Annotated in this window: 35 protein-coding genes and 1 tRNA gene (1 of these 36 only partly in view); 33 read left to right on the top strand and 3 right to left on the bottom strand. The window is 31.3% G+C overall.

Going from position 1 to position 42088, the window contains the following annotated elements; genetic code table 11:
• Together B5D41_RS05115 and rarD are read left to right on the top strand one after the other, a co-directional pair.
• Positions 1-101 (top strand) — tRNA-Sec (locus tag B5D41_RS05115).
• Between the two features lie 112 nt (positions 102-213).
• The gene (gene rarD / locus B5D41_RS05110) at positions 214-1128 is read left to right on the top strand and encodes an EamA family transporter RarD (protein WP_078809536.1); all 915 of its coding nucleotides are present in this window, start codon (positions 214-216) and stop codon (positions 1126-1128) included.
• Here rarD and B5D41_RS05105 read toward each other — a convergent pair.
• The gene (locus B5D41_RS05105) at positions 1125-1523 is read right to left on the bottom strand and encodes a hypothetical protein (RefSeq protein WP_078809535.1); all 399 of its coding nucleotides are present in this window, start codon (positions 1521-1523) and stop codon (positions 1125-1127) included. The genes rarD and B5D41_RS05105 overlap by 4 nt on opposite strands.
• Positions 1524-1640: 117 nt before the next feature.
• The gene (locus tag B5D41_RS05100; protein WP_268794131.1) at positions 1641-2696 is read right to left on the bottom strand and encodes an NAD(P)/FAD-dependent oxidoreductase; all 1056 of its coding nucleotides are present in this window, start codon (positions 2694-2696) and stop codon (positions 1641-1643) included.
• Between the two features lie 262 nt (positions 2697-2958).
• Here B5D41_RS05100 and B5D41_RS05095 point away from each other — a divergent pair, with 262 nt between their 5' ends.
• The 11 genes from B5D41_RS05095 to hflX all read left to right on the top strand — a co-directional run bounded on the left by B5D41_RS05095 (position 2959) and on the right by hflX (position 18592).
• Entirely contained in the window at positions 2959-3708 is a 750-nt protein-coding gene (locus B5D41_RS05095) for a meso-2,3-butanediol dehydrogenase (RefSeq protein ID WP_078809534.1), read from the top strand.
• 935 nt (positions 3709-4643) lie between these two features.
• Positions 4644-5408: a cytochrome c3 family protein gene (locus B5D41_RS05090; protein ID WP_078809533.1), complete on the top strand. Its 765-nt coding sequence runs from the start codon at positions 4644-4646 to the stop codon at positions 5406-5408.
• Between the two features lie 93 nt (positions 5409-5501).
• Entirely contained in the window at positions 5502-6527 is a 1026-nt protein-coding gene (locus B5D41_RS05085) for a cytochrome c3 family protein (protein ID WP_078809532.1), read from the top strand.
• A gap of 84 nt (positions 6528-6611) precedes the next feature.
• On the top strand, positions 6612-7700 hold the full coding sequence (locus tag B5D41_RS05080; RefSeq protein ID WP_078809531.1) for a 6-bladed beta-propeller: 1089 nt from the start codon (positions 6612-6614) through the stop codon (positions 7698-7700).
• A 109-nt stretch (positions 7701-7809) separates the two neighbouring features.
• Positions 7810-8631, top strand: coding sequence for a hypothetical protein (locus tag B5D41_RS05075; RefSeq protein WP_078809530.1), 822 nt, complete (start codon positions 7810-7812; stop codon positions 8629-8631).
• 265 nt (positions 8632-8896) lie between these two features.
• On the top strand, positions 8897-10732 hold the full coding sequence (locus tag B5D41_RS05070) for an O-antigen ligase family protein (RefSeq protein WP_159442892.1): 1836 nt from the start codon (positions 8897-8899) through the stop codon (positions 10730-10732).
• Positions 10733-10760: 28 nt separating this feature from the next.
• The gene (locus tag B5D41_RS05065; protein WP_078809528.1) at positions 10761-12581 is read left to right on the top strand and encodes a hypothetical protein; all 1821 of its coding nucleotides are present in this window, start codon (positions 10761-10763) and stop codon (positions 12579-12581) included.
• A 75-nt stretch (positions 12582-12656) separates the two neighbouring features.
• On the top strand, positions 12657-13754 hold the full coding sequence (locus B5D41_RS05060; RefSeq protein WP_078809527.1) for a 6-bladed beta-propeller: 1098 nt from the start codon (positions 12657-12659) through the stop codon (positions 13752-13754).
• A gap of 66 nt (positions 13755-13820) precedes the next feature.
• Positions 13821-15866, top strand: coding sequence for a cytochrome c3 family protein (locus B5D41_RS05055; RefSeq protein ID WP_078809526.1), 2046 nt, complete (start codon positions 13821-13823; stop codon positions 15864-15866).
• A gap of 102 nt (positions 15867-15968) precedes the next feature.
• The gene (locus B5D41_RS05050; RefSeq protein WP_078809525.1) at positions 15969-16634 is read left to right on the top strand and encodes a sugar transferase; all 666 of its coding nucleotides are present in this window, start codon (positions 15969-15971) and stop codon (positions 16632-16634) included.
• Positions 16635-16774: 140 nt separating this feature from the next.
• Complete coding sequence (hflX, locus tag B5D41_RS05045; protein ID WP_078809524.1) at positions 16775-18592, top strand: GTPase HflX; 1818 nt, start codon at positions 16775-16777, stop codon at positions 18590-18592.
• Here the strand turns inward: hflX and B5D41_RS05040 are convergent.
• Positions 18589-19368, bottom strand: coding sequence for a CheR family methyltransferase (locus B5D41_RS05040; protein WP_078809523.1), 780 nt, complete (start codon positions 19366-19368; stop codon positions 18589-18591). The genes hflX and B5D41_RS05040 overlap by 4 nt on opposite strands.
• A 252-nt stretch (positions 19369-19620) precedes the next feature.
• On the opposite strand from B5D41_RS05040, the gene B5D41_RS05035 reads away from it, so the two are divergent.
• The 20 genes from B5D41_RS05035 to B5D41_RS04940 all read left to right on the top strand — a co-directional run.
• Positions 19621-20424 (top strand): MBL fold metallo-hydrolase, encoded by an 804-nt coding sequence (locus B5D41_RS05035; RefSeq protein ID WP_078809522.1) that lies wholly within the window; start codon positions 19621-19623, stop codon positions 20422-20424.
• A 32-nt stretch (positions 20425-20456) separates the two neighbouring features.
• The gene (locus B5D41_RS05030; protein WP_078809521.1) at positions 20457-21611 is read left to right on the top strand and encodes a S1C family serine protease; all 1155 of its coding nucleotides are present in this window, start codon (positions 20457-20459) and stop codon (positions 21609-21611) included.
• Between the two features lie 93 nt (positions 21612-21704).
• Complete coding sequence (gene rlmH / locus B5D41_RS05025) at positions 21705-22184, top strand: 23S rRNA (pseudouridine(1915)-N(3))-methyltransferase RlmH (protein WP_078809520.1); 480 nt, start codon at positions 21705-21707, stop codon at positions 22182-22184.
• Between the two features lie 211 nt (positions 22185-22395).
• Positions 22396-23682, top strand: coding sequence for a hydroxylamine reductase (gene hcp / locus B5D41_RS05020; RefSeq protein WP_078809543.1), 1287 nt, complete (start codon positions 22396-22398; stop codon positions 23680-23682).
• A gap of 198 nt (positions 23683-23880) precedes the next feature.
• Positions 23881-26055, top strand: a complete 2175-nt coding sequence (locus tag B5D41_RS05015; protein WP_078809519.1) for a cell division protein FtsA — start codon at positions 23881-23883, stop codon at positions 26053-26055.
• Between the two features lie 288 nt (positions 26056-26343).
• On the top strand, positions 26344-27312 hold the full coding sequence (locus B5D41_RS05010) for an NHL repeat-containing protein (RefSeq protein ID WP_078809518.1): 969 nt from the start codon (positions 26344-26346) through the stop codon (positions 27310-27312).
• Positions 27313-27338: 26 nt separating this feature from the next.
• A complete protein-coding gene (locus B5D41_RS05005; RefSeq protein ID WP_159442891.1) occupies positions 27339-27803 on the top strand; it encodes a cytochrome c3 family protein in 465 nt (154 codons plus the stop codon).
• Positions 27804-27940: 137 nt separating this feature from the next.
• Positions 27941-29101 (top strand): GGDEF domain-containing protein, encoded by a 1161-nt coding sequence (locus B5D41_RS05000; RefSeq protein WP_078809517.1) that lies wholly within the window; start codon positions 27941-27943, stop codon positions 29099-29101.
• Entirely contained in the window at positions 29085-30854 is a 1770-nt protein-coding gene (locus B5D41_RS04995) for a bifunctional diguanylate cyclase/phosphohydrolase (RefSeq protein WP_159442890.1), read from the top strand. The genes B5D41_RS05000 and B5D41_RS04995 overlap by 17 nt, the downstream gene beginning before the upstream one ends.
• A gap of 95 nt (positions 30855-30949) precedes the next feature.
• Positions 30950-31639 (top strand): ammonia-forming cytochrome c nitrite reductase subunit c552, encoded by a 690-nt coding sequence (locus tag B5D41_RS04990; RefSeq protein ID WP_078809515.1) that lies wholly within the window; start codon positions 30950-30952, stop codon positions 31637-31639.
• A 163-nt stretch (positions 31640-31802) separates the two neighbouring features.
• On the top strand, positions 31803-33068 hold the full coding sequence (locus tag B5D41_RS04985) for a sensor histidine kinase (RefSeq protein ID WP_078809514.1): 1266 nt from the start codon (positions 31803-31805) through the stop codon (positions 33066-33068).
• Positions 33061-34149 carry a response regulator transcription factor gene (locus tag B5D41_RS04980; protein WP_159442889.1) on the top strand — a complete coding sequence of 363 codons (1089 nt, stop codon included), beginning with the start codon at positions 33061-33063 and terminating at the stop codon, positions 34147-34149. Before B5D41_RS04985 ends, B5D41_RS04980 begins: the two co-directional genes overlap by 8 nt.
• Positions 34150-34245: 96 nt before the next feature.
• The gene (locus B5D41_RS04975; RefSeq protein ID WP_159442888.1) at positions 34246-34833 is read left to right on the top strand and encodes a cyclodeaminase/cyclohydrolase family protein; all 588 of its coding nucleotides are present in this window, start codon (positions 34246-34248) and stop codon (positions 34831-34833) included.
• Between the two features lie 230 nt (positions 34834-35063).
• The gene (locus B5D41_RS04970) at positions 35064-35279 is read left to right on the top strand and encodes a FeoA family protein (protein ID WP_078809511.1); all 216 of its coding nucleotides are present in this window, start codon (positions 35064-35066) and stop codon (positions 35277-35279) included.
• Positions 35280-35296: 17 nt separating this feature from the next.
• On the top strand, positions 35297-37138 hold the full coding sequence (feoB, locus tag B5D41_RS04965; protein WP_143555664.1) for a ferrous iron transport protein B: 1842 nt from the start codon (positions 35297-35299) through the stop codon (positions 37136-37138).
• Positions 37139-37312: 174 nt separating this feature from the next.
• On the top strand, positions 37313-38536 hold the full coding sequence (locus tag B5D41_RS04960) for an FTR1 family iron permease (RefSeq protein ID WP_234983894.1): 1224 nt from the start codon (positions 37313-37315) through the stop codon (positions 38534-38536).
• Positions 38537-38606: 70 nt separating this feature from the next.
• Positions 38607-39155 carry an iron transporter gene (locus tag B5D41_RS04955; RefSeq protein ID WP_078809509.1) on the top strand — a complete coding sequence of 183 codons (549 nt, stop codon included), beginning with the start codon at positions 38607-38609 and terminating at the stop codon, positions 39153-39155.
• Positions 39156-39247: 92 nt separating this feature from the next.
• Entirely contained in the window at positions 39248-40531 is a 1284-nt protein-coding gene (locus tag B5D41_RS04950) for a DUF2318 domain-containing protein (protein WP_078809508.1), read from the top strand.
• Positions 40532-40546: 15 nt separating this feature from the next.
• The gene (locus B5D41_RS04945; RefSeq protein ID WP_078809507.1) at positions 40547-41839 is read left to right on the top strand and encodes an ABC transporter permease; all 1293 of its coding nucleotides are present in this window, start codon (positions 40547-40549) and stop codon (positions 41837-41839) included.
• Between the two features lie 16 nt (positions 41840-41855).
• Positions 41856-42088, top strand: partial view of an ABC transporter permease gene (locus tag B5D41_RS04940; RefSeq protein WP_078809506.1) — the start only. The gene runs 925 nt beyond the window's last position; the window shows 233 of its 1158 coding nt (coding positions 1-233); its start codon is at positions 41856-41858; its stop codon lies off the right edge, out of view.

Here is a 42088-nt window from a genome sequence, read left to right as displayed (position 1 = left end):
GGGAATGGCTGTACCCCTGGTGGGTGCCCCGGACTTCAAATCCGGCGGCGGGCCAGCCTTGAGCTGTCCGCGGTAGGTTCGATTCCTACACATTCCCGCCAAATAATTATATATATATTTGAGCTGTCCCACGGAATTTTTGATTAATTTTAAGTAGTCCGATGGACAGTTTTTATTATAACTAATTTAAATATAATATATGGAGTGAGAAAAGTGGACAATAATAAATCTAAATTAACAGGTATTTTTTATGGTATAACTGCTTATGTTTTGTGGGGTATTTTACCTCTTTATTGGAAGGCATTAGATAAGGTTGCTCCCATGGAAATACTTGCTCATCGTATTCTTTGGTCCCTAGTTTTTGTCCTGGTAATTTTATATTTCCAGAAAAAATTACATCAATTTAAAGAAATCTTCAAATCCAAATCTAATTTGATTCGTCTTATCTTTGCAACTATATTCATATCTATTAATTGGGGAGTATATATCTGGGCAGTGAATACTGGACATATTGTTGAAACAAGTATGGGATATTATATGAATCCTTTAATTGTTATTTTGTTAGGTGTAGTAGTCTTAAAAGAGAAATTAAATTCTTGGCAGATAATATCTATAGTTATGGCTACAATTGGGGTTGGTATTATGACTTTTAAATATGGGCAGATGCCTTGGATTTCTTTGACTTTAGCCTTATCTTTTGCATTATATGGACTTATGAAAAAGACCATTTCAATTGGTTCAACGGTAGGATTAGCTATGGAGACCGCCATTTTAGCGCCAATTGCGTTGGGCTATATTATCTTTAGACAGGTTAGCGGTGTGGGTGCTCTAGGTCATGTTTCTAGTATTACAACTATAATACTTATTTGTTCTGGAATAGTAACAGCTCTACCTTTATTATTCTTTACTAAAGGAACCCAGAGATTACCGCTGTCTAGTATGGGTTATTTACAGTATATTTCCCCGACCATCAGCCTTATATTAGGGATATTTGTCTTTAAAGAAGAATTTACAACTACTCATTTGATAAGTTTTAGTTTTATTTGGATTGGTTTAGCCATATTTACTATTTCTCAGATAAGAGATATGCAGTTAAAGAGGCAGAGGCAAAAGATAGAGAGGTTTTAATAGATTACTTCAGATAAATAATAACCTTGAGCAAAATCTATATATTTTTTAAGGCTCTCATATACATTATAAGTGATTAGATTTTGTTTAACTTGGCTACGTAGTTCATTTAATAAATCATTAATTTTATTTTGTAAAGTAATATTCTGCTTCTTTTTAATTAATACAAAATTAATATAGCTTTCTTCTATTGTATTTAACTCTTCTTCGCATGAACGAATAATATTTAATCCTTTAATAAAGAAATCTACGGTTACTTTATTCTCATTAAAGCACTCTCTTATATAGTCTTCAATAGTGATTAAAACTTCTAAAAGAATTATATTATCTTCTCTATATTTATCTAGCTTATTTAAAAAGCTATTAATTTCAATGCTTTCATTTAGTTTTTTCATATTAGATTCCTCCTTGAATTATAACTTATATAATATATTTCCCGATTATAATTATTTTAAACCCTTATAAAGTAAAAAATAATTAAAAAGTATTTTTTAGAAATAGGATAAATATATCTATGTTAACCATGTAAATGGAGAACTAAGCCAACCTATAAGTTTAGTGATATTTATCTTTCGCTGTAAAAACATCTTTTTTACAGTTTTATTATTCAGGGATTTAACTAATTTGTCATATTGTTTATTAGACATGCCGCCTATTATCTTACGTAATTTATAAGAATTTTGATAATCATTTTTAAGATTTTTTGTTAAAATATCATAGTTTTTATCTTCAGTGATGGCTTTTTTTACTAATATTCCACTTTCAATAGAGCTAAATTGCCCAAATCCTAAGAATGGCATAATGAATCCTCCTGCTTGACCAATTAGATAAGTATTATTAAATTCATTAGTTTTAGGTCGACCAATTTCATAATGATCTATTTGAAAAGTATCTTTAATTTTAAATTCAAAATTAAGTTCTTCTAAAAGATTATTCCATAGTTCTTTAAAATTAACAGTATCATGTAAGGTAGCAATAGCTAATGATGCTAATTTATGTCCAAAAGGAAGCAAATAGGCATAACCCTGTGGAGCTAAATTATGATTAAGCCACATTTTAACAGTAGTCGGTTCAAACTTACCCTCAATAGTTGCTCCGATGATCTTTACAGAAACATCTGTATGCTGCCATTGATCTAACTTCTTAGTTGTTCTAGCATCACCAGTTGCAATGATAACCTTGTCAAAGTTATCTTTTAAACTCTGATAATCGGGTCTTTGATTATGTTTGATTTTGCTCTTAATTAATTTCCCTAATTGATTTTCTAAAGACCGTTCATGATTACCTCTAATGGTAATATAACCGATGTCACCAATAATAGTTGCATTTTCATTTGGTCCGTAAAATTTGATTTTACGGATAGGGAGAGTTGGTTGAAGAGGGATCTCTTGATTAAGACTGAGGTAATAGAAGGCGTCAGTAATAGGTAGATTAATTAAATGAAGCATTGCTTCTCCGTTAACAAATCTTGCTCCTACTTTATGTTCTTTTTCATAAATAGTAGGCTTAAAGCCGGCTTTTTCTAATTTATAAGCAGCAGTTAATCCGCTAATTCCTGCTCCAACGATGGCTATTCTAATATTGATTACCCCCTTGATATGGAATGATAATAACTTATGATTACTATAAGTATAATCATAAGTTATTATGGCTTATAAGCTAGATTTTTATTTAAATAGGAATTAGAATTATTATAAAAATATAAGTAATGGTGATTTGGTTTAGATATGTATAGTAAAGTTTGATATTAGTTAAAATTTAATATATAATTATGTCTAATAACTGTTATAAGAAAATTATAACAATTAAAATTTCAAGGAGGGATGCTAGATGTTATTAAAAGAGAAAGTGGCTATTATTACTGGGGCAGCTTCTGGTTTTGGTAAGGAAACATCAAAATTGTTTGCCGATGAAGGAGCTAAGGTTATTGGTGTAGATTATAATGAAGAAGGACAAGAAGTTATTGATGAGATTAATGATAATGGTGGTGAGGCAGTATTTGTTCAAGGTGATGTCTCGAAAGCAGAAGATGTTAAGAAGTTTGTAGATGAGGCAATTAATACATATGGAAGAATAGATATTCTCTTCAATAATGCTGGAATTTATATTCCAGGTAAAGTTGATGAAATTGATATAGATAACTGGAAAAGAGTATTAGATGTTAATCTTGATGGTGTCTTTTTAGGATGTAAATATGCAGTAACACATATGAAAGAGAATAGTGATGGGGGAGTTATTATTAATACAGGTTCAGCAGCAGGCTTAATGGGCTTTCCAGATGCAGTATCCTATGCTGCTTCAAAAGGAGCTGTTGTTTCACTGACAAAAGCTTTAGCAGTAGACCATGCTGATGATAATATTAGGGTTAACTGTATATGTCCAGGAACAGGTGAGACTGAAATGACTAGAGAGGTACTAGAAGACGAACAGCTTAGAGAGATGTTTCTACAACCTATTCCATTAAATGAGTTTGGTCAACCTGACGATATAGCTAATGCAGCTTTGTTCTTAGCATCTGATCTATCTTCATATATAACAGGTGTTGCTTTACCTGTTGACGGCGGTTGGACTATGTCCTAAGTATTATCTTAAAAGTAAATTAATATTATTTGTATATAACTACCTATTAGATTACCTTGTTTAAAGGTTCTAATAGGTAGTTTTTTATTATTTAGATAAATATTAAATAATTTTAATGAAAAAGAAGGAGATATTATATTCGCATAGAATACAGTTATATACACAATTGTAATTATATGGAAATAAAGTGTACTGAGATGAAAATCTAGTAAAGATCGATCTTGTTTGAAAAAAATATTAAATAATTTAAATTAAAAGAAGGAGATACGATTTCTATGAAGAATACAGTTATATACAGAGATGTAAATATATGGTAATGAATTATATTGAGATTACAGGAGGGATGTGGTTGCTATAAAGTTAATAGTATTATCTATTTTATTAGCAAGATCGGTAACATTCTATTACAAATTAGGAATGGATCATCATAGAATCTAAGTATTCAACTGGTAATATATATTATGTATGATAAAGAATATAAATGAAATAAAGCACAGTATAGTTTATAGTTAGAGTCTTCTTAAAACAGATAAATTTTAAATTTATCTCCATAGTGATTCGATTCACATGTGACAAAAACAATTCAAGAATAGTTCAAACTTTAGTCATAATTAGAAAAATTTAACATATAGATTATAGTAAGTAAACAAAGATGAAGCACGTTAATATTTTATTATGATTAACTAGTGAAAGACGCCACGAATTGTATCAAACTTAAAGTATAGTTTAAATACAGGAATGATTTCCCCTTAACAGTTATTAGGAGAGCTTAATGATGAAGTGAGGTGATATTTTATTATACTCAGCTAGTGAAAATTTCTACAAGTTATATGAAACTAAATTTAAAATAATTTATAAGTATAAGCTAAATTAAGTATAAGCTAAATTAAGTATAAGCTAAATTAAGTATAAGCTAAATAAGGAAGGGGATTATTTTGAAAAAAATAAAAATATCATTATTAATTTGTTTATTAATTTTTGTTGGATTAAATTTAACCTCTCAGAATGCTTTTGCCATGGATTCTGAAAGCTGTAAGCAGTGTCACCAAGATGTAAAGAAGAGTTGGGAGACATCGGGTCACGCAAAAATGGGGATATCCTGCTTATCGTGTCATAAATCCAATATGAAATTACGTCAAGATAAGAAAGAAGTTTGTAGTACATGTCATACTACTGGCGAGATTAAAGCCGGTGGATCCATAGGCATGCCGCAAAAGGAAGTTCTTGAAGGATCTAAAGTTACATTCTTTACTGAGAGGGATGTACCAAGCTCACACTCAGTTTCTGGAGTGACTTGTGTGGATTGTCACATGCCTGATAATAAAAGTCACAGCTTTAAATTTATAATGCCCACATCTTTAGAAACCGATAATACTAACAAGGATTCACAGGAAGAAAAGACTGATAATAAAGAAAAACAAGTGGCTTCATGTACTACCTGTCATAGGGTTTTGCCGCCAAAATTACTTAAAAGGCAAATAGTTTCAAAACAATCTACAATAACTAATATGCAAAATAAAGTTAAAAAATTGTTAGAGACTAATAAAGAATTTAAAGATCAAGAAATTTATAAGAAAGCTAAGGCTAATTATGAATTTACCAAAAAAGATGGTAGTAAAGGTATTCATAACTCCATCTATATTAGAGATATTTTAAAGAGAACAGCTATCCAATTGAATAATCTTAAAACGAATAATTAGTTTAACAATATAGAACTTGTGATTTTGCACATTATAACTATCTAAAGGCATTTGATATTAATCTGTTTTGTCTCAAGTTATGGAGGGGGCATAATGAAGAAGATTAGAAAAAGAATATATATAATTTTTATGATATTAATTGCTATATTAATCTTATCGGTTAATAATCAAAAAATTGTGGAAAGTAAGAAAACTAACCAAATCACAAGTTCAAAAGACTGTAAGCTTTGTCACGTACAATTGTATCTTGATTGGAGTAAGACGTCTCATTATCAAAATTTTAAAGAGTTATCTTCATTTTCAAGTTTCAATTATCGTAGTAAATGTGAAATTTGCCATAATTCTCATAATAAAAAGGAAGAGGTCTTAATTCCAAGCTCATTTGAAGAAGCTAATCAGAAGTGCGGTGATAGATGTCATTTTACTAATAATGATTCTAAAAAAAGACAGAGAATTAAAATTATTAAACAAAATTGGATAGAAAGTAATCATGGGCAAGGTGGTATAGCTTGTACACAATGTCACAATCAACATCAGTCTAATAATTTACAGAGTAAAGAATTCTGCTTAAATTGTCACGGACCTACAAATGTAATCTCATATTCGAGTAAGACTAAAGAACATTATGCAGATAAGAATTGTATAGATTGTCATGACCCTCATAAAAAGTCATTAGATTTAAATTTATTCAAAAGAAAGTATATACATTATCCAATAGCTAAAAGTAAATGTTTTAAGTGTCATAGTCCTCATAATGCTTTTAGTGACAAACTTACCAAAGATCATGATAATAATTTATGCTATAAATGTCATAGTGCAAAAGAGTATGTATTTCCTAACACAGGTCATGCTAAAGCTCAGGGGATTATAGGTAAGGGATTATGTGTTAATTGTCATAGACCGCATAGTGCAGGTTATTTGCCCTTGCTAAGGCAAGATATAACAAGTATTTGTCTTTCTTGTCATAATAATTATGGAGCACATCATTTCTTAGGAAATATAAAGTTACGAAAGGAAATAGAATGTATTACATGTCATAACCCTCATGGTGGGGCTAATAGATCAGCTTTAAAAGTGAACTCTCAAAATATATGTAAGCAATGTCATAAAGAAGCATAGTATTAAAGAAGTAATTAGTACTGAATGGTTAAGAATAAAATTCATTATTCAATCTAAAATATAATTAATAGCGAGGGGTGAATTATGAAAACGAACATTACAAATAGAAGTTTATTAAATTATATTCTTATATTTGGGTTAATGATTACGATTATGACTGTAGGATTAAGTATTCAGGTGTTAGCACAGGATAAAGAAGACACAAAAGATAATATGTATGTACAAGATCGAATCAAGGCTTTAGCAATTACATATGGTAGTACTCGAGAAGAGTCTGGTTTTAAAAGATTTCTTTTTGGTGCCAAGCCTTTAGTTGAACTCAATAAACCATTCGGAGTTGCTGTAGATGAGTCGACAGGTAAGATATATGTAACCGATGCGGTCAAGAGTGAGGTCTTAGTATTTAAGCCTGATGGTTCTTATCTTAAGAAGATAGGAGTAGGTGAATTAGAGAATCCAACAGGTATTGATATAGTCAAGGATAAAATCTATGTCTCTAACTCTACTCAAAATAAGATTACCGTATTTAATATAAAAGGTGACTATATTAAAGATTTTGGTTTTATAGCAGATAAGGACGACAAGAAGAGACTTAAGAGGCCAACAGGTTTAGTGATTGATGAAAAAAGAAAACGTCTTTATGTGGCAGACACAAGAGATCATAATATTCAGATTTATAGCTTAAAAGGAAAACTTCTCAAGGTAATAGGTAAAAGAGGAGCTGGTCATGGAAACTTCAATTATCCAATTGCATTAGCTGTAGACCAAGAGGGACATATATATGTTGGTGATACTCTTAATTATCGAATTCAAGTTTTAAATCCAGATGGAGAATTTATTAGACAGATTGATGGAGGCCCAGACCAGACATTAGGAAGTTTACCGCGGCCGAAAGGAATTGCGATTGATAACAAAGGTCGGACTTATGTAACCGACGGTTACTTGCAGGTTGTGCAAGTATTTGATAAAGAAGGAAAACTACTTTTCTTTTTCGGAAGGCCTGGTGTTAATGATAAGCAGTTTCGATTACCGGCTGAGATAGAGATTGATGATAAAGGAAGAATATATATTATTGATACTATGAATAGACGTCTGCAGGTGCTAAAACTTCAACCTCCAAAGAAAGAAGCTAAATCGAAAGAAGTTAAGAAGGCTGAACCTACTGATAAATAATAGATTTAATAATATAAATTTTTATATGGCTTTTGCCTATTTGCCTATAGATAGTGCATCTATCTCTAGGCAGGCAAAAAATATCTAAACTAGAAAGGAGGTGAAAATTATGAAGAAGTTAGGAATTATTTTCCTATCTATCTTGGTGATAGCTTTATTTGCTATACCAACACTTGCCGCTGGAGATGATACAAATGGTATAGTTGTGAGAGATGATGGTACCTTCGGAATCGATGGTTCAGGCCACGATTTCGCTACAATGCAAGGAGAAGCTGGTAACGGTTATGATATTTTAACTGGTGCTGACATCTCTTGTGTAGGATGCCACGTTCCTCACAATACTAATCCAGAGGAAGAAGGTGCATTATTCAGCGACTACTATGATAGTTCTACTGATGGATCAACTACTGATGGTGGTTTAACTCCTCCAAGTAAGTTGTATGATTTCTCAGGGTTCACTACTAATACAAAGTTATGTATGAGCTGTCACGATGGTACCATGACTGTACCTCAAACAGCAGGGACAACTACTGAGGATACTAGTGGAGCTGGTGGAAGTCAAGTTGATATGATGGAGAACGTTATCTCTAGAGACTTAAATGATGACCATCCAGTAGGTGTTGCGTATAATACTCATAGATTTAGAGGACTTACAACTATGAGCTATAGTGACACTACGTTTAAAGCTGACTTGAATCCTGGTGATGAAACATATGCGTTATTAACTCATAACGACACCAGTGACCAGGTTGTTAGTTGCTATACCTGTCATGATCCACATTTGGACATTGATGGTATGCAAAGTGATGAAGACTCTTTCTTAAGAGTTAAGACTCAGCAAGCTTGGGATGATACTGCAGTAGATATAACTACTTTTCAAGAGGGTGGTCATGCTGCTGAAAACTTATGTATTCAGTGTCACCAGAAGTAAAGGGTAAATAAGTGCTTATTAAGAGGTGTTTATTAAAAGTTGTACTTAACTAAAGGGCTCTTTTTAGAGCCCTTTAGCCCTTTTCAATACTAATAGTTTATCTTTATAGCTTACTATATTAATTCTACATCTAAATTGTTACAGAATTATGATGGAAATATTATGAATTTATGAATAGATAATTTTTTTAAAATTAGGATAAATTTAAAAAGGGTAGATAGGAACTAAAGTCAGGATGATAAATTTTAGATTGGAGGGTAGTACTTTGAAAGGAATTAAAAGGATCAAAAACTACTTATATTTGATACCTATAGCTTTTATGATTAGTATTATTCCGTTTATAGTATATTTAAAAAAGATTCATTTACAAAAATTCCTACTTAGATACTGGACTGGTGCTAAGTTTAATTGGGATTATTTCTCTTATTATAAGATGGTATGGATTTTGATTTCTACTATTATTGCTATAATATTATTCGTTATTTACTTATTAAAGAGAAATAATTTAAAGAATACTTATTACTATATACCTTTAGGGGTTTATGCTTTATTTATCATTCTTTCGTCGTTATTATCTGAATATCAATCTGTCGCTTTTTTAGGGTTTCCTGATCGCTATGAAGGGATGTTTACATTGCTTTCATATTTAATCATAACATTTATCACAATAAATTTAGTTAATACTAAAAAAGATATAAAATTTATAATAGGGTCTCTTCTAGTTTCTGCTTTTGTTTTAAGTATTCTTGGTATTTTTCAATATTTTGGTCTAGACCTTTTTAGGACGATGAAAGGCCTACTATTAATTCTACCTCAGGAGTTACATACTGTAGTAGATACAATAGATGCTAAATTTCCGCTATATACAATATATGCTACATTATATAATCCTAATTATGTCGGGAGTTATACATCAATATTATTTAGCTTTTCTTTAGGGTTATATGTTTTAATTAAAGATAGACAACATAAATTATTATCAGGTGTATTTAGTCTTTTGATGTTTGCTACTTGGTTAGGTTCTCGTTCCCGGGCTGGTATAGTTGGTGGTTTCTTTGCAATAATCCTATTATTTGTATTATTACATAAGAGAATAATTAAAGAGTATAAATATATTTTAGGAATTATTTGTTGTTTCATTATAGTATTTAGCATTATGAATTATGCAGCTAATGGTGACTTAGGAAGTGAATTACTATCTTTAGGAAGAGAGACTGAACTGGCCTTTGGAGAAGGTGAGGTAAGTAATCTCAAGGATATCAAAATTAATGGAAAAGAGCTATCAATAGTAACTGAAACTGAGAAATTAAATGTAGTAGTTATGAAGAATGATAATTTAGAATTCTATAATAGGGCTGGAGAGAAGATTCTTGATTCATATACTAAGTATCCTGATCCCTATGAATCTAACCAATATGTAAATATTATTGAATTGAATGACAAGCAGTATAAGAATTATCATTTTGTATATGTACCGAATAAGGATCTATTACATCTTGAATATGATAAGCTTTTTGGCAATAGGAGAATGAAGGTTAATTTCAAGGTGACCCCAACTGGATTTCGAGTTATGGGGATAAAGAAACATTTATATAAATTGAAGGAGGTAGAGTATTGGGGATTTGAAAATAAAGAAAGGTTAGCATCTGGTAGGGGGTTCATATGGTCTAGATCCTTGCCATTATTAAAGAATTCATTTATTACTGGATATGGACCTGATACTTATGCTCTCTATTTTCCGCAGAATGATTTTGTAGGTAAGCTTAAGACTTTTGGCAGTACCTTAAAAATTGTTGACAAGCCACATAATTTATATCTACAAATTGCAATTAATACTGGTATTATTTCACTTCTAGCCTTTTTATCTTTGGTTATTAGTTACTTCTTTTCAAGTATCAAAATTTATTCATTTAGTAATTTTGATAATATTCATGAAATAATCGGAGCCAGTATTTTAATAGCCTTGACTGGTTATCTGATGACAGCATTCTTTAATGATAGTGTAGTATCTGTTGCACCTATCTTTTGGATTTTATTAGGAATAGGTATTAGCATTAATCTAAAATTAAAGAAGTCTAACGATCAAGACCTAATGACGTAATTATATAATTACGTAAGGAGTAAATAATATGAGGAGAAAGTTTATAATTATAAACTTTATATTGATAATCTTTATAAGTGTAATTCTATCTCAAAGCTCTTTAGCCTTGAGACCACTTGATTTTGGAGGGAATTTACGATGGGGAAGTGAGTATTCTAAAGATAAAGACGGAAGTAGCCATCTGCTTACTTATACGGATTATGAGGTTGGATTAGACTCTGGTGGGGCTTTAGTTTTCCCACAGATAGGCTCTTATAATTTTGGTATAAGTTATCGTGATTATATTAATAAATCAGAAGGATTAAAGCCTAGAGTTAATAGTTATAATTTTGGTATTAACTTACTTCCTCGAAGTCCTCTTTCCTTAAATTTAACTACTGAGAAGCAGGAGCGGGACTATGGAGGAGATGATAAAGAAGAGGTAATTAATACTGTCTTTAAGAGAAGTTTTGCTACATTACATACACCATTACCGTTAGGATTACGATTGAGCTCTGAAATAAAACTAAAAGAAAATTTTGATGTAACTAAAGAGAAGGTTGATAATCAGATTCGGAAATATGATATTAAATTGAATAAAGATTTAAATTTTAATGATCTTATGAAGACTAAGATAACAACAAAATACAAAAATTTACTTATTGAAGATTCAATAAGTATGGATGATACTGTTACTAAGACTAAATCACTTTTTATTAATAATTATTTATATGAAGACTTTCTTTATTTATCTGATATAGATGGAGGATATTCCATCAGTGACCAAAAGAATGAACAGAGTATTAATTATAGCTTAAAGACTACCTGGAATCCTTTAGACTATTTAAAGATTGGAGCAAATTATAGAAAACGAATTAATAAAGAAAGAGTACAAAATAAATTTATTGATACAAAGAAGAATACGAGTTTGCTAATGAACTTTAAGGCTGACCCTTATCCAATTCTAAGTTTTGATGGCAGGATACTGAAAAGCAACTCTCAAATAAGGGATAATGGTGCTGCAGATAAGCTGAATTTAGGCTTTGGTGCTGATATATCTTACTGGGATGGACTACCTCTTAAATTTGATATATCTAATACTCAAGAGGAATTGGTTAATCACGTGACTAAACAGGTAGAGCATCAGTCAAGGAATGAGGCAAGCTTAGCTAGTAATTTTGATTTTTATAATATTGATTCTAAACTGAAAATTTCTAATAATAGAAATGAGAAGTCTGATGAAAATAATGGAGTTTTCACACAAAAGAGTACTAATTTAAGTTTAAATAATACTTTCCCTAATTTCTACTTTGGTAACTTTACACTTAATTCCTCATATGGCCACAAACTTATTTGGAAAAATAAAAAGAAAGAAAAGGAAAGTAAGTCTAACTCTCAAATAAATAGTAAATCATTAAATATAGGACTTAAATATCAACGTTACTTATTTAATAATTTTAATTTTTTTGGAGGTACTCACTATAACTCTGATTTAGAAGACTTTGGTTATACACCTAATTATAACTTTAATTTAAATTTTAGTCCATATAGACGTTTAAAGCTAAAGCTAGGGGTGAAGGGCTATCATCAGGATAAAGATGATTTTAATGTAGTAGAAGAGATACAAAATTATCGTCGCTGGAATGGTGAGATTAATTTTTATACCTTTAACTCACAATGGACTCTTAATTTTCATCGTAATAATGATCTTATACAGAATAATTGGGATACAGGGATTAGCTTAAAAGGGAGCTACCGTTATCGAAGTATGATATTAAGATTAAAAGCAAGGTGGAGGGAAGACGGTGGTTATACTTATAATCCAGGTGATACTTTAAGGGTAACCACTAGTTTAACTCGGTATTTTTAAGCTGATTTTGGATTTTATTTATTAGTAGGAAGTCTAATAACTTGAATTAAAAAGTTATTGCCAGGGGGGAAGAGAGTGAAAAGTTATAATGAATTTAACTATAATATTTTAAGAAAGAAAGTATTACTGATATTACTAATTGTAGTGGTTATTATAAATATAGTTTTTGTTTTCAAGGCTTATGGTGTTTCAAAGAAAGAAGTAAATTTCACCAAATATTGGCCATCACCAGAAAATGTTAAAATTAAATTTATACGTAGTATTTCTAATGCAGAACAGCTACAGCCTAAGCAGGAAGAAAAGAAAAGTTTGTGGAGTAAGTTTACAAACTTTGTGTTTGGAGAAAAAGAGAATAAAACAAGATTGCAACGTCCTTTTAGTTTAAGTAGTTCTAATGAAGAATTATATATAGCAGACCCTACTGCTCAAGCAGTATATAAAATAGATTTTAATGAAAATGAAATGAATAAATTTTTATATAAAGATAAAGGATCATTCTTTTCTAAAGATGGAGATAGTTATTTTAGTAACCCTATTGATGTAGTAGTAGATGATAAAAGGATATTTGTTTCTGATTCGGCCCAACAAGAAGTTTTAGTCTTTTCTAATGATGGTGAATTAATTAAACGGTTAGGAACTGATAAATTAAAGAGACCTACAGGATTAGGAGTTAATAGAGAGAAAAATCAATTATACATAGTAGATACTATAGAAAATAAGGTTTATATTTATGATACTGAGACTTATAAATTGATTAAAATTTTTGGAAAACGAGGAGTAAAACCAGGTAGGTTTAATTATCCAATTGATATTTTCATAAGAAATGAAAAAGTCTATATTAGTGATTCAATGAATTTTAGAGTTCAAATCTTTGATTTAAAAGGTGATTTTATTTCTGAATTTGGTCATTTAGGAGATAGTTCTGGTAGCTTTGCTCGCCCAAAGGGGATAGCTGTTGATAGTGAAGGACATATTTATGTAGTTGATGCTTTATTTGGAGCAGTGCAGATTTTTAATGAAGAAGGAAAATTATTATTAGTTGTAGGAGAGAAAGGCACAGATTTAGGGCAATTTTGGTTACCAACAGGGATACATATTGATAAACAAGATAATATCTATATAGCAGATTCCTATAATCATCGGATACAGATATTTAAGTATTTAGGAAAGTAATTATCAAATAAAGATATTGAAGTCTAATATAAGAATGAAATTCTATGAGAGGTGATAAATGTGAGTATGAATATTAATAAAAAGATCACAATTTTTTTGCTAATGAATCTAGTTATACTGCTTATTTTTACTACTTTTGTTGAGGCAGACACATATGATGTAAGGGATTCAGTACACAATCTATCTGCTACAGGATCAGGAGATATAAAATCATTTGAAGCGGATAATTACTGTCTTTATTGTCATACACCTCATGATGCAGCTCCAATTGAGCCACTATGGAATCATACAATGTCAAAAGAATCTTATACTCTTTATGATAGTTCAACAATTGATGCAACAGATATTGATCAACCAAATGACTCATCCACTTTATGTTTAAGTTGTCATGATGGAACGATTGCTATGGGGGATGTGGTCAATATTCGTTCCGTAGGTAATGAGATGATAACTGATAGTGGCACTGGTAAATTAGGTGATTTAGAAACTTTTTCAGATACAGCTAAAGCTAATTTGGGAGTTAATATTACTGATGATCATCCAATTAGTTTTGTTTATGATAATATATTAGCAGAATCAGATGGCGAATTAGAGGATCCTAATATTGCTTCTAGTGGTTTAGGTGATACTATTAAGAATGATATGTTAGGTGATAATTCTAGACTTCAATGTGCTTCTTGTCATAACCCACATAATAATACTTATGGAGATTTTTTAATTAAAGATAATACTGGTGGTGACTTATGTACTACTTGTCATAATAAGACTGGCTGGACAACCGGAAATGCTCATTACGATGTTGGTGTTACTTGTAATGATTGTCATACGCCTCATAGTGCTGCTCAATCAGCAGGATTAAAAGCATCTACAGAAGAACAGTTATGTTATACGTGTCATGATGATAGTGGTAACCGTTATGATGAATGGACTTCTGTGGTAGACATTGGTAGTGTAATAGATAATGTCAATAATAATGGTGGATCTACACATCCAATAGAAGATTCAAATTTAGCAAGTAGACATTATGCTTTAGAGAATAACGAGCCAAGTACCGAATTGCCAGTTGCTGCTGTTAATAAACATTCAGAATGCTCTGATTGTCATGATCCACACCAAGTAACTTTGAGTAATCCTTTAAAAGGAATACCAGGTTTTGATTTAAGTGGTACTTTAATTACCTCAGTCACTAATAGCTATGAGTTATGTTATAAATGTCATCAAGGGGCTAATGGCCTACAGGAGAGTATAGATAGTGTGAAATATACTTTTGATAATAGAACTAGCACACATGGTAACGGAACTAATGCAGAGAAATGTACTAAATGTCACGGTGGTAATAGTGAAGATATAAGTGGAGAAGCAGTTCACGGTTCAAATGAAGATGGTTTATTAACTGAGCCACAGTTTGTCAATGTAGACAGTCCAAGCACAAGTGATCTTTGTGTAAGCTGTCATGATAATAGCACAGCTAGTGAAGGCCCTCCTAAAATTTATTTTATCAATGCTACTGGGTCACAGCATAATACTAAATGTACAGCTTGTCATGGTGATAGTGTTAATTATAATTCTAATATAAATTACGGTAGCGAAACTGGTGTACCACATGGGTCTAATGTAAGTCAACTCTTAAAGAGTACTCAGCCGGAGGTATGTGTTGATTGTCATAGTAGTAGGTCAGACATGAATAGTGGTCATCCAATGAATATTACCAATGATGGCAGTGTTTATCCGCAGATAGTAAGACCAATAACCTGGACATCAGGTTGTCAGGCTTGTCATACTCAAGATGGTGCTTCGAGTCCTGCACCACATGGTACTGATTATACGAATCTATTAATGATGAGCATTGATCCTACTAATGGCACTTGTGATGATTGTCATGATATGCCAGGTGGTATTCATTCTAAAGGAAGTCATTGGCAATATAGTAATTGTACCAATTGTCATATCGAACAGCCACATATTACAGATGGTGTAGGATATAGTCATAAGGTAGTAGAGGTAGCAGATGGATTTAATAATTCGGAAATTACTTCTTATAGTAAGACAACGACAAATTATAGTTGTGATGCTACATGTCATATGAAGAACCCACGTACGTATTCTCCATAAATTATTATATCAAGTCTACAGGTAATATAGGTAGTTCTTTACTTTTGATTGTTATGCTTATTACAAGAGGTAAGGCTTATAATTAAAAAAAGGGGGGAGTTGATGGCTAAGTTAGATTCTGAAGTTATTAATTCTAAAATTAATAGGTCAATTTTAAAACAAAAGAGAAATAATAATTTGAGATATCATTTGTATTTATCTACTAAACGATTATTAGATATAATTGTTTCTGTGCTTGGTTTAATATTGACTTTACCGATAATGTTAATAGTAGCTATTGCAATTAAGATTGACACCCCTGGACCGATTATATTTAAACAATCAAGGCTTGGTTTAAATGGTGAAGAATTTATAATTTATAAATTTAGATCGATGGTAAAGAATGCAGAGGCAGAAACAGGACCAGTTTGGGCTAAAAAGAATGATCCAAGAATAACTAAAGTAGGTCATTTTATTCGCAAGAGACGTATAGATGAATTACCTCAGTTTTTGAATATATTAAAAGGCGAGATGTCTTTAGTAGGTCCTAGACCAGAACGGCCAGTCTTTATTGATAAATTTAGTAAAAATTATACTGATTTTAGAGATCGATTATTAATTAAACCAGGAATAACAGGATTAGCACAGGTAACAGGAGGGTATGAGCTAAGTCCTCACCAAAAGGTGAGACTAGATATATTCTACATAAAGAAACGAGGATTGCTCTTAGATATTAAGGTATTATTAAAAACGGTATTAATTATTATCTTAGGCAATGGAGCACGATGAATGTTTATTTAAAACCAAATTTTTATTGTTAAAAAGTACTGTAGATTGATTTCAGTACTTTTTTCTTTTGTAAAATACTCAATTATACTTTATTTGGTAGTTAACTCATGTTACAATGAATAAGTAAGAATAGTAGTGAGGTGATTATAATTACAGAATTAAGAGGGAATCTCTCTGGATTAAAAAATAGAACTATTGAAGAGTTAGAAGAACTAACAAATGAGGTATTTTCAAGTTCTGATCTAGTAGATAATAACTTTCTACACAAGATAATTAATAAAATAGAGATAATTGAGCGGAGATTAGCTATTTTAATTAATAGGAGAGGTGAAGTTTTAAGAATTAGAGTTGGAAATTTAACTGAAGAATTCTTTGAAAATATGGCTCAAAGAAGAAGTAACCAAAGATTGAGTGGATTAAGATGTATTTATTTAACTTTTGATCAAGATCTAGATACAAAAACAGATATTCTTTTAAAGGAATATAGGTTAGATTTAGTATTGCATATTAGATTAGATGATTTGCAATCTATTGAAGCTAAGATTCATTATCCACAAGTAAAAAGAGGAGAAATAGTCTTAGGTAGTAAAGTAGAAGGTCCGTTTCAGGTTAAGCAGTTAAATATGATAGATTATCTTACTGAGGTTCAATCTATTGAGGAAAAGTTAAGTAAAGAAGAGGCCATTAAAGTACAAGAGAGAGAAGAAGAAAGGGCTATTTTAGTCGGATTAGAGACTTCTAACAATAAGAGTTTTGTACAAAAAGAGACTCTAGTCGAGTTACGTAGTTTAGTACAAACAGCAGGCTTAAAAGTTGCAGGGGAAGAGATCCAACATAGAGAGCAGCTTGATAGTCGGTATTATATAGGTTATGGGAAAGTGAAAGAATTAAAAGAGTTAAAGTATACCTTAGGAGCCAATGTTATTATCTTTGATCATGAATTGAATCCAGCACAGCAACGGAATTTAGAAGAAGAATTGGAGATTAAGGTGATTGATCGTACTCAGGTAATCCTAGATATCTTTGCTCAACATGCCAATACAAGAGAAGGAAAATTACAGATTGAATTAGCTCAATTAAATTATTTATTGCCAAGGTTAACTGGAAAAGGTGTAGAGTTATCTAGATTAGCTGGAGGTATTGGAACTAGAGGTCCAGGAGAGAGTAAATTAGAGGTTGATAGACGAAGAATTAGAAAAAGAATTAATAATTTAAATAAAAAGATTGATAAAGCTCAAAAGACAAGGTTTACTCAAAGATCTAGACGGAGACTTCCAACTGTATCTTTAGTAGGTTATACTAATGCTGGAAAGTCTACATTATTAAATAAATTAACATCAGCTAATGTTATGGTTAAAGATGAATTATTTGCAACTTTAGATTCTAATACTTGCAAGCTGAAACTGCCGATAGGGAGAGAAATTTTAATCAGTGATACGGTAGGGTTTATTCGTAAGTTGCCTCATCAGTTAATAGCAGCTTTTAGGGCTACTTTAGAAGAAGTAGAGGAATCCGATATTCTATTACATGTAGTTGATGTTAGTCAAGCAGATTATGAAGAAAAGATAGATGCTGTTTTAGAAGTTTTGAGTGAATTAGATGTATTAGAAAAACCAATAGTTACTGTATTGAATAAAATAGACATGATTGATGATAGAGAAAAGATAAAATTAATTAAACAAGAAATTGAAGATAGTTTAGCTATATCAGCAGTTAAAGGAGAAGGAATAGATAAATTATTAGAGAGGATATCAGGTTTGGTTTTAGATACCATGGTTGAAATAGAATTACTTTTGCCTTATTCAGATGCAGGAAGTTTAGATCTTATACATCAGAGTGGGAAAGTAATAGAAGAAGATTATAATAATAAAGGAATCTTCATCAAAGCTAGAGTCAGCCAAGAAATAGCTGATTCAGTTGATGAAGATTATATTGTTTCTATGGAGCCTTTAGTTTAAGTTTTTCTTTTATAGAAGGAAGCATATTCTTTTTCTAAGCCAAAACTATCTGGTTGCAAGAGATATTCAGTATTACCAAGGAAGAGATAACCATCTTTTCGTAAAGCGTTCGTCAATTTCTGGGTAACTTCATCTTTAATCTCTTTAGTAAAGTAGATAAATACATTACGGCAAAGAATTAGATCCCATTGAGAACCATAATTGTCAGTTAAAAGATTATGATGTTTGAATCGAACTTGATGTTTAATTTTAGGATCTAGGATATACTTGTCATCTTCTTCAGAAAAATATTTATTAAGAATTTTAGGTTCTACCTTTTTAACTGAGTTATGATTATATACTCCTTTTTTGGCTTTCTGTATGATTTGGCGGTCAACATCTGTAGCTTGAATTTCGAATCTATTAGGGTTGATATTTAATTCATTTAATATGATGGCTAAGGTATAAGGTTCAGATCCATCGGAACAAGGTGCGCTCCAGATTTTAATCTTCCTTTTTTCTGCTAATAATTCGGGAAATATCTTTTCTTGTAAAAACTTAAAGTTTTTAGGATTACGAAAGAATTCGGAAGTATTAATTGTAAAGTGATTTAAAAAAGCTTTTTTAAATTTAGAGTTTGTCTTTAATTCATTTAAACATTGGTCATAATCTGCAATATTATGCTTATCCATTAGACTATTGATACGTCTTTTAACCCTTTTCATTTTATAGCTACTCAGATCGATATTTACTTTTCTAGAAGCTTTATCCCTAAATTTTTCAAAACTAAGTGTCATGTAGTTACTCCTTTCAAATAAAGATAATTTATCTCTTGATATATGTAATATTTCAGTTTTTATCATTAAAATCCTGCATTTAATAATAAATTAGATATGAACAAGCATTGATATTGTCAAGTAGGAGGTTATAAGAATTGTATATAATCAATTGATATCATAATAAATTATTGGATACTTTTAAATTATAATGTATAATTAATATTAAAGATTAATTATTAGGTATAATTATATTAATAGAAATTAAAGGGGATGATTAAGATTGCCTTAGAAGTCTGTTCATTAGCTAGCGGTAGTTCAGGTAATTCTATATTTATTGCTTCTAATAAAAAGAAGATTTTAATAGATGCAGGATTGAGTGGGAAAAGAGTCTCGGAGAGGTTAGCTGAAATAAATGTAGTAGGAGAAGATTTAGATGCTATCTTTATTACCCATGAGCATAAAGACCATATTAAAGGAGTAGGGATTCTTTCCCGGAGATTTAATCTTCCTATTTATGCTACAGAAAAGACTTGGTCAGCAGCAGAAAAGGATTTAGGAAAGATAAAATCAAAGAATAGATGCTTAATTGATAAAACAGGATTAGAAATAGGGGGTTTAGAAATTAATTCTTTTAGTACTCCCCATGATGCCGTAGATCCTGTTGGTTATACAATTAAAAATAAAGGTAAAAAAATAGCTCTTGCTACAGATATTGGTTGTATGACCCAGGAAATCATTGACAATCTAATAGGCTCTGAAATGGTTATTTTAGAATCTAATCATGATTTAGAAATGTTAAAGGCAGGACCTTATCCATGGCATTTAAAGAAAAGGATTATGGGCAACGAGGGACATCTATCTAATGATGATGCAGCGGCAACAGTAGTTGAACTAGTAGAAAATTCAGTAAAATGTATATTGTTAGCTCACCTTAGCAAAGATAATAATGTGCCAGAATTAGCTCACTTAACAATTAAAAATATGGTGGTCGATGCAGGAATGGAGTTAGGAAGAGATCTTGAATTAGGTTTTGCAGGTCGAGAGCAAGTGAGTAGATTATTTAAAGTAGGTTAGTAGGTTGAATTTTATGGAGGTGAGATTTAAGTATGAGTCCATTTTTTGATGATAATGATCATACTTCTAAATGGTATTCTTATTTTGTGGTGGCTATAGTTGGAATTATAGTGGGGTCATCCTTGGTAACAATTTTAGTATCGGGTTTATTTGCTAATGAAGAGAAGCAAAATTTTCAGGCTAGGCCTCAGGTTCAGAAGCCAGAAGGCACATCACAGGGTAGTACTAAAAACAGTAATTCTATAGTTAATGTTGTTAATCAGGTCGGTCCAGCTATAGTTAAGATTACTACAGTAGAACAGAGATTAACCTATGATTTCTTTTATGGTCCTAAAAAAGAACTTGTAAAAGGTGAAGGATCAGGAGTGATTTTTAGTAAAAAAGGTTATATATTGACTAATAATCATGTTGTAGAAGGTGCTGACCAAATTAAAGTCTTATTGTCTAAAGCAAATAAAGAGCAAAGAGAAATTACAGGAAAAGTAATAGGTAGAGATCCAATTACTGATTTAGCAGTGGTCAAAATCAAAGGTAGAGATGATTTACCGATAGCCCAGTTAGGTAATTCTGATAAATTACAAGTTGGGCAGTTAGTTATTGCTATAGGGAATCCTTTTGGTTTTTCAAATACAGTAACTACTGGTGTAGTTAGTGCTATAGGTAGGAAGCTAGAAATTCAGCAAGGAACAGAATTGACTGACATGATTCAAACAGATGCTGCTATTAACCCTGGAAATAGCGGTGGAGCTTTATTAAATAAAGATGGTAAAGTTATAGGGATTAATACTGCTATTATTCAAGGAGCTCAAGGAATAGGCTTTGCAATTCCTATTAATACTGTCCAAGAGATTGCAGAAGAATTAATTAATGAAGGAAAGATTATTAGGCCGTGGTTAGGGATTTATGGAGTAACGATTAATAAAAGCTTAGCTAGACAATATAGTCTACCACGAGATTCAGGAGTTTTTATTGCTCGGGTAGTAAATGCAAGTCCTTCAGATAAGAGTGGATTACGTAAAGGTGACATAATTACAGAAATTAATGGTGTTAAAATTGAATCTATGAATAGATTGCGTAAGAAGTTAAAAGAATTTAATGTAAATCAAAAGATAAAGGTAGCTTTATATAGAGACAAGAAATTAAAAGTTATAAAAGTAGAATTAGATTCAAGGCCAGCTCCTAAATAAATTAGAAAATCGCAGAGTCTCCAAAAGCTAGCTAATGATTAGCTAGCTTTTGAGTCTTAGTTAAAAATATTTCAGCATAAGGGGGGGAAGCTTATGAAGATTAATGTGATAGCACTGGGAAAATTAAAAAGTGACTATATTCAAGCTGGAGCAGCTGAATTTATTAAAAGATTAAGTAGGTATGCTGATTTAAATATTATTGAATTAAGAGATGAAAGAATAGGTAGTAATCTTAGTAATGCTGAAAAAGATCAGATTAAAAAGAAAGAAGCAAAAAAGATTAAAGAGAAAGTGAGTAATACCTCATATAGTATTGCTTTGGATCCACAAGGAAAGCATATGACTTCGCCAGGATTAGCTAAGTCTATTGGCAATCTGCAGGTTCAAGGATATAGTGAGATAGATTTTATAATCGGAGGGGCTCTAGGATTACATAAAGATATTAATAAGTTAGCTGATTATGTACTTTCTTTTTCTAATATGACATTTACTCATGAAATGATTAGGTTACTTTTATTAGAACAGATATATAGGGCATTTAAGATTATGCGAGGAGAAGAATATCACCGGTAAACATGTTTAAAATTGTACTTTTCAGGAAGAATCACACTCTAACTTGATATATATCACAGAAATTACATAGGTGATTGGATTATAATATAAGTAACATAAGTCGTTGGCCGAGGGAAGAAATGGATAAAAAATGATAAAGAATATTTAGGAGGTATAAAAAATGTTTGGAAAGCTTTTTGGTTCTAATGAAGAGACGAAAGATGAAATGGACATGTTCTGTTATCAATGTGAGCAGACTCCTTCTGGAGGATGTACAAAGGTTGGGGTTTGTGGTAAGAATGAAGATATTGCTAGTTTACAAGATACTGTTATCTTTGGGTTAAAAGGAGTTGCTGCTTACGCTAATCATGCTAGAGAATTAGGTTATACTGACCCAGAAGTTAATGCTACTCTTGAAAAAGGGTTATACTCTACTTTAACAAATGTTAACTTTAATTTAGAAGAGCATATTGATTTAGCATTAGAAGTAGGAGAAGCAACAGTTAAAGTAATGGATTTATTAGATAAAGCTCATACTGATGGTTTAGGAACACCTGAACCAGTAGAGGTATCACAAAATCAAGCAGAAGGTAAATGTATTTTAGTTACAGGACACAACTTACATGCTCTAAAAGAATTATTAGAACAGAGTGAAGGTAAAGGAGTTAATATTTATACTCACTCTGAAATGTTACCAGCACATGGTTATCCAGAATTAAATAAGTATGACCACTTAAAAGGTAATTTAGGTAAGTCGTGGACTGACCAACGAAAGTTATTTGAAGAGTTCCCAGGAGCTATCTTAGGAACTACTAACTGTGTTATGCCGATCAGAGGAGGTTATGCTGATAGATTCTTCTCTTATGATTTAACAGGTTTAGAGGGAGTAACTAAGATTGAAGATGATGACTTCACTCCATTAATCGAAAGAGCATTGGAATTACCAGAAGGTAATATGAATTCTGATGAAACATTGACGACTGGATTCCATCATGAAACTGTATTAAATATTGCTCCTGAGATTATAGATGCAGTTAAAGAAGGTAAGATTAGTAGATTCTTCGTAATTGCTGGATGTGACGCACCAGGTTCTGGTGGAGAGTACTATAGAGAATTAGCTACTTCATTACCAGAGGATTGTGTAATCTTAACAACATCTTGTGGTAAGTTCAGATTTAATGATGTTGATTACGGAACTGTTCCAGGTACAGATATCCCACGATATATTGATCTAGGACAGTGTAATAATTCAGGTTCTGCTGTTAAGATAGCAGTAGCTTTAGCAGAAGCTTTTGACTGTGGAGTAAATGATTTACCATTAAGTATTGTGCTATCTTGGTTTGAACAGAAAGCAGTATCAATTTTATTAGGATTATTCAGTTTAGGTGTTAAAGATATCTATGTTGGACCTAAACCACCTGAATTCTTATCAGGTAATGTTGTAGGAGTATTACAAGATAACTTCAATTTACAATTAACAGGAGATCCACAAGAAGATCTTAAGAAAATGTTAGGCTAAAAAATCCCTTGATTATATATAAATCCCTGAAGCCTCTGCTTGAATTTCAAGCAGAGGCTTTTCTAATTTTTTATCATTTTCTTTTTAAACTTCCTTTAATTTTAAGCTTTTTGCTATAATTCGTATTCTTTAAAGGAAAATTAAGCTTTAGATTGAATATTTGTAATAAGTAGTTAATTTATTTAAGGAGGAAGTAGAGTGAATGAGAATCAAGATCTAATCTTTGCTTTAGATATTGGTACTAGAACTGTAGTTGGAGTTGTGTTTAGTCAACTGCAGGATAAATTAATAATAGAGGACTCGGAGATATTGGAACATCAACAACGTTCGATGTTAGATGGACAGATACATAATGTTGCAGAGGTAACTAATCAAGTTCAAAAAATCAAGACAAGGTTAGAAGATAGATTATCAGTAAAATTAAATCAGGTAGCCATTGCTGCTGCAGGTCGAGCTTTAAAGACAGTCAAAGGTGAGTTTAGTATTAAATTTGAAGGTAATAAAAAAGTTACTGAAGAGGATATAAAGACTTTAGAATTTACTGCTGTACAGAAAGCTCAAGAAGATTTAGTGGCAGTGGATGAGAAACAGTCAAATGGGTATCATTTTGTAGGTTATAGTGTAATTCGTAGTCGACTAGATGGAATGGAAATTAATCATTTAGTAGGTCAACGTGGGACTGAAATAGAAGTAGAATTGGTGGCTACATTTCTACCTAGGGTAGTTGTGGATTCTTTATTAACAGTAATTAAACAATCTGATTTAGAAGTGGAGCATTTAACTTTAGAGCCGATTGCTGCTTCCAACCTACTAATTCCTCAGCAAATGCATGGGTTTAATCTTGCGTTAGTAGATATCGGTGCTGGGACTTCAGATATAGCAGTAACCGAAGATGGAGCCATAATAGGTTATGCTATGGTACCAGTAGCTGGAGATGAAATAACTGAAGCTATCTGTAATGCATATATGGTAGATTATCGTACAGCAGAGAGGATTAAAAGGTCATTATTAGATAAAGAAGTAGTTGAAATCAAGGATATTTTGGATCAAAAAATAGAGATCCCTACTCAGGAAGTTTTGACTAAGATTGATTCTAAAGTTGAGCATTTAGCAGAATTAATTGCTGAGGAGATTATGAACTTAAATGAACAGGAGCCCCAAGCAGTTATCTGTTTTGGTGGAGGTAGTCTTTCACCTTTATTGAGAGATAAGTTGGCCCAGACTTTAGAGATGCCGATTAATCGGGTCGGAATTAAGAGTAGTCAAGATTCTGAACAAATTGAAGGAAATATTGAAGAGTTGCCTGTGATTCAAGCCATAACTCCTTTGGGGATTGGATTAAGTAGTTATCATAATCAGAATCAAGCTAATTTTTTAGATGTAAAAGTTAATGGAGAGTTGGTTCACCTCTTTACTCTATCTGAACCTGAAATATCTGATGCTCTCTTAGCAGCTGAGATTGATCTTAGAGAATTAGAACCATCTCTTGGATTAGCTTTGACTGTAGAGGTAAAGGATGAAGTAAAAGTAATCCCTGGAGAAACGGGAACTCCTGGAGAGCTTTTACTTAATGGAGAAGTAGCAAGCTTAGATACACAAATTGAAAATGAAGATGAAATTCAAGTCGAATTTGGAGAAGAGAGTCGTCAAGGGCAGGGCGTTATAGAAGATGTAGTGCCAAAGTTAGAATCTAAAGAAATAATTATCAACGGTGAGCCGATAGTATTAGAACCCAAGTATTATTTAGATGATGAATTAGTTGAGCTAGACACGCCTCTTAATGACCGTGCTCAAATAGATTATAGAGAAGTTGAGACTGTTGGGGATGTTATTCAGCAAGTTTGGGATATTCCTCTTCATCTACTTCAAGATAAGAAGATAAGATATTTAATTAATGGAGAAGAAAAAGAATATAACTTTAGTAATTATCAAGTAAAATTAAATGATAAAGAAGTTAATTTGGATACGAGAGTTAGTTCAGACGATAATTTATTTTTTAAAAAATTTAAAAAATCTAATCAGCATACTTTAACAGTAAAAGATGCTTTAGAAAATGTTAATATTAATTCTGAATTAAAGATTATACTAAATGGCAGGGAATTAGAGATTCCTATTAAAGGGTTTGAGTTACTAAAGAATGGTATAGAAACGACTTTTGATACGGAAATTGTTTCTGGAGATAAAATTACTTATCAAGCAGGAGAGTTGATAATTGAACAGGTTTTAGACCATATTAATTATAATCTATCAGAGCGCAATAGAGAAAAGATGGTACTTAAAAAGAATGGAGTAGAAGTTGAATTAGATGATATAGTAACTCAGGGTGATAAAATAGATATTTATTTATCTAAGCGATTAGCTAATAAAAAATAGAAATTAAAATAATTATTTATGATAAATTTAAATTTAAAAGAAGGTCATACGATATTTACGCCGAATACAATTATATGAAGCAATGTAAATATATGTAATTAGGGATTGTTAATATAGAAAGCCAATAAAGCCCGATTTTATTTGTATTTACTGTAGTTTGTGAAGCAATACACATTATATAAAAATTAATTATTTATAAGCTAAAAGTAATATAAAGGTTGAAACTCAAATATAAATATATTAAGTGGAAATGTAGAAGAAAAGTATAAGATTAGGGAGTTGACAGAAATGTTTACCTATTTATCTCAAAAACGGGTATGGATCTTAGGCCTAAATGTATTTATCATTTCCATTCTATTTTCATTTGCCGGATTGGCTGAGGAGATACCTGTTAGACATGAGTTTAATATTAAGATGGCTGGAAATGAGGAATTAAATCGCCCAGCAGATGTAGAGGTAGCTAACAATGGTGAAATTTTTGTTTTGGATACTGTCAATAATCAAATAGTAGTTTATGACCACCAAGGAAGCTTTTTAAGGAAATTTGGTGATTATGGAGATGATCCTGGAGAATTTAAAACACCTTTGGCTTTAGCAATCAATAATCAAGATCAGATTTATGTAGTAGATACTGAAAATCATCGGATTCAAGTTTTAGATAAGGACGGGAAATATCTTTTTGAATTTGGTGAAGAGGGTAGCGCTAAAGGTGAACTTGAACGTCCTATTGGGATAACGATTGGTAAGCAAGGACTAGTATATGTCACAGATCTTAAGAATCATCGGATCCAAGTATTTACTCAAAAAGGTAAGTTTATATGTCAAATTGGAGAATATGGGAGAGATGAGGGTCAATTTAAATATCCTGTAGGTTTGATAACAGATCCAGAATCAAATGATTTATATGTTATAGACACTCTTAATTTTCGTGTACAGATGTTTGAACAAGAGAATAAGAATACATGGAAGTTTGATGAGACTTTTGGGCAAGCAGGTAATAAGGAAGGGTCTTTTGCTCGACCTAAAGATATTGCTATCGATAATCAAGGTCGAATATATATTACAGATAGCTTTTTAGGTTTGGTTCAAGTACTTGATGATGATGGAGAATTTATATTTAAGATTGGAGGTGAGACTAAAAAACCATTATTTGCACAGGCGCTTGGGATTTTTATTGATAATAGGGATAATCGTTTATATGTCACTGATCGAGGGCATAACCAAATTCAAGTCTACAAGATTACAGATGTAGAATAGTTGATAATTAATAAGGAGGAGTGATAGTGAGGAGATTAATTATATTTTTATTTATAATTATACTTATTTTTAATGTCGTACCTTTATTTGCGAGTCAACCTAAATCTGTAGGTCATCCATTGAATGGTTGTTCAAGTTGTCATGTTCCCCATGGTGCTGGGGGAGATAGTTTATGGCCTTTTGCACCTCAATTGAAGACTAAAGAAGGTACAGAATTATCTTCAATTACTGCTTTATGTTATAGTTGTCATGATGGAACTATTACTAATAAAGGGAAGCATTTCTTTGAAAAGGATGGAAGTACTCATCCGATAGGAATCAAACCATCTAATTTAGTTAATATTCCAGATAATTATTCTGTAGATTCAGAAGGACGAATGACTTGTGCTACTTGTCACAATCCTCATAAGTCTAATACAAAGAATTATTTAAGGATTTCAAATAAAGGTGGAGCTCTTTGTTTATCCTGTCATCAAAATAAAGGGGAATAATTTAAAGAATTAAGTAGTTAACTACTTAATTCTCTTTTTTTATGTAAAAAATCGGAGATAAATTAAGTATTTGCAGGAAATTTTAAACAAATATCGAAATTTTAAATATAAGAGGATATAAGGGAGGGGAAGGCGACATGAAAAAACAGAATTTAACACTAAATGAATATATACCAATTGAAACTACATATTATGGTCGAAAGTGGTATTTTATAATAGTTAGCCTAGGCCTTTTTTTAGTTTCACATGATCCTCAGATATATGATAAGCTCTTTTGGTTAATTCTTTTTACATTGGTAATAGGTCACTTTATATCTTATTGGTTCATGGATAAATTAAAGCAAAATAATGATTATAATATCTTATGGTATTTTTCTTTTATAATAGACTTAAGTCTTGTAGGGTTGTTCATAGCATATTCAGGTGGTTTAAAGAGTCGTTTTATAATAGCTTATGGGATTTTGATGGTTAATGCTGGAGTTGTAAGACCTAATTTAAAAGAAGTGATTTTGAATGGGATTTTAGGACATATCTCTTTTGTAGTTACTCTCTTATTATATTATAAAGATTGGACCTTTTATATTACTGGTGATTTTTGGGTTGAATGTTTATTAATTAGTGGAATATTTATTAATGTTGCATTGGCTACTCAAGTTATTCAACAGCAAAAATGTCAATTAGAAGAGGCTAAAAAGGATGTAGAAGAGTTAGCAAGTGATTTGCAAAAATCGAATAAAGAGTTAGAAGAGCTATCCTATACAGATGAAACAACAGGAATACATAATCACCGGTATTTTCAGGAACAGCTTAAAGATGATATAGAACGTTGTAAACGCTATGATTATCCCTTATCTATCTTAATGCTAGATTTAGATAATTTTAAAGTGCATAATGACACTTTTGGACATCCACACGGAGATCAAATATTGGCTAAAATAGCACAGATTTTAAAAGATAATATCAGAGGAAATGATGTAGCTGCTCGCTATGGTGGAGATGAATTTTCCATTATTTTAATTCATGCAGGAGAAAAGACTGCCTTAAAGATTGGAGAAAGAGTAAGACAAGCAGTAGCAAGCCATAAATTTAAAGGAGAAGAGGAGCTAAATACAACTTTGACTACTTCTATTGGACTAGCTGTTTATCCTCAGGATACAGATTCAATGTGTGAGTTAGTTAATCGAGCGGACCAGGCTCTTTATAAAGCTAAGGCACAAGGGAAGAATATTCTTAAGTCTTATTCACAAATAAGAAGCACTAATTATAATGGTGGTGATCAAGATGCTAAAACAGGCTAAGAGAGTTTTAGAAAGTTTAATTAAATCACGAATAAACATGAAGGATATACATTGTAAATGTTTCTTTTGGATATTAAACTTTATTTTCTTACTCATTTTAGCAAACGGTAGTTTATCGACTTCTATAATAAAACAATTACTACTATTATTAGGTTTGAATATTATTTTATTAACTTATTATTATTTTAGTTGTAGAATGAATTGTAGTCATACAGCTTATAAAGATCAAATTATCCAATGTATTTCTTTTGCTTTAGATTTATCTTTTGTGTCAGTTTTAATTTTCCATTCAGGTGGTTTAAAAAGCCCTTTCATATTAGCTTATGTTTTATTATTAGTTAGTGCAGGTGCCAAACGTCATAGAATTTCAGAAGTAATTCCAACTGGTATCACTGGCTATGTAATATATACAATTACATTATATCTTTATTATAAAAGTTTTAGCTTTTATTTTACTCCAAAGTTCTGGATACAATCATTATTATTAGGTGGGGTATTTATTAATGTAGTAGGTGTCACCTGGGTACTAAATAATCAGACGCAGCAACTTAGAAATGCTAAGGAAGAAGCTGAAAATTTAGCTAAAGATTTAACTGAAAGAAATGAAGAATTAGAGCGTCTTTCAATTACTGATATGGTGACTGAATTATATAATTTCAAATACTTTAATGAGCGTTTAAAAGAGGAGTTTCAAAAAGCTAAAGAAGGTAATTATAAGTTGGGTTTAATTAAAATTGATTTAGATGATTTTAAAGAATATAATGATTATGTAGGTATGCAGCAAGGAGATGAAGCTTTATATCAAACTGGAAAGATATTAAAAGAATTGACTAGGGATAGTGATATAGTAACTAGGTTAGGAGATGACGAGTTTGGTATAATAATGATAGATATTACAGAAGATTCAAGTAAAAAGCTTGCAAGGGAAATTAGAGAAAAAGTTTATGACTATCAATATAAAGGAGAAGAAAATCTGACATCAGGGGTATTAACGGCTTCTTTAGGATTAGCTATTTATTATGGAAATATTAATTATAGTGAAGAGTTAATTGATAAAGTAAATGAAGCATTATATAAAGTAAAACTTTCACATAAAAATAATATTAGAGTGTATACTTCAGTCTTTGAAGATTTAAAGAAAGAATTAGATGCAGCTGAGGGAATCACTTCAAATATGATTAATACTTTAAGGATCTTATTAACAATAATTAATGCAAGAGATCGATATACATATGGACATTCAGAAAGAGTAATGAAATATGCGTTAGCAATTGGAAAAGAAATGTCTTTAGATGAAGGGGTATTACAGAGGTTAAGATATGCTGCTTTTTTACATGATATTGGTAAGATAGATATTGGCCATGATGTTTTAAATAAGAAAGGAAGACTAAATGATACTGAATGGGATTTAATCAAAAATCATCCTACTTTTGGTGTTAATATTATAGAACCGTTAGAGGGATTAGATGATATTATTCCAGCGGTTATGTATCATCATGAACGATATGACGGAATGGGTTACCCGGAAGGATTAAAAGGTAATAAGATTCCATTATTAGCTAGAATTTTAGCTGTAGCTGATAGTTTTGATGCTATGACGACTAATCGACCATATCGCGCTGCTTTTGATTGTAAAGAGGCAATACAAGAGCTAGAATCTGAAAAAGGAGAACAGTTTGATCCTAATATAGTAGATGCTTTTAAGGAAGTAGTCAACCAAGTTTACGAGAATGCAAAACTTTGTGTCTCTTAATATATCTAGATATTCAAATAATAAAGGAAATTAAAATATTCTATTGAATATACGTAATATATACGGAAATTTTATAGTTAAAAGAGGGGATTTAATTGAAAAAAAGCAATTTATTATTAATCTGTTTGTTGATTATGATTATAATAACTTTATTTTCGCAGTTAGGTTTTGCTGAGGGGAATTCTGATCGTTGTAAACGGTGTCATGATGAAATAAAGGAGAATTGGGAAGAATCAACTCATGAAGCAAGAGGAATTGATTGTTTATCATGTCATCAAACAAATATGAAAGTACAGCAACCTAAGGAACAACTTTGTATTAGCTGTCATAGTGCTGATAGTAAACAAACTAAAGAAAAAACAAGAATGCCACAACAGGAAATGGTTAAAGGCACAGGTGGTTTTGGAATAAAAGAATCGGCACCTAGTCTTATGTATGCTAGCGGTGTTGCATGTATAGACTGTCATATGCCCAAAGAGCATGATCATATTTTTGAAATTGACACAAATGAAGATGAACCAGTTGCTTGTATTTCTTGTCATACAGGTTTTCAATTAAATGATATGCAAAGGCAGATAGATAGATGGCAAAAAGAGACTAATAATTTAATGAAAAAAGTTGAAAAACTTTTAAAGGAAAAGAAAGTATTAAGGAATCGGAAGTTATACCAAAGAGCTGAGTTTAATTATAAATTTATTAAACAAGATGGTAGTGAAGGAGTGCATAATCCTGAGTATACTCAAGAATTATTAGAGGTTACTTATCAAATGTTAAAAAAGCTTTAAATTAATTAGCTGATTTTTAAGACCAGTTTATAGCTGGTCTTTTTTATATTTAGCAAGGAGTCTGGCCATTATACTAGAAATAATAAATAGAATTCAAAAGTTAGCATAGAATAGAATTGAGTCATCAAAATAATTAAAGATTTAATATGAAAGGAGTAATTATATGCCTTCATTTTTAGATATTGATAAGGATTTGCATCTAACTGATTTGGTAGATGTAGATATCCTACAACAAATCCAAGATAGATTTTCTGAAGCTACAGGATTAGCAGCTATTATAGTTGATCAGGAAGGTGTCTCTGTAACTCAGCCTAGTAAATTTTCTAAAATTTGTTCTTTAGTTAGGGGGACCGATGAAGGAGAGAAGTCTTGTTTAAAGTATTCTATTTCTTTAGAAACTAAGTTAAAGGGTGAACCATCAGTATATCATTGTCATATGGGGTTTATAGATTTAATAGCCCCAATAGTAGTAGCAGATGAATGTTTTGGTTCAGTAAAATGTGGTCAAATTTTACCTAAGGAACCAGATGATAAAATGATTAATCAAATTGGCAAACGTATGAATAATTTAGGAATTGAAGATGTGGATGTAGAGGAACTACTACAGGAGATGAATCTCGTTCCTCAAGCCAAAATTAATGCTGCTGCTGATTTATTATCTCTTTTAGCTAATTATATTGTGGAGATGGGCGCTACAACGTTAATTCAAAAACAGTTGCACCTTAAGAATTATCAATTAATGCAGGAAATTAATAATAGAATAGAGGTAGAGAAGAATTTACAACAGGCTGAATTGAAGGCTTTACAATCACAGATGAACCCACATTTTTTATTTAATAGTTTAAATGTTATAGCTAGATTAGCATATCTAGAAGGGGCAGATGAAACTAAGGAAATGGTACATTCTCTTTCAGACCTTTTACGTTATAGTTTGCGTAGAGAGGAGATAGTTACTTTAAGAGAAGAACTAAAGTACATTAAGGATTATATTAAGATTCAAAAAGCTAGATTTGGTGAAAAAATGGAATTTACTATTGATGTAGATAGCTCTCTATTTAGGTATAAGATTCCGTTTATGAGTTTACAACCTCTTGTAGAGAATGCTATTATTCATGGTTTAGAACCTAAGGGTGAAGATGAAATAATTAAAATTTTAAGTGAGGAAGACGATGATAAATTAACTATAAAAATTATAGATAATGGTATAGGTATTGAAGAAGATAAGATTCAAGAAATTATTGAATGTAGAGAAAGGAAGGTAACAGAGACTCATACTTCTGGTATGGGAATTAATAATGTTCATCAACGATTACAGCACTATTACGGCCCTAAATATGGAGTAAAAATTTATAGTGATAAAGGTAAAGGAACAGAGGTTCATATCTCATTCCCAAAGTTACTAGAAGCTAGGGGTGATGGCGATGTATAGAGTATTAATTGCTGATGATGAATATTTAGAAAGAGAAGTAATGAAGAAAGTAATTACTGAGGAGGTAAAAGAACTAAGATTAATAGGAGAAGCTAGTGATGGAGAAGAGGCATTGGAAGTGGTTAAAGCAGAAAGACCAGATATAATTTTAATGGATATTAAGATGCCCAATTTAGATGGATTAGAGGCAACTAAAGAGATTATTGAATTTTATCCTGGAACTAAGATAATAATGATAACAGCTTATAATGAATTCGATTATGCTCAACGAGCCATAAAATATGGAGCTGTAGATTATTTATTAAAGCCAGTCAAGCTTGAAAAGATAGTTGAAGTATTGAAATGTTTAATAATAAAGATTGAGGAAGAGAAACTTTATAATCAATTAGTAAAGCAAAGTCATGATGATTCAGAGGAGAGTGCTAGCTTTCATAAAGAATTCTTCGCTAAAGAAAAGAAATTATTCGAGTTGGTTAAAGAGGGCGAAGTTGATAAGATAGAAAAATTTGTAGAGCGCTTATTAAATATAATACGCACAAAAGATTATTCATTAGTAAAATTTAAAATTAGAATTATTGAATTTTTAGTTTCGCTTTCTAGAACAATTAATCAAGAAGCAGAAATAGAAATATGTCATTTTTATTTTGATGAATTAATTAGTGAATCTGCCGAAATTAATTCAGTAGATCGATTTGCTGAATGGGTAAAAGATAAGCTTAAAATAGTTGTAGATAAAGTTTCAAAAGCTTATGATGAGATCGATGATAATGTAATTAAAAAGGCTACAAACTATATTCATAATCATTATAATCAAGATTTGACATTAAAGAAAGTAGCTAAAGTAGTTCACTTAAATAAATCTTATTTAAGTCACCTTTTTAAAGAGGAAATGGAAGAAAGTTTTACTAATTATTTGACACAAGTCAGATTAAAAAAAGCGAAGGAAATCTTGAAAAAATCTAAAGATAATATTACTGATGTGGCTAATCAAGTAGGATACCAAAATGCTAATTACTTTAGTCAAGTATTTAAAAAAGAATTTAATTTAACTCCGACTCAGTATCGTAAACAGGATAAATAATATGTGATCTATTTTATATAACTTGTTAGCAGAATCAGTTATAATATATATAAAGCTTTTAAAGTCAGTAATAATTAACAAGAGGAGGAATTCTTGGTGAAATTAGATCATCAATTAGACGAGTTTTTGGCAGAACTAGAGTCAGCTAACCCTACTCCTGGAGGAGGAAGCACATCGGCATTAGTCGGAACATTTAGTGCTACTTTGGCTAAAATGGTATGCAATACTACTTTACGAAAAAGAGAAGATAATAAAATTATTAATTATTTAAATGAATTAGAACGAATGAAAAGTGAATTAAGTAATCTAATACAAGCTGATATAGATGCTTATCAGCTTGTAGTATCTGCTTATAAAGATGGAGATCCAGAATTAATTAATGATAGAATGATTCAAGCTACTGAAGTTCCTTTATCGATTATGGATCAGACATTAAAATGTTTGGAAATTATGGTGGAGTTAATGGAATTGATTAATTATACAGCTCTTGGTGAATTAGGAACAGCTGTTCATTTAGCGGAAGCAGTAATTAATTCTGTTGGATTAATAGTTGAGATTAATTTAAAGTTAATCGATGATGAAGAATACTGTAATAAAGCTACAAGTTTATTAACAGATAGGCTAGATAATAGTCAAGAACTAAGGAATAAAGCAATATTAATATTAGAAAAACGACAAAATTAAAATTTTATATAATTTTTAATATATATTTTCTTGACAAAATAAAGCAAAGATGTTATTATTATATTGAAAATGATAAACATTATCAATAAATTTGGTTTCTACATATTCTTAAGTAATTTTTTTGTATACTATTGATAATGATTTTCATATTTAAAGAAGTTTAGTCTTAGAAACGCTTTATTTTTAAATAATAATGAGAATGGTTATCATAAATGAAAGGAGAGATTGATATGACTTTAGCTGAAGTTAACAGAGGAGATACATTTCAAGTGAATTCTATACCAGATACAAAGGTGAGAGCACAAGCATTTAGATTTGGGATTTCAGAAGGAGCTCAGGTATCATGTGTAGAGAAGGTTCCAGGAGGACCGGTTATTTTACAAAGAAATCTACAAGAGATTGCTGTTGGAAGAAGATTAGCAGAAAAAATTAAAGTCGTGAAGTAAGCAAGGAGGATTAAATGATGGATTGTTGTAATATAAGTCAGCAAGTTGATATACCTGAAGGTGCTAAAAAAATTGTTTTAGCAGGTAACCCTAATGTTGGTAAGTCGATATTCTTTAATGATTTTACAGGTGTGTATGTAGATGTATCAAATTACCCAGGAACAACATTAGAAATTAGTTCAGGAAAGTATCAAGATGATGTAGTAATAGACACTCCAGGAGTCTATGGAGTTTCTTCATTTAATGATGAAGAGATTGTTGCTAGAGATGTAATTGCTTCAGCAGATATAGTAATTAATATTGTTGATGCTATGCATTTAGAAAGAGATTTGTTCTTAACTCAACAGATTATTGATATGGGTATTCCTACGATAGTAGCCTTAAATATGATGGATGAGGCTGAAAAGAATAATTTGGAGATTGATATTGATAGATTAAGCGAAGAATTAGGAGTACCAGTTATTCCTACAGTTGCCCCAAAAGGTGAGGGGTTAGATGAAGTAAAGAATGCAGTAAATAAAGCCGAAGTAGGTAAAAGTAGCCTGCAAAATGAGGATAAGTTAGAAAAATTAAGTCAAAAGATTGGAAATAGATCTGAAGCTTTGTTGGTGTTAGAGGGTGATTCAAATGTTGCTGCTAAAAACAATCTAGAACCTTTAAATAATAGAGAAAAAATTTATAAAAATCGAAGAGAAAGAATTAATCAAATAGTAGACGCAGTTGTAACTAAAGTAAGTGAAGGGACTAACTTTAGAACATTATTAGGTAGATGGATGGTTAGACCATTAACAGGGATTCCAATTTTATTAGTAGCATTATATGGGTTATATGAATTTATAGGAGTTTTTGTTGCTCAGACTGTTGTTGGTATTACTGAAGAAACTTTATTTATTGGTACATATGAGCCGTTTATTAAATCTCTTATAGGAAATATAGTACCTCAGGCTTCATTAATTGGCCAGTTATTGATTGGTGAATTTGGACTATTAACGATGGCCATTACTTATACTTTTGGTCTATTACTTCCGTTGGTTATTGGTTTTTATCTCTTTTTAGCAATATTAGAGGATTCAGGTTATTTACCTCGGATTGCAACTTTAGTCGACCGAGTATTAACTGCTTTAGGAATGAATGGACGTGCTATTATTCCTATGCTTTTAGGGTTTGGTTGTGTAACTATGGCTACGATTACAACTAGACTTTTAGGTTCAAAGCGGGAGAGGATTATTGCAGTATTCTTGTTAGGCTTAGCAATTCCTTGTTCGGCTCAAATAGGAGTAATTGCAGGTTTGATTTCTCCATTAGGTGCTAAATACTTTATAGTTTATGTAGGTACGCTTCTTGCTGTTTATGTTTTAGCCGGTACTTTCTTAAATAAAGTATTACCTGGGGAATCTACGGATTTATTAATTGATTTACCACCGCTTAGAATACCGAGATTAGGTAATATTTTACGTAAAACTTTTATTAAGTCAAAGTCTTTCATTAAGGAAGCAAGTCCAATATTTGCGATTGGTGCTGTAGTAATTACTTTAATGCAAGAATTTGGATTATTAACAGCTATTCAGGATGCTGTTTCTCCTATTACAGTTGGTTGGTTAGGTTTACCTAAAGAAGCTGCCACTGCATTTATAATGGGAATAGTTCGTCGTGACTTTGGAGCTGCTGGTTTAAATGCTTTAAGTATGTCAGCTGCTCAAACAACGGTTTCTTTAATTACAATTACCTTATTTGTACCGTGTATTGCGGCTATGATGATCATGGTTAAAGAGCGAAATTGGAAAGAATCTATAGCAATTTGGTTTGGGAGTTGGATTATAGCATTTGGTGTAGGTGGAATTGTTGCTCAATTATTATAAAGTTTAGATAATAACAGGTTAGTCATTATAACTAGCCTGTTTATTCACTTCAATCAAAATCACATTTTTATATATCGCTTTTGAGTTTTAGCACTTTATTTTTTGCGCATTAGTGATAATGACTTTCAGTATCATTATGAAGTTAATCTATTAAGAGATTAAGGAGGGATTTTATTGTCGAATAGCAATAAGAAGAGGTTACTAGTAATTTTCTTAACTATGACTTTATTAGTAACAGCCTTTACTCTGACCAGTTATGCAGCTGTTTCCTGGCAGGAGGTTGTTAATGATGTTAAAGTTAGAGTTACTAAAGGTTTAAGTCAGTATAAGAATGGTAATTTAAAAGCTGCTAAGAAAAGTATCACTGATGCTTACTTTGGACCTTTTGAAGGAGAAGAAATGGAGCAGGCAATTCAAAGGAATATAGGTAGTCAGAATGCGTTTAAAGTGGAGTATATGTTTACACAGATGAAGAAATTGATGGATAAAGGTGCTTCTCAGCAGGAAGTTGAACAGATGGCTACTATGTTAATTAAGGAATTAAAGGTGTATGCTACGCAGTTAGACAAAGTGGCACCACGAGAGAAAAGTAGTCCTTTTGGTCAATTTATCTATTCATTCTTAATTATAGTACGAGAAGGATTTGAAGCTATCTTAATTATAGGTGCTATAATTGCTTATCTAATTAAGTCTGGTAATAGGGATAAGGTTAAAGCTGTACATGGTAGTACTGGATTAGCCATTGTGGCTAGTATTGTAACAGCAATTTTACTACAATTTGTATTTAAGATTAGTGGTGTTGGTCAGGAGATATTAGAGGGAGTTACAATGCTGTTGGCTATGGTAGTCTTATTCTCAGTTAGCTTTTGGTTAATTAGTAAGGTAGAAGCTAAAAAATGGGAGGAATATATTCAAGGTAAGGTAGAAGACTCCTTGACTACTGGTAATAGCTTTGCTCTTTGGTCTGCTGTCTTCTTAGCAGTCTATCGAGAAGGGGCAGAAACAGTTCTCTTTTACCAAGCATTAATAGCAGATGCTGATAAAAGTAGTTATGGGATGATTGGGTTAGGTTTCTTGGTAGGTTGTGTGGCTTTAGTAGCAATCTATATAATCGTTAGATACGGTAGTGTTAAATTGCCTTTAAAGCCATTCTTTATTGGTACAAGTACTCTTTTATATTATTTAGCTTTCGTTTTTGCTGGTGAAGGTATTAGAGAGCTACAAGAGGCAGGAGTAATTGGGCTAGGGAAGATTGAAACTGTACCAACGATTAGTTGGTTAGGAATCTATCCAACTTGGCAGTCATTGAGTTTACAAGCACTTTTAGTTTTAGTAGCAGTGATTGGTTTAGGTTACTATTTCTTAGGTAATGACCAAGATAAAGTAGTAAACTCATAGGTGAAGTATTAGGATCTGGTAATTGATTATGTAAGAGAATTAATTAATAAAATTAGGAGGTATTTAAAAAATGAATTTAGTAAAGAAGAAAGTATTAATTACAACGATGATGATGGTGTTTTTACTGACAGGAATGGCGACAAATGCCTATGCATTTACGGAGTATCCAATAGGTGAGGAAAAGATAATTAAACAAATGAAGATTGCAGCAGTATATTTTCAGTCAGTTCCGATGGAACCGGAAGCTAAAGCAGGAGTAAGTGAAAATAAATCTGATATTCATATAGAAGCAGATATTCATGCTGTAATGAATAACCCTTATGGTTTCGGTTTTGGAGCATGGGTTCCGAACTTAACTGTAGATTATAAATTAGAAAACTTAGACACTGGTAAAGTACAAGAAGGAAGCTTTATGCCAATGGTTGCTAGTGATGGTCCACATTACGGATCTAATATTAAAATGATGGGAATTGGTAATTACAAGCTTACATATATAATTCATTCTCCTGCTAAACAAGACTTCTTACAGCACGTAGATAAAACAACAGGTGTTAAAAAGCGATTCTGGAAGAAACCTATTAAAGTTAGTTGGAAATTCACTTATACAGGGAATATATAAAGGATTAAAATAATTTACTAAATACCTTAGGCTAAAGGAATTCTTATTCCCTTAGCCTAAGGGTTTAGTCATTTAGAAGGAGAGGGGAGTATATGCTAGAGACTTTAATTTTTACTTTAAAAGATGGGATTGAGCTAGTTCTTTTAAGTTGGATACTATTTGGATTTATATATAAGATTAGACAGAAAAGATTAAATTTATTTGGATATGGAGCTTTAATTTTAGCTTTACCGTTTAGTATATTATTAGCTTATTCGTTAGTTAATCTCACAATTGAGAAAGAGATTGAAACTTTTTTTGCCTTTAGCGGTTTTATTCTAACTTTATTAATGACAATATGGATTTGGTGGCAAAGCTTTAGTTACAACAAGAGTTTAGTTCAGCAAGAAAAGAAGATAATTAGAAAAAGTTCACTATTATCTAAAGTTTTAGTGTCGCTCTTCATTTTATATTTAGGAATTAAATTTGAGACTAAGTTAATTCTGTTTCCAAAGCAAATCAAAATTAATAGTATGTTAAGTACTACTTTTAATACAGAATTATTATTAAAATATTGTGGTGGAATTATAGGGATTGGATTAGCGCTTAGCTTTGGTTTTATATTAATTAAAGCTCACAAGAAGATGAATTTTAAACAGAGTAGGAATCTTGTTGCTGTTCTGTATTTAGTTAGTTTAATACGTCTTGCTATTTTAGGACTCTATGGATTAATGTTGAAAGGAGTCATTTCTGTAACACCTGAGTTCATTTCATTGTTAGCGCCATTTTATAATAATATAAATAAATTCTTTTACATATTTTTAGCAGTCATTACAGTAGGGTTAACTATTATTGCTTTCAAAAAAGAAGATAGAACTTTAGATAAGAATTTGAATCCGGCTCAACAAAGAAATGTTAAGGCACAGATTCGTAATAAGGACCGTTGGATTAGAGCTAGTGTAGTAGCTGTTATATTCTTTATAGCACTATTAGGCTTAAATTATTTCTATGCTAATGGTACCGTTCAATTGGTACCAGCTATTGCTTTAGAACCTGAGGCGGATGAGTTTGTGATTGCTAAAAAAGATTTAGCTGATGGGAAATTACATCGTTATTCATATGAAACTAAGCAAGGAACAATAATTAAATTCTTTTTAATTAAGAAGGCAAAGGATGCCTATGGTGTGGTCCATGATGCTTGTGAAATTTGTGGTAGTGCTGGTTATTATCAGAAGGATGACCAGGTTATCTGTGCAAACTGTGATGTGGTTATGAATAAGCTTACTATCGGTTTTCCAGGAGGTTGTAACCCAATTCCTATGAAGTATAAAAGTGATAAGCAAAGAATTAAAATTAAAGTTAATGAGTTATTAAAGAGGGAAGGTTTATTTTCCTAATTAGGAGGGACATACATGTTCTTAAGAATGATTAAGCGATCATTTAGTAAAGGGTTAAAATCGAAATTACTAGCTATTGTAGCTATAGCTTTTGGTGCTTCATTAGCTACTGCAATGTTTAGTGTTTCATTAGATATTGGTGATAAGATTAATAATGAACTAAAGTCATATGGTTCGAATATTGTAGTTCTTCCAGAGTCTGAATCCTTACCAGTAGAGATTAATGGAGTTGATTTTAGCCCAATTACGCAAGGTAAATCATATATTAAAGAAGAAGATATACCGAAAATCAAGATGACTTTTTGGCGAAATAATATAGTTAATCTTGCGCCGTACTTAGAGGTTAATGGACAAATAGATAATGAAAAGATAGCTGTAGTAGGCACTTGGTTTAATAGAAAGACTAGAATTCCTACTGGAGAGAAGTTTAACTTTGGAGTGAAACATCTTAAATCTTGGTGGCAAGTACAAGGAGATTGGATTAAAGATGGAGGAAGTGATAATTCAGCTTTAATTGGACGTGAAATAGCTAATGCTTATAACTTGAATCCGGGTGATAGATTTAAAATGAAGTTTGATACTAACGATAGTAGTGTAACTGAATTGATAAAAGTACAAGGCGTTATCAATAGTGGAGGGAAAGAGGAAAGTAAAGTTTATTTACCTCTAGACTTTCTACAAAAGACAGTAGGTTTAGAAGGAAAGGTAGAAGAAATAGAAGTTAGTGCCTTAACGACACCGGTTAATGAATTAGCTAGAAAAGCACAAGCTAATCCAGATTCTTTGAGTAATGAAGAGTTTGAAAGGTGGTATTGTACTGCTTATATTAGTTCAATTGCTTATCAGATAGAAGAAGTGATTCCGGGTGTAGTAGCAAAAGAGGTAAGGCAGATTTCTCGTTCTGAAGGAGTCATTCTCAATAAGATAAAACTATTAATGTTATTAGTTACTTTAGCGGCATTAATAAGTTCAGGTTTAGGAATTTCTAGTATAATGACTACTAAGGTTTTAGAGCGTAAAAAAGAAATTGGTTTATTAAAAGCAATAGGAGGTAGTAATTTAGCAGTTATAGCATTATTTACAGTGGAGATTAGTTTATTGAGTATATTAGGTGGAATTTTAGGTTATGGTTTGGGCATTGGTTTTGCTAACTTAATTGGACAGCAAGTTTTTGGTACTGCTATAGCAGTTAAAATATTAGTCTTACCAATTATTCTAGTCTTATCTATTATTGTAGCATTATTAGGTAGTTTTTCACCGCTAAGAATTGCCTTGAAATTAGAACCAGCTGAAGTTTTGCATGGTTAAGAGAGGGGATATAGTGATGAGGAAGTTGAAAATGTTCTTAAGAATGGTAGGAAAAGCATTTAAAGAAAGAAAGTCACGAATTGCTATTGCTTTTTTTGCTATTGTAGTGGGAGTAGGTATTATTACCTCTTTATTTAGTGTTTATTACGATATAAGTATTAAGATGAGTAAAGAGTTAAGAGCTTACGGAGCAAATTTGATTTTAGCTCCTAAAACACAAGCAAAAAATAAAGATATGAATATACAGCA

Source organism: Selenihalanaerobacter shriftii (assembly GCF_900167185.1).
Taxonomy (GTDB): domain Bacteria; phylum Bacillota; class Halanaerobiia; order Halobacteroidales; family Acetohalobiaceae; genus Selenihalanaerobacter; species Selenihalanaerobacter shriftii.
Note: the sequence above shows the minus strand (reverse complement) of the source record. Positions and strands in the feature narration are given on the sequence as shown.

Bases quoted from the DNA above. Each gene is read 5' to 3' on its own strand.
- B5D41_RS05010 (WP_078809518.1), top strand. From the start codon at position 26,344: ATGTTTACCTATTTATCTCAAAAACGGGTATGGATCTTAGGCCTAAAT.
- B5D41_RS05065 (WP_078809528.1), top strand. From the start codon at position 10,761: ATGAGGAGAAAGTTTATAATTATAAACTTTATATTGATAATCTTTATA.
- B5D41_RS05085 (WP_078809532.1), top strand. From the start codon at position 5,502: ATGAAGAAGATTAGAAAAAGAATATATATAATTTTTATGATATTAATT.
- rlmH (WP_078809520.1), top strand. From the start codon at position 21,705: ATGAAGATTAATGTGATAGCACTGGGAAAATTAAAAAGTGACTATATT.
- B5D41_RS04970 (WP_078809511.1), top strand. From the start codon at position 35,064: ATGACTTTAGCTGAAGTTAACAGAGGAGATACATTTCAAGTGAATTCT.
- B5D41_RS05050 (WP_078809525.1), top strand. From the start codon at position 15,969: ATGGCTAAGTTAGATTCTGAAGTTATTAATTCTAAAATTAATAGGTCA.
- B5D41_RS04980 (WP_159442889.1), top strand. From the start codon at position 33,061: ATGTATAGAGTATTAATTGCTGATGATGAATATTTAGAAAGAGAAGTA.
- B5D41_RS05000 (WP_078809517.1), top strand. From the start codon at position 27,941: ATGAAAAAACAGAATTTAACACTAAATGAATATATACCAATTGAAACT.
- B5D41_RS05080 (WP_078809531.1), top strand. From the start codon at position 6,612: ATGAAAACGAACATTACAAATAGAAGTTTATTAAATTATATTCTTATA.
- B5D41_RS04955 (WP_078809509.1), top strand. From the start codon at position 38,607: ATGAATTTAGTAAAGAAGAAAGTATTAATTACAACGATGATGATGGTG.
- hcp (WP_078809543.1), top strand. From the start codon at position 22,396: ATGTTCTGTTATCAATGTGAGCAGACTCCTTCTGGAGGATGTACAAAG.
- B5D41_RS05055 (WP_078809526.1), top strand. From the start codon at position 13,821: ATGAATATTAATAAAAAGATCACAATTTTTTTGCTAATGAATCTAGTT.
- B5D41_RS04950 (WP_078809508.1), top strand. From the start codon at position 39,248: ATGCTAGAGACTTTAATTTTTACTTTAAAAGATGGGATTGAGCTAGTT.
- B5D41_RS05095 (WP_078809534.1), top strand. From the start codon at position 2,959: ATGTTATTAAAAGAGAAAGTGGCTATTATTACTGGGGCAGCTTCTGGT.
- B5D41_RS04995 (WP_159442890.1), top strand. From the start codon at position 29,085: ATGCTAAAACAGGCTAAGAGAGTTTTAGAAAGTTTAATTAAATCACGA.
- feoB (WP_143555664.1), top strand. From the start codon at position 35,297: ATGGATTGTTGTAATATAAGTCAGCAAGTTGATATACCTGAAGGTGCT.
- B5D41_RS04945 (WP_078809507.1), top strand. From the start codon at position 40,547: ATGTTCTTAAGAATGATTAAGCGATCATTTAGTAAAGGGTTAAAATCG.
- B5D41_RS05030 (WP_078809521.1), top strand. From the start codon at position 20,457: ATGAGTCCATTTTTTGATGATAATGATCATACTTCTAAATGGTATTCT.
- B5D41_RS05040 (WP_078809523.1), bottom strand. From the start codon at position 19,368: ATGACACTTAGTTTTGAAAAATTTAGGGATAAAGCTTCTAGAAAAGTA.
- B5D41_RS05105 (WP_078809535.1), bottom strand. From the start codon at position 1,523: ATGAAAAAACTAAATGAAAGCATTGAAATTAATAGCTTTTTAAATAAG.
- B5D41_RS05035 (WP_078809522.1), top strand. From the start codon at position 19,621: ATGATTAAGATTGCCTTAGAAGTCTGTTCATTAGCTAGCGGTAGTTCA.
- B5D41_RS04985 (WP_078809514.1), top strand. From the start codon at position 31,803: ATGCCTTCATTTTTAGATATTGATAAGGATTTGCATCTAACTGATTTG.
- B5D41_RS05075 (WP_078809530.1), top strand. From the start codon at position 7,810: ATGAAGAAGTTAGGAATTATTTTCCTATCTATCTTGGTGATAGCTTTA.